At 72.6% G+C, this 54,859-nt stretch carries 55 protein-coding genes and 2 pseudogenes (1 of these 57 cut by a window edge); 29 read left to right on the top strand and 28 right to left on the bottom strand.

The features are described from left to right. From QWJ13_RS26160 to QWJ13_RS26150, 3 genes and pseudogenes are all read left to right on the top strand, one after another. On the top strand, positions 1 to 716 hold the 3' end of the coding sequence (locus tag QWJ13_RS26160) for a lantibiotic dehydratase (protein ID WP_316527485.1). The gene continues 2,437 nt to the left of window position 1, outside the view; 716 of the gene's 3,153 nt are visible here — the last part of the coding sequence; the start codon falls outside the window, past its left edge; its stop codon occupies positions 714 to 716. Further along, positions 713 to 2,038, top strand: a complete 1,326-nt coding sequence (locus QWJ13_RS26155) for a lanthionine synthetase C family protein (RefSeq protein WP_316527483.1) — start codon at positions 713 to 715, stop codon at positions 2,036 to 2,038. Before QWJ13_RS26160 ends, QWJ13_RS26155 begins: the two co-directional genes overlap by 4 nt. Positions 2,039 to 2,184: 146 nt before the next feature. After that, positions 2,185 to 3,206: pseudogene (locus QWJ13_RS26150) on the top strand (IS481 family transposase). Between the two features lie 22 nt (positions 3,207 to 3,228). Here the strand turns inward: QWJ13_RS26150 and QWJ13_RS26145 are convergent. Further along, on the bottom strand, positions 3,229 to 4,020 hold the full coding sequence (locus QWJ13_RS26145; protein WP_316527481.1) for an esterase/lipase family protein: 792 nt from the start codon (positions 4,018 to 4,020) through the stop codon (positions 3,229 to 3,231). 1,268 nt (positions 4,021 to 5,288) lie between these two features. Beyond that, positions 5,289 to 6,574: pseudogene (locus tag QWJ13_RS26140) on the bottom strand (IS256 family transposase). Positions 6,575 to 6,720: 146 nt separating this feature from the next. Here QWJ13_RS26140 and QWJ13_RS26135 point away from each other — a divergent pair. The 3 genes from QWJ13_RS26135 (at position 6,721) to QWJ13_RS26125 (ending at position 10,146) form a co-directional block, all read left to right on the top strand. Further along, positions 6,721 to 8,202: an ISL3 family transposase gene (locus QWJ13_RS26135; protein ID WP_432277609.1), complete on the top strand. Its 1,482-nt coding sequence runs from the start codon at positions 6,721 to 6,723 to the stop codon at positions 8,200 to 8,202. 724 nt (positions 8,203 to 8,926) lie between these two features. After that, entirely contained in the window at positions 8,927 to 9,484 is a 558-nt protein-coding gene (locus QWJ13_RS26130; protein ID WP_316527478.1) for a hypothetical protein, read from the top strand. After that, on the top strand, positions 9,481 to 10,146 hold the full coding sequence (locus QWJ13_RS26125; protein WP_316527477.1) for a ribonuclease FAU-1 family protein: 666 nt from the start codon (positions 9,481 to 9,483) through the stop codon (positions 10,144 to 10,146). Before QWJ13_RS26130 ends, QWJ13_RS26125 begins: the two co-directional genes overlap by 4 nt. Before the next feature lie 44 nt (positions 10,147 to 10,190). Here the strand turns inward: QWJ13_RS26125 and QWJ13_RS26120 are convergent, their stop codons facing one another. The 5 genes from QWJ13_RS26120 to QWJ13_RS26100 form a co-directional block, all read right to left on the bottom strand. Then, positions 10,191 to 11,213, bottom strand: coding sequence for a bile acid:sodium symporter family protein (locus QWJ13_RS26120; protein ID WP_316527476.1), 1,023 nt, complete (start codon positions 11,211 to 11,213; stop codon positions 10,191 to 10,193). Continuing rightward, a complete protein-coding gene (locus QWJ13_RS26115) occupies positions 11,210 to 11,527 on the bottom strand; it encodes a hypothetical protein (RefSeq protein ID WP_316527475.1) in 318 nt (105 codons plus the stop codon). The genes QWJ13_RS26120 and QWJ13_RS26115 overlap by 4 nt, the downstream gene beginning before the upstream one ends. Further along, a complete protein-coding gene (locus tag QWJ13_RS26110; RefSeq protein WP_316527474.1) occupies positions 11,524 to 12,411 on the bottom strand; it encodes an isocitrate lyase/PEP mutase family protein in 888 nt (295 codons plus the stop codon). Before QWJ13_RS26110 ends, QWJ13_RS26115 begins: the two co-directional genes overlap by 4 nt. 254 nt (positions 12,412 to 12,665) lie before the next feature. Further along, entirely contained in the window at positions 12,666 to 13,544 is an 879-nt protein-coding gene (locus QWJ13_RS26105) for a class I SAM-dependent methyltransferase (protein WP_316527472.1), read from the bottom strand. Positions 13,545 to 13,740: 196 nt separating this feature from the next. After that, a complete protein-coding gene (locus QWJ13_RS26100; protein ID WP_316527471.1) occupies positions 13,741 to 14,355 on the bottom strand; it encodes a PadR family transcriptional regulator in 615 nt (204 codons plus the stop codon). Between the two features lie 141 nt (positions 14,356 to 14,496). Here QWJ13_RS26100 and QWJ13_RS26095 point away from each other — a divergent pair, with 141 nt between their 5' ends. Next, entirely contained in the window at positions 14,497 to 15,882 is a 1,386-nt protein-coding gene (locus QWJ13_RS26095) for an MATE family efflux transporter (protein WP_316527470.1), read from the top strand. Then, the gene (locus QWJ13_RS26090) at positions 15,833 to 16,360 is read left to right on the top strand and encodes a DinB family protein (RefSeq protein ID WP_316527469.1); all 528 of its coding nucleotides are present in this window, start codon (positions 15,833 to 15,835) and stop codon (positions 16,358 to 16,360) included. Before QWJ13_RS26095 ends, QWJ13_RS26090 begins: the two co-directional genes overlap by 50 nt. Before the next feature lie 269 nt (positions 16,361 to 16,629). Here the strand turns inward: QWJ13_RS26090 and QWJ13_RS26085 are convergent, their stop codons facing one another. Both QWJ13_RS26085 and QWJ13_RS26080 read right to left on the bottom strand, forming a co-directional pair. Then, positions 16,630 to 17,163, bottom strand: a complete 534-nt coding sequence (locus QWJ13_RS26085; protein ID WP_316527468.1) for an MFS transporter — start codon at positions 17,161 to 17,163, stop codon at positions 16,630 to 16,632. 135 nt (positions 17,164 to 17,298) lie between these two features. Next, positions 17,299 to 17,889 (bottom strand): TetR/AcrR family transcriptional regulator, encoded by a 591-nt coding sequence (locus QWJ13_RS26080; RefSeq protein WP_316527467.1) that lies wholly within the window; start codon positions 17,887 to 17,889, stop codon positions 17,299 to 17,301. Positions 17,890 to 17,965: 76 nt separating this feature from the next. Between QWJ13_RS26080 and QWJ13_RS26075 the strand changes: the two genes are divergently transcribed. After that, on the top strand, positions 17,966 to 18,130 hold the full coding sequence (locus tag QWJ13_RS26075) for a hypothetical protein (RefSeq protein WP_316527466.1): 165 nt from the start codon (positions 17,966 to 17,968) through the stop codon (positions 18,128 to 18,130). 52 nt (positions 18,131 to 18,182) lie between these two features. On the opposite strand, the gene QWJ13_RS26070 is transcribed toward QWJ13_RS26075, so the two are convergent. Beyond that, positions 18,183 to 18,359, bottom strand: a complete 177-nt coding sequence (locus QWJ13_RS26070) for an antitoxin (RefSeq protein ID WP_316527465.1) — start codon at positions 18,357 to 18,359, stop codon at positions 18,183 to 18,185. Positions 18,360 to 18,511: 152 nt separating this feature from the next. Between QWJ13_RS26070 and QWJ13_RS26065 the strand changes: the two genes are divergently transcribed. Both QWJ13_RS26065 and lpdA read left to right on the top strand, forming a co-directional pair. Then, the gene (locus QWJ13_RS26065) at positions 18,512 to 20,143 is read left to right on the top strand and encodes a M28 family peptidase (RefSeq protein ID WP_316527464.1); all 1,632 of its coding nucleotides are present in this window, start codon (positions 18,512 to 18,514) and stop codon (positions 20,141 to 20,143) included. A gap of 264 nt (positions 20,144 to 20,407) precedes the next feature. After that, a complete protein-coding gene (gene lpdA, locus QWJ13_RS26060) occupies positions 20,408 to 21,814 on the top strand; it encodes a dihydrolipoyl dehydrogenase (protein ID WP_316527462.1) in 1,407 nt (468 codons plus the stop codon). Between the two features lie 85 nt (positions 21,815 to 21,899). On the opposite strand, the gene QWJ13_RS26055 is transcribed toward lpdA, so the two are convergent. Then, the gene (locus QWJ13_RS26055) at positions 21,900 to 22,634 is read right to left on the bottom strand and encodes a sigma 54 modulation/S30EA ribosomal C-terminal domain-containing protein (RefSeq protein ID WP_316527460.1); all 735 of its coding nucleotides are present in this window, start codon (positions 22,632 to 22,634) and stop codon (positions 21,900 to 21,902) included. A 401-nt stretch (positions 22,635 to 23,035) separates the two neighbouring features. Between QWJ13_RS26055 and QWJ13_RS26050 the strand changes: the two genes are divergently transcribed. Beyond that, a complete protein-coding gene (locus QWJ13_RS26050; protein ID WP_316527459.1) occupies positions 23,036 to 23,359 on the top strand; it encodes a hypothetical protein in 324 nt (107 codons plus the stop codon). Here QWJ13_RS26050 and QWJ13_RS26045 read toward each other — a convergent pair. Then, the gene (locus tag QWJ13_RS26045; RefSeq protein WP_316528053.1) at positions 23,261 to 24,514 is read right to left on the bottom strand and encodes an AI-2E family transporter; all 1,254 of its coding nucleotides are present in this window, start codon (positions 24,512 to 24,514) and stop codon (positions 23,261 to 23,263) included. The two genes, QWJ13_RS26050 and QWJ13_RS26045, sit on opposite strands and share 99 nt — an antisense overlap. A gap of 396 nt (positions 24,515 to 24,910) precedes the next feature. Between QWJ13_RS26045 and QWJ13_RS26040 the strand changes: the two genes are divergently transcribed. Beyond that, positions 24,911 to 25,147, top strand: a complete 237-nt coding sequence (locus tag QWJ13_RS26040; protein WP_316527457.1) for a DUF6296 family protein — start codon at positions 24,911 to 24,913, stop codon at positions 25,145 to 25,147. A 66-nt stretch (positions 25,148 to 25,213) separates the two neighbouring features. Here the strand turns inward: QWJ13_RS26040 and QWJ13_RS26035 are convergent, their stop codons facing one another. From QWJ13_RS26035 to QWJ13_RS26025, 3 genes are all read right to left on the bottom strand, one after another. Further along, positions 25,214 to 25,438: a hypothetical protein gene (locus tag QWJ13_RS26035; RefSeq protein ID WP_316527456.1), complete on the bottom strand. Its 225-nt coding sequence runs from the start codon at positions 25,436 to 25,438 to the stop codon at positions 25,214 to 25,216. 196 nt (positions 25,439 to 25,634) lie between these two features. After that, positions 25,635 to 25,916 (bottom strand): DUF6343 family protein, encoded by a 282-nt coding sequence (locus QWJ13_RS26030; protein ID WP_316527455.1) that lies wholly within the window; start codon positions 25,914 to 25,916, stop codon positions 25,635 to 25,637. 217 nt (positions 25,917 to 26,133) lie between these two features. After that, entirely contained in the window at positions 26,134 to 26,586 is a 453-nt protein-coding gene (locus QWJ13_RS26025; RefSeq protein ID WP_316527454.1) for a hypothetical protein, read from the bottom strand. A gap of 437 nt (positions 26,587 to 27,023) precedes the next feature. Here QWJ13_RS26025 and QWJ13_RS26020 point away from each other — a divergent pair, with 437 nt between their 5' ends. After that, positions 27,024 to 29,015 (top strand): LamG-like jellyroll fold domain-containing protein, encoded by a 1,992-nt coding sequence (locus QWJ13_RS26020; protein WP_316527453.1) that lies wholly within the window; start codon positions 27,024 to 27,026, stop codon positions 29,013 to 29,015. Positions 29,016 to 29,069: 54 nt separating this feature from the next. On the opposite strand, the gene QWJ13_RS26015 is transcribed toward QWJ13_RS26020, so the two are convergent. After that, the gene (locus tag QWJ13_RS26015) at positions 29,070 to 29,729 is read right to left on the bottom strand and encodes a TetR/AcrR family transcriptional regulator C-terminal domain-containing protein (RefSeq protein ID WP_316527452.1); all 660 of its coding nucleotides are present in this window, start codon (positions 29,727 to 29,729) and stop codon (positions 29,070 to 29,072) included. A gap of 85 nt (positions 29,730 to 29,814) precedes the next feature. Between QWJ13_RS26015 and QWJ13_RS26010 the strand changes: the two genes are divergently transcribed. Next, the gene (locus QWJ13_RS26010) at positions 29,815 to 31,218 is read left to right on the top strand and encodes an FAD-dependent monooxygenase (protein ID WP_316528051.1); all 1,404 of its coding nucleotides are present in this window, start codon (positions 29,815 to 29,817) and stop codon (positions 31,216 to 31,218) included. A gap of 385 nt (positions 31,219 to 31,603) precedes the next feature. Here QWJ13_RS26010 and QWJ13_RS26005 read toward each other — a convergent pair whose 3' ends face one another. After that, positions 31,604 to 31,750 carry a hypothetical protein gene (locus QWJ13_RS26005; protein WP_316527451.1) on the bottom strand — a complete coding sequence of 49 codons (147 nt, stop codon included), beginning with the start codon at positions 31,748 to 31,750 and terminating at the stop codon, positions 31,604 to 31,606. A 242-nt stretch (positions 31,751 to 31,992) separates the two neighbouring features. On the opposite strand from QWJ13_RS26005, the gene QWJ13_RS26000 reads away from it, so the two are divergent. Both QWJ13_RS26000 and QWJ13_RS25995 read left to right on the top strand, forming a co-directional pair. Continuing rightward, on the top strand, positions 31,993 to 33,522 hold the full coding sequence (locus QWJ13_RS26000) for a threonine/serine exporter family protein (protein WP_316527449.1): 1,530 nt from the start codon (positions 31,993 to 31,995) through the stop codon (positions 33,520 to 33,522). Between the two features lie 154 nt (positions 33,523 to 33,676). After that, positions 33,677 to 33,832 carry a DUF6131 family protein gene (locus QWJ13_RS25995; RefSeq protein WP_316527447.1) on the top strand — a complete coding sequence of 52 codons (156 nt, stop codon included), beginning with the start codon at positions 33,677 to 33,679 and terminating at the stop codon, positions 33,830 to 33,832. Between the two features lie 113 nt (positions 33,833 to 33,945). Here the strand turns inward: QWJ13_RS25995 and QWJ13_RS25990 are convergent, their stop codons facing one another. After that, the gene (locus QWJ13_RS25990; RefSeq protein WP_316527446.1) at positions 33,946 to 34,284 is read right to left on the bottom strand and encodes a hypothetical protein; all 339 of its coding nucleotides are present in this window, start codon (positions 34,282 to 34,284) and stop codon (positions 33,946 to 33,948) included. A 204-nt stretch (positions 34,285 to 34,488) separates the two neighbouring features. Here QWJ13_RS25990 and QWJ13_RS25985 point away from each other — a divergent pair, with 204 nt between their 5' ends. The 3 genes from QWJ13_RS25985 (at position 34,489) to ctaF (ending at position 37,399) form a co-directional block, all read left to right on the top strand. Beyond that, positions 34,489 to 35,130 (top strand): L-threonylcarbamoyladenylate synthase, encoded by a 642-nt coding sequence (locus QWJ13_RS25985; protein ID WP_316527445.1) that lies wholly within the window; start codon positions 34,489 to 34,491, stop codon positions 35,128 to 35,130. A gap of 173 nt (positions 35,131 to 35,303) precedes the next feature. Further along, positions 35,304 to 37,007 carry an aa3-type cytochrome oxidase subunit I gene (gene ctaD / locus QWJ13_RS25980; protein WP_316527444.1) on the top strand — a complete coding sequence of 568 codons (1,704 nt, stop codon included), beginning with the start codon at positions 35,304 to 35,306 and terminating at the stop codon, positions 37,005 to 37,007. Next, on the top strand, positions 37,004 to 37,399 hold the full coding sequence (gene ctaF / locus QWJ13_RS25975; RefSeq protein ID WP_316527442.1) for an aa3-type cytochrome oxidase subunit IV: 396 nt from the start codon (positions 37,004 to 37,006) through the stop codon (positions 37,397 to 37,399). Before ctaD ends, ctaF begins: the two co-directional genes overlap by 4 nt. Here ctaF and qcrB read toward each other — a convergent pair. Both qcrB and QWJ13_RS25965 read right to left on the bottom strand, forming a co-directional pair. Then, complete coding sequence (qcrB, locus tag QWJ13_RS25970; protein WP_432277608.1) at positions 37,365 to 39,074, bottom strand: cytochrome bc1 complex cytochrome b subunit; 1,710 nt, start codon at positions 39,072 to 39,074, stop codon at positions 37,365 to 37,367. The genes ctaF and qcrB overlap by 35 nt on opposite strands. 115 nt (positions 39,075 to 39,189) lie before the next feature. After that, positions 39,190 to 39,612: an SsgA family sporulation/cell division regulator gene (locus tag QWJ13_RS25965; RefSeq protein ID WP_316527441.1), complete on the bottom strand. Its 423-nt coding sequence runs from the start codon at positions 39,610 to 39,612 to the stop codon at positions 39,190 to 39,192. A gap of 281 nt (positions 39,613 to 39,893) precedes the next feature. On the opposite strand from QWJ13_RS25965, the gene QWJ13_RS25960 reads away from it, so the two are divergent. Beyond that, a complete protein-coding gene (locus tag QWJ13_RS25960; protein WP_316527440.1) occupies positions 39,894 to 40,892 on the top strand; it encodes an enoyl-[acyl-carrier-protein] reductase FabV in 999 nt (332 codons plus the stop codon). On the opposite strand, the gene QWJ13_RS25955 is transcribed toward QWJ13_RS25960, so the two are convergent. The 6 genes from QWJ13_RS25955 to QWJ13_RS25930 all read right to left on the bottom strand — a co-directional run bounded on the left by QWJ13_RS25955 (position 40,850) and on the right by QWJ13_RS25930 (position 46,658). Further along, the gene (locus tag QWJ13_RS25955) at positions 40,850 to 41,491 is read right to left on the bottom strand and encodes a hypothetical protein (RefSeq protein WP_316527439.1); all 642 of its coding nucleotides are present in this window, start codon (positions 41,489 to 41,491) and stop codon (positions 40,850 to 40,852) included. The two genes, QWJ13_RS25960 and QWJ13_RS25955, sit on opposite strands and share 43 nt — an antisense overlap. Before the next feature lie 58 nt (positions 41,492 to 41,549). Continuing rightward, complete coding sequence (locus QWJ13_RS25950; protein WP_316527438.1) at positions 41,550 to 41,993, bottom strand: MarR family winged helix-turn-helix transcriptional regulator; 444 nt, start codon at positions 41,991 to 41,993, stop codon at positions 41,550 to 41,552. Then, positions 41,990 to 43,774, bottom strand: coding sequence for an MFS transporter (locus tag QWJ13_RS25945; RefSeq protein WP_316528049.1), 1,785 nt, complete (start codon positions 43,772 to 43,774; stop codon positions 41,990 to 41,992). Before QWJ13_RS25945 ends, QWJ13_RS25950 begins: the two co-directional genes overlap by 4 nt. Before the next feature lie 198 nt (positions 43,775 to 43,972). After that, a complete protein-coding gene (locus QWJ13_RS25940) occupies positions 43,973 to 45,172 on the bottom strand; it encodes an NAD(P)/FAD-dependent oxidoreductase (protein ID WP_316527437.1) in 1,200 nt (399 codons plus the stop codon). Then, complete coding sequence (locus QWJ13_RS25935; RefSeq protein WP_316527436.1) at positions 45,169 to 45,366, bottom strand: ferredoxin; 198 nt, start codon at positions 45,364 to 45,366, stop codon at positions 45,169 to 45,171. Before QWJ13_RS25935 ends, QWJ13_RS25940 begins: the two co-directional genes overlap by 4 nt. Positions 45,367 to 45,458: 92 nt before the next feature. Then, on the bottom strand, positions 45,459 to 46,658 hold the full coding sequence (locus QWJ13_RS25930; protein ID WP_316527435.1) for a cytochrome P450: 1,200 nt from the start codon (positions 46,656 to 46,658) through the stop codon (positions 45,459 to 45,461). A gap of 186 nt (positions 46,659 to 46,844) precedes the next feature. Here QWJ13_RS25930 and QWJ13_RS25925 point away from each other — a divergent pair, with 186 nt between their 5' ends. The 4 genes from QWJ13_RS25925 (at position 46,845) to QWJ13_RS25910 (ending at position 49,847) form a co-directional block, all read left to right on the top strand. Further along, the gene (locus QWJ13_RS25925) at positions 46,845 to 47,432 is read left to right on the top strand and encodes a MarR family winged helix-turn-helix transcriptional regulator (protein ID WP_316527434.1); all 588 of its coding nucleotides are present in this window, start codon (positions 46,845 to 46,847) and stop codon (positions 47,430 to 47,432) included. A gap of 31 nt (positions 47,433 to 47,463) precedes the next feature. After that, the gene (locus QWJ13_RS25920; RefSeq protein WP_316527433.1) at positions 47,464 to 48,945 is read left to right on the top strand and encodes a PTS transporter subunit EIIC; all 1,482 of its coding nucleotides are present in this window, start codon (positions 47,464 to 47,466) and stop codon (positions 48,943 to 48,945) included. Between the two features lie 87 nt (positions 48,946 to 49,032). Beyond that, on the top strand, positions 49,033 to 49,215 hold the full coding sequence (locus tag QWJ13_RS25915) for a GAF domain-containing protein (protein WP_316527431.1): 183 nt from the start codon (positions 49,033 to 49,035) through the stop codon (positions 49,213 to 49,215). Positions 49,216 to 49,559: 344 nt separating this feature from the next. Next, positions 49,560 to 49,847 (top strand): helix-turn-helix transcriptional regulator, encoded by a 288-nt coding sequence (locus QWJ13_RS25910; protein ID WP_316527430.1) that lies wholly within the window; start codon positions 49,560 to 49,562, stop codon positions 49,845 to 49,847. Between the two features lie 4 nt (positions 49,848 to 49,851). Here the strand turns inward: QWJ13_RS25910 and QWJ13_RS25905 are convergent, their stop codons facing one another. Further along, complete coding sequence (locus QWJ13_RS25905; RefSeq protein ID WP_316527429.1) at positions 49,852 to 50,880, bottom strand: YihY/virulence factor BrkB family protein; 1,029 nt, start codon at positions 50,878 to 50,880, stop codon at positions 49,852 to 49,854. Positions 50,881 to 51,018: 138 nt separating this feature from the next. Between QWJ13_RS25905 and QWJ13_RS25900 the strand changes: the two genes are divergently transcribed. The 3 genes from QWJ13_RS25900 to QWJ13_RS25890 all read left to right on the top strand — a co-directional run bounded on the left by QWJ13_RS25900 (position 51,019) and on the right by QWJ13_RS25890 (position 52,642). Then, positions 51,019 to 51,198 carry a hypothetical protein gene (locus QWJ13_RS25900; protein ID WP_316527428.1) on the top strand — a complete coding sequence of 60 codons (180 nt, stop codon included), beginning with the start codon at positions 51,019 to 51,021 and terminating at the stop codon, positions 51,196 to 51,198. A 76-nt stretch (positions 51,199 to 51,274) separates the two neighbouring features. Continuing rightward, positions 51,275 to 52,180: a DUF5133 domain-containing protein gene (locus QWJ13_RS25895; RefSeq protein ID WP_316527427.1), complete on the top strand. Its 906-nt coding sequence runs from the start codon at positions 51,275 to 51,277 to the stop codon at positions 52,178 to 52,180. A 45-nt stretch (positions 52,181 to 52,225) separates the two neighbouring features. After that, on the top strand, positions 52,226 to 52,642 hold the full coding sequence (locus QWJ13_RS25890) for a hypothetical protein (RefSeq protein WP_316527426.1): 417 nt from the start codon (positions 52,226 to 52,228) through the stop codon (positions 52,640 to 52,642). On the opposite strand, the gene QWJ13_RS25885 is transcribed toward QWJ13_RS25890, so the two are convergent. After that, entirely contained in the window at positions 52,639 to 54,312 is a 1,674-nt protein-coding gene (locus QWJ13_RS25885; protein ID WP_316527425.1) for an FAD-binding dehydrogenase, read from the bottom strand. The two genes, QWJ13_RS25890 and QWJ13_RS25885, sit on opposite strands and share 4 nt — an antisense overlap. Before the next feature lie 117 nt (positions 54,313 to 54,429). On the opposite strand from QWJ13_RS25885, the gene QWJ13_RS25880 reads away from it, so the two are divergent. Beyond that, the gene (locus QWJ13_RS25880; RefSeq protein WP_316527424.1) at positions 54,430 to 54,594 is read left to right on the top strand and encodes a hypothetical protein; all 165 of its coding nucleotides are present in this window, start codon (positions 54,430 to 54,432) and stop codon (positions 54,592 to 54,594) included. The last annotated feature ends 265 nt before the right edge of the window (positions 54,595 to 54,859 follow it).

Genomic DNA, 54,859 nt, shown 5'->3' with positions numbered 1-54,859 from the left:
ACCGGGACACCGAGGACCATCTCAGGCTGCGCTTCCACGGGGCTCCGCACGCACTCGGCGCGGAACTCTTGCCGCGCCTGCACGACTGGGCGGCCGAGCTCCGGGCCCAGGGCGTCAGTTCCCGGCTCGTGCTCGACACCTATGACCCGGAACTGGAGCGCTACGGAGGCCCGGAGGCAATCGCGGCGGCGGAGCGCGCCTTCCACGCGGACAGTGTCGCCGTTCTGGACGAACTGCAGGTGTTGGAGAGCGGAGTACTGTCCGTCGATCCGGCGCTGCTAGCGGCAGCCGGATACGTCGACCTGGCGCGCGCCTTCATGTCAGAGCAGCCGCATGACGGTGAACCACCCTGGGTGGAATGGCTGTTGGGCAACATCACCAAGGGAGCTGAGCACACGGAGTTCCAACGGCGGCGCCGGGAAGCGGTTCCCCTCATCGACCCGTACGGCACCTGGTCCGCCCTGCGTGCCCGACCAGGCGGTGCGGCCGTGCTCGGCGCATGGCAGAGAAGATCGCAGGCGATCTCCGCCTATGCACGCACCCTGCAGGACTTGGACGCCCGCGCCTGGCAGCCTCAACTCCCGATCCTGCCATCGCTGTTCCACATGCACCACAACCGGCTCGTCGGCGCAGACCGGCAGGCCGAGCTGTCCTCGTACGCGATCGCCCGAGGTGCCGTCCAGGCCCACCGAGACCGTCGGAGGAACACCCAATGACCAGCAGCGTGAGCGTTCGACTCGACCAGACCCGCGAGGCAGCCGAGCGAATCGTGCACCAGGTGACGGAGCGACTCACGGATCCCGAAGAGGTCGCAGCCACGGCGAGCTCGCCCGAAAACGCCGACCACTTCCCCGGCGTTCCCGCGCATTCGCCATGGGCAGGACTGTCACTCGGCGAAGGGCACACTGGCGTCGCACTGTTGTTCGCGGAATTGTCGCACAGTGCCCCGCGACATGCGATGACGGCGCATCGACACCTGAGCGTGGCCGCCCGATCCCCGTCTTCCCCGCACATGCGCCACGGGCTGTTCGGCGGCCTGCCCTCCTTGGCCTTCGCCGCCCGCGCAGCCCAGCGCACCCCGCAGGAGTACGCGACTCTGCTCGCCCGCCTCGACGAGCGGGTGAACGCGACACTGCACTCCCTGCTCGAGACTGAGCGAGAACGCCTGGACACCGGTCGGCCCGGCGCGCGGATGGACAGCTACGACGTGATCCGTGGTGCCAGCGGACTGGGCCGCTACCTGCTGCTTCGTCGCCCGCTGCACCAGACGGTCCTGATCGACGCACTGACCTATCTGGTGCGGCTGACCGAACCAGTCAAGGTCCACGGGCACACCGTCCCGGGCTGGTGGGTGCCTGGTTCACCGAGTCTCGGCTTGGACGAGAGCTACCCCCACGGGCACTTCAACCTTGGCCTGGCCCACGGCATCTGCGGCCCTCTGGCTCTGCTCGCGGCCAGCTGGGAGGCCGGAGTACGGGTCGACGGCCACGAGGCTGCCATCACCCGTATCGTCGGCCACCTGCTCGAAGCCGGACCGCCGTGGACGGGTACGCTACGGTTCGACGAGTTCACCTCGGGTTCGCGCCCGCGCCCGCCCCACGGGCGGACCGCGTGGTGCTACGGCACCGCTGGGGTGGCGCGGGCGCTGCAGATGGCCGGGAACGCTCTCGACCGACCGGAGTGGCGCAAGCAGGCGGTCGATGCCATGGCATCCGCACTGGCGGCCGAATCCTTGGAGGTCACCAACAGCGGCCTCTGCCACGGCTGGGCCGGAGTGCTCCAGATCACCTGGCGGATGGCGCGCGAATCCAGCGACGAAAGACTGACCGCGAAACTTCCGCTCCTCGCTGAGCGGATCACCGCTGCGCACGACCCCGCAGCGCCGTTCGGGTTCTACTACACCAACCCGGCGATGCGCCAGGCCCAACACCGCGCCGGTTGTCTTGAGGGAGCCGCTGGTATCGCACTGGCCTTGCACTGCTACGCGGCGGACACCGAGCCAGCATCCGCCTGGGACTCCGCCCTAATGCTCAGCTAACCCGAGGCCGTTTGGTCGGGGCCGGCAGAACAGGTGATGGATGGCCCACGGGCCGCGCTCGGGTGCCGGGCCCCGAGCGCGGGTGAGCACTCCCTAGGAGCCGCCGTTGCCGATCTAGTTATAGAACTGCCGGACATTGGTGACACATGGATCTCCGACTACGACGGAGTCGTGTCACGCCCCCTTCGCAGAAACAGCAACAGGACCGCCAGGCCCAGCGACGCCTGGCGGTGCTGCGACACGCCGAGGAAGTCACTGGGAACGTCTCGCTGACCTGCCGGTACTACGGAATCAGCCGCAACTGCTTCTACAGGTGGCAGCGGCGCTTCCAGGACGAAGGCATCGAGGGCCTGCGTGACCGCTCCAGCGCGCCGCACCACAGCCCGAACGCCACCGACGCCGACATCGTGAACAAGATCGTCTACCTGCGGCAGAACCACCACTTCGGCCCGATGAAGATCCAGATGTACCTCAAGCGATACCACGACATCGACATCGCCTGCTCCGCCGTCTACCGCATCCTCAAACGGCTGGGCCTGAACCGGCTTTCCTCGTCCCAGCGCTACAAGCGCCACGACCAGCGCCACACCCGCTACGAGAAGCAACTGCCCGGCAACCGCGTCCAGATCGACGTCAAGTTCATCGAACCGATCGGCGTTCCGACCGATACAGCGCCCCCGGGGCCGGCCCCGGTCACCGGCACGGCCCCCAAGGCCCGCCGCCGGGCGAAGTACTCCCAGTTCACCGCGATCGACGACTGCACCCGGCTGCGCGTCCTGCGGATCTACACCCGATGCGACCAGAAGACCGCCGTCCAGTTCCTGGACTACGTCCTGGAGCGGGTGCCGTTCCGTGTCGAAGTCATCCAGACGGACAGCGGCGCGGAATTCCAGCCCGCTTTCCACTGGCACGCGCCGTCAAGGGCATCGCCCACACGTACATCAAGCCGGCCTCCCCGCATCTCAACGGCAAGGTCGAACGCTCACATCGTATCGACGCCGCGGAGTTCTACCGCCTGCTCGCCGGTGTCGTCGACGACGACACCGGCGTTCTCAACGACAAGGTCCGAGAATGGGAGGACTACTACAACTTCCACCGCCCGCACGGCGCTCTTGGGGGCCAGACACCCTACGAACGCCTCAGGCAGAAGACCGAGCCCCACGTGTAACCGAGCTCTGGCAGATGCACATCTAGTGCGTGACCCCGGAGGATCCGTACCGCAGGAAGTTCATGGAGTCGGTGGCCACCGTGTCGTTGTACAGGATGGAGTTGTGCACCGACGGGTTGGTGCAGCTGCCGCCCTTGATGGACGGGTCGACGATCTTGTTCAGGGCTTTGTCCAGGTGGACGCTGTCAGCGGCGACCTGGCCGTCGTCAGTCGTGACCGCGTACGTCATGACGGTGTCCTGGGTGATGTGAGCCTTCTCGTTGAGGTTCTTCAGGAAGCTGCTCTCCTTACCGAATGTGCGCTCCATGTCCTGGCACACCGGCCAGGCAATTTGAATGACCGAGCAGCATCCGGTGCCGTGGTTGGGAGTCGCCAGAGTGATGATTCGGCGGATCTTGGAACCATCCTCCTGGGCTTTGCGCGCCACGAGGCCGCCCAGAGAGTGGGCGACCACGTCAACTTCGCCCAGCTGCTGGGATGAGAGCCAGTCCGAGAACCTCTTGGAGTTGTTGGCGATGCGCTCTTTTGTGGTGTGACTGTAGTCGAAGGTGTGCAGCTTGCTGGCCGGGAAGTCGCCGGCGGGGTCCTTCTCGAACTTCCCCTCCATGGAGGACCAGACGCCCGGGTCCGCGTTGAGCCCGTGCACGAACACCACCGGGCGCGTGTCCCCCTTGCGGGTCTCGCCCGCCAGAGTAGTGGCCGCGGCACTCGCTCCTGCGGGCCGCGCAACGGCCGCAGGTCGTTCGACAGCGGCTGCGGCCGGGGCGCCGCTGGCGGCCGTACCGAGGCCGAGCACGGTGGTGACAGCGATCATCTGAATGCGGCCTAGCATAGGAACCTTCTCCCTCGAAGAGCCCACCGAGCGCCCAGACGTGCGCGGCGGAGGAACAGGACAACAGACACAGACCGAGTCGGAGGCATCGGCCGATTGCGTCAGGGACTCCTCGTCCGGCCTCTGCGCAGCCATGTTTCCGTCAGCTAGGGCCTCACTCTGTCAGCGACACTTCTTCGAAGAGGAGACTCCACCCGGTTGCTCCACCAGTAGCCGACTGCGCTCCGATGGCGGACCAACTGGGATGCTGCTGTGCCCTGTAGTGACAGCGGCTGCGACCAGGTGAATACCGGAACATGGCTCACCGTGAACGAACCCCGTTCCATGAGACGGCCAGCAAGGCAGCGCGATGGCCCGGTCGACACGAACTTCACGTACAACGCCCACGACAACGTCATGACATGCCTGACCAGGTTCAACGACTCCGCAGCATCCCGTCTAACGAGGACAAATTCCTGCCACATCGCCTCCTTTGGAATGAGTCGGCGTGGAGGACTGCATGCGAAACCCGAAAACCGGGGATCTGACTGCCGATACCTCCATCACAACAAGGAGTCGACCGTGCTGAACCAGCCACATCGCACCGCCAGCCATTCAAGACGAACCCTCCATCGCACTACGGCTCTGGCCCTGAGTGCCCTGTTTTTGACCGCCCTTCCCCCCACTGATGCCGCCGCGTCATCTCGTCGGACACTGCCTCCGACCGACGTCTGCGCACAAGACATCAGCGTCATCCCTGCTACATACGTCCACACCCAGTTCCACTTGCAGAATCTGGGTGGTCAACTCGTGAATGTCGACCTTACCTGCGGAACCCAGGTGGCGTACGGACTGCGACACATCGACTACGGCCACTCTCCAGCGACCGGCGACCTGGACGTCGTATCCCTGCTGATCTGCATTAATCAGGTTGCCGGAACCAGACGGCCGGTTTTGAGCCAGGGGAACTGGCTGTACGAGAGAATCGACACACAAGGGACGTGGCGTGTGGTAGTCAATCCAAACCCCCCCCGCACCGTTACCACTGCGTACCGAGTCGGCTGGGGCCTTGAGCACGATCCCTTCTACAATTGTCGCCGCTGACCGTCCAACGGGCGCTTCTCCTTGTTCGCAGGAGAGACAGTGCTTCGTCCCCGTTGTCACGTGGCCAGTGGTGTGAGCCAGGCCAGGTTCAGGACGAGAGGGTGGGCGGTCGCAGCCCGCCCACTATGCCACTTGTACAGCCAGCGGTACAACTCAGGTGGTGTGAATTACTGGCGGCTGATGGGGAGTCGGCCGTCGAAGGCTATGTCGAATGCCTGGAATGCGGGCTTCCATCGCATGGTCCAGCGTTTGCGGTCGGCGCCCGTGGAGTCCAGGCTCATGACGGCCATGTAGACGCACTTCAGTGCTGCCGCCTCCTTGGGGAAGTGTCCGCGGGTGCGGACAGCCTTGCGTATGCGGGCGTTGACCGACTCGATCGCGTTTTGTCGTGCAGAGGACCCCCGGATTTCCGCGTCGTACTGCAGGAACGGCACAAACTTGGCCCAGGCATTTTCCCAGAGACGCACGATAGCCGGTACTTGTCACCCCGTGCTTCCTGGAATCTCAGGAAGCAGTTTTCGGTGGCCTTCGCGGTCGGGGCGGTGTAGATGGGCTTGAGCGCGTGGGAGATCTTGTCCCAGTCCTGGCGGGCCGCGTGGCGGAACGACACCCGCATGAGGTGGACCATGCGGGTCTGGGCGGTCGCCTGTGGCCAGACCGTGCCGATGTCATCGGGCAGACCCTTCAGGCCGTCGCAGACGACCATGCACACGTCCTCGACGCTCTGGTTGCGGATCTCGGTGAGGACCTGGAGCCAGTACTTCGCGCTCTCGCCGCCGGCCCACAGCCCGAGGATGTCGCGGGTCCCGTCGACGGTGACCGCCAGGGCCACGTAGATCGGCCGGTTCGCGACCTGACCATCGCGCCCTTCACGTGCATGCAGTCGATGAAGATCACTGGGTAGACCGGGTCCAGCGGCCGGTTCTGCCACTCGGACATCCCGTCCATGACCTTGTCGGTGATGGTCGAGATCGTCGACTTGGACACGCTGGCCGTCGACCTCGGCCAGGTGGGCCGAGATGTCAGCATGCGTCAGACCCCGGGCGGATAGGGACAGCACCATCTCGTCCACGCCCGTCGGCCGCCGCTGCCGCTTCTTGATGATCTGCGGCTCGAAACTGCGCTCACGGTCCCAGGGCGCGTCGATCTCGACCGGTCCGATGTCGGGTGAGCACGGTCATGGACCGGGACCGTTGCGGGAGTTCCCGCTGCCCGCGCCGGCCGCATCGTGCGTCTCGTAGCCGAGGTGGTCGGTGATCTCGCCTTCCAGGACTGACTCCAGCACGCGCTTGGTCAGCTGCTGCAGCAGCCCGCCCTCACCGGTCAGCTGAAGACCGCTCGCGCGGGCCTGGTCGACCAGCTGCCCGATCAACTGGTCATCAAGCGGATCCGCCGACAGCTCGACCGGCCGGACCTCTTCAACCGCCTCAACTGAGGCGATCACGTCGCTCATCAGGTGTTCTTCCTTGATCGGGAGTTACACCGATGACCGGGCTCTGCCCCATAATCGGTGGTAGCGAAGCGTGACCGGCGTCGTTGGCGGGTCATGCGAGATGCCAACGCGCTTGGGGACGGTGTTATTCCGGGCTGTCGCCCCTGGTGATCGAGGACGTGGTGGATGAGGGTGCGGCGATCCGGGTGGTAGCCCGGACCATGGATGGTCCGGTGCCCTGCCCGGTCTGCGGGGTGCCGACGGACCGGGTGCACGGCTTCCATCACCGGACCGTGGCGGATGTGTCGGCGGATTGCCGGCGGGTGCTCGTGGTGGTGCGCGTGCGCCGCCTGGCCTGCCCGGTGCTGGGCTGCAGACGGCAGACGTTCCGCGAGCAGGTACCCAGGCTGCTGGAGCGCTACCAGCGCCGGGCGAGCCGCCTCACGCGTCAACTCGGCGCCGTGGTGAAAGAGTTAGCGGGCCGGGCCGCATCCCGGCTCCTGAACGAACTCGCCGCGCTGGCCTCCCGGTCCACGGCCTTGCGGATGCTGTTGCGAGTTCCACTGCCCGCGCAGCGAGTGCCACGGGTTCTGGGCGTCGACGACTTCGCCCTGCGCCGCCGCTACCGGTACGCGACCGTGCTGATCGACGCCGAGACCGGCAAGCGGATCGATGTGTTGCCCGGCCGGGGCGCCGATGCCCTGGAGGCGTGGCTGCGCGAGCATCCGGGGGTCGAGATCGTGTGCCGGGACGGCTCCGGGGCCTATGGCGAGGCCGTTCGCCGCGCTCTGCCCGAGGCAGTGGAGGTCGGCGACCGGTGGCACATCTGGCGCAACCTCTGCGAAGCCGTCCTGAAGGAGGTGCGGGCGCATTCCGCCTGCTGGACGACCGCGAACCCGTCCCGACCGGAGGGCGTGCGCGCTGCGACGACCCGCGAGCGGTGGCGTCAGGTCCACGAGCTGCTCGGCAAGGGCGTGGGCCTGCTGGAATGCGCCCGCCGCCTGAATCTGGCGCTGAACACCGTCAAGCGTTATGCGCGCGTTCCCGAACCCGAGGGCCTTCGTCGGGCGCCGCAATACCGGCCCACGCTCGTCGACCCCTACCGCGACCACCTGCGCGCCCGTCGCGCCGAGGACCCCGAGATCCCGATTCTCCAGTTGTTCCGGGAGATCAAGGAATCGGGCTACACCGGCAGCCTCAACCTCCTCTACCGCTACATTACACAGGGCCGCGCCGAAGGCGACCGCCCAGTGATCAGCCCACGCCGCCTCGCCCGCCTCATGCTCACCCGCCCAGACCGGCTACGAGACAAGGAAACCCACACGCTGCAGGCCCTCGCCACCGCCTGCCCCGAAATGACGGGAACTCTCCCGGCTCGTCCGCTCCTTTGCCGAGCTGCTTGTCCCCGCCTCCGCCAACGCGCCCGCCTCACCGAATGGATCACCGCCGCACGCGCCGTCGGCCTTCCCCATCTGCACTCCTTCGTCCGCGGCCTCGAACTCGACCGGGCCGCCGTTGACGCTGGCCTTACCCTGCCCCACCACAACGGCCGCACCGAGGGCGTCAACACCCACACCAAGCGGATCATGCGACAGATGCACGGCCGGGCCGGATTCGTGCTCCTTCGCCACCGCATCCTCCTCGCCTGAACCACCCTCGGCTACCACCGATTACGGGGCGAAGCCGATGACCGTACAGGCCCGCTGCGTGATCTGAATAAGCCGGAGTGACGCGGAGGGCCTATCCCTGGGTGGGCCTCCTCGCTCGTTGAGGTGACGAGGCCGAGATCGAGGACAGTACCTGCTCGCGAAGCTCTGGACCTTCTTCTGAAACGATCAGTTACTCGGCCACGGGACGGCAGGCACGGTGGCCGCCCCGGTCAAGGTGCGCGGCCACCGGAGCGAAACAGCTCTGGATTGACCCGCCGTCAGACAGGTCAGCAAGAGGTCAGCATCGGGATGAGTACACCTTGCTGCACAGGTAAACACCTGAGAGCGTTCGTCTTCCTCCTGATGTTGCTGTGCGACGTTCGGAGACCTGCTCCCGGTCCTCTCGTGCAACCCGAGCGAGATCGCTTCGCATTCATCACACAGGCACCCTGGCAGTCGATCAGCGAGACATATTCACAGGTCAGCGCATGCATGTTTAAAGCGTCATCCGTACCTGCCGCGCTGCCGGTGCACGCGTGAGCATCCGATCAACCTCATGCCCCGCCCGGATCTTGCCTGCTTCCCCTGCCTTTCCCTCGCCTGTACGATCTGCCTACCGGATCGGTCGATGTAGTCCGCCCAGTATCCGAACGGCGGCGGTATCACCCAGGAGCTGGAGATCAACCTGATCGCCCATCCGATCTTCGCCGAGGAGCGGATCCCGGTGGTCAACTACGGCCAGTACGCCCGGGGTTACGACCAGACCAAGCTGCTCGGCATCGCCCGGCTGCACGTGCTGTGCGACAACCCGCTCGCCATCGACGCCGGGCGCCGGCTCTACGCCGAGCCCAAGCACCCGGGCTGGTTCGACACCACCCTGCCCTCCCTCAACGCGCCCGCCGTGCGCGAACGCTGGTCCGTCTCCTGCCGCCGGGCCACCCTCGGGCCCGACGGGCTGCGCCGCCACGACGAGGAACTCCTCGCCCTGGACGTGAATCTGATCGGCCTCACCCCCGAGCCCATCAACAACACCCCGATCACCGGCTACGGCACCGACGACGAGGGCAAGCTGCTGGCCGGACCGCTCAACGTGTACCAGCCCTACCGCTACTACACGCTGGACGACCGGACCGCCGAGCGCGTCCGGCTCGACCTCGGCAACCCCGCCGAGGAGTCCGCCCGTGACCTCGCCCACCTCATCGCGGACGCCCCGGCCGCCGGGGTCTGGACCTACCAGTCCCCGCCGGTCGCCGCCCACAACCGCGCCTACTACGTCCGATGACGGGCCCGCTGTTCACCCCGGGCGGCACCGCCGTTCGGCGGGACGTCGCGTACGGCCGGGTCTGGTCGGCCATGCCATACACGGTGCTCGCCGACGACGGCACCACCCTGACCCTGGCCGCCCGCCCGGGGACCGCCAGCCTGGCCCCGGCCAGCTGGACCGCCGCCGCCCGCGCCGGGGACGATGCCGCCCGCCTGGGCTGCATCGACGACCTCGCCGCCCGCCGGTGGGAACTCGACCACTGGACCTGGCGGGACACCGTGGTGCTCGGCCGCTTCACCGCCGGAGCGCCGTTCAGCGTGCACCGCTTCCTGACGCCCGACGGGCGGCCGCTGCGCTGGTACGTCAACTTCGAGCGGCCGTACCGGCGGACGGCGATCGGCATCGACACCCTCGACCTCATCCTGGACCTGGTGATCACCCCCGATCTGTCGACGTACAGCTGGAAGGACGAGGACGAGTACGCCCAGGCCCGGCGCCTCGGCGTCATCGACGAGGCCACCCACCGCCAGCTGGACGGGGCCCGTGACCTCGCCCTCGCCCAGCTCCGGGACCGTACCGGCCCGTTCGCCCCCGACCCGGAAACCTGGACGCTGCCACCCGAGGGTCCGCTGCCCACTCTCCCGGCCACCGCCCTCAGCACCCCCGTCGAAGCGGTCTGAGAGCCCGCCGCCTGCCCGGGGCCTCGGCCAGGTTGCGCCGGGGATCACCCGGGTGCCGGCGGAGCGCCCCGGTGGGTGAGCGCGGTCGGGGCCGGAGTGGACGCGGCCGTCGCCGGTGCCCGTGACCAGCGGCCGGCGAGGACCGTGCCCACCACCAGCTGGAGCTGGTGGTAGAGCATCAGCGGCAGCACCATCAGCCCAGCTCCCGGGCCGAACAGCACGGTGGCCATCGGCAGGCCGTTGGCCAGGCTCTTCTGCGAGCCGCACAGCACCGCCGCGACGGTGGCCGATCGGTCGAGCCCCAGCAGCCGCGCGCCGAGCCCGGTCGCCGCCAGGGCGGCGGCGAGCAGGGCGAGCAGCACCGCGAGCAGCCCGAGCAGTGCAAGGGGCGTGGCCAGCTGCCAGATGCCCTGGGACACCGCCGCGCTGAACGCCGTGTAGACGACCAGCAGGATCGAACCGCGATCCACCGGAGTGAGCACCCGCCGGTGCCGGGACACCAGGCCGCCGAGCCACGGCCGCAGCAACTGCCCCAGCAGGAAGGGCGCGAGCAGTTGGAGCCCGATCCGCAAAAGCCCGTCGGCGGACAGCTCGGTGTGCGAACCCAGCAGCCAGGCCGACAACAGCGGGGTCAATACCAGCCCCGCCAGGCTGGAGTAGGTGCCCGCGCAGATCGCCGCCGGGACGCTGCCCCCGGCGGCGCCGGTGAGCGCTACCGAGGACTGCACCGTCGACGGCACCAGGCAGAGGAACAGCACCCCGGTCTGCAACGGCCCGGTCAGCGGGACGGGCGTGAGCAGCACCGTGGCCGCGCCGAGCAGCGGGAAGAGAACGAAGGTGGCGGCCAACACCAGCCCGTGCAACCGCAGATGACGCAGCCCGGCCAGCGTCTCCCGGGTGGAGAGCCGGGCGCCGTACAGGAAGAACAGCAGTGCCACCGCGAGGTCGCAGGCCGCCTCGGCGACCCGCGCGGAGGCGCCCGAGGCCGGGAACAGCGCGGCCAGCCCCACCGTCCCGGCCAGCGCCACCATGTAGAAGTCCAGCCGGCGCGGCAGGCGGCTGGTCATGGACCGCCGCCCGAAGCCGGGCGGAGCGAGGGCCCGGAGGAGGAACCCGGCCCGAGCAAGCCGCCGACCAGCGAGCCGGCGCCGTCGTGGTCGCTGCCCGCGGAGCCGCTGCCGTTCTGGACGTTGGCCGTACGGTCGATCTCCAGCCAGGATTCGGCGTTCGAGTTGTCCACGACCGTGAGGAGGGAGCCGCCGGCCGCCGCGGGCGTCGCAGCTCCCGCGAGCAGGGCGCAGGCCCCGGCCAACCCGAGCGCGGTGGCCCGCAGGGCGGCGGCCGACGAGGGCGGGGCGGGCCCGCGCAGCCGGGCGCTCATGCCGTCACCGCCATCAGCCCGCGGGAGCGCGAGATGTTCCGCTCCAGCAGCTCGGTGGACTCGCGCACGCCGACCTGCTCGCGGCCCACGGCAGGGGCGGGCAGCCGGCCGTCGGCGCTCTTCAGCCCGGCCAGCGCCTCGTCCATCGCCCGGTGTGCGGCGAACAGGCACGGGGTGCTGTAGATGGCCACGTCCACCCCCAGGCTCGACAGCTCCGAGAGCGACAGCCGGGGCGACTTGCCGCCCGCGATCTGGTTGAACAGCAGCGGCTTGTCGCCCACCACCCGGCGGATCCGGCGGATCCACTCCTCGCTGCGCACGCCGTCGACCAGCACCACGTCGGCGTCGGTGGCGGCGAGCGCCCGGGCTCGGCGCAGGATGTCCTCCTCCTCGGTGGCGTCGGTGCGCGCGACCACCACCAAGTCCGTCCGGTTGGCGAGGACGAGCTCCAGCTTCTCCAGGTACTCCTCCAAGGGCAGCACCAGCTTGCCGTCCGCGTGCCCGCAGCGGCGCGGCCGCTTCTGGTCCTCCAGGATCACGCCCGACGCTCCGATCCGTTCGAGCCTGCGCACGACGTGGCAGGCCACCTCCGGATCGACGTAGCCGTCGTCGATGTCGACCAGCAGGTGGTGCCGGGGGAACGCGCCGCGCAGCCGTTCGACGAAGCCCACCATGTCGGGCCAGGCGATGAAACCGATGTCGGGCAGCCCGTAGTAGGAGGCCGCGAAGCCGAAGCCGGAGACGAACATGCCGTCGTAGTGCTCGGCCGCGATGGAGGCCGAGTACATGTCGTAGACGCCGATCAGCGGCGTCGTTCCCGGGCCCGCGATCTGCGCGCGAAGCCGCCGTCCGGGGCTGTCCGAGGCCGTGTTTCCGTGGAACAAGGTCTTCTCCTCACTGGGGATGACTTTGCCTGAACTTGGTGTTCATCAGACCTAACTGAGGTGTCATCACTATGCGCCCTTTAATGTTCCGTGGGCAAATCTTTAAGTGAGATTCCCTCGTAAGGGTGAAGAAGCGTCGAAAATATGAAAGGCCTAAGACGGCTTATGAGGTGAACGGGTCCGGCGTTCGATCGGAAACGACACAGGGGCCCGTCCCCGCCCGGTGAAGGGCGGGGACGGGCCCCTGCGAGGGGTCAGGCGCTCGGGACGGGGGGGACGGCGCGGCGTTCGCGCAGCGTCCGGAGCATCCGGCGGGTGGCCTTGGTCGCGACCGGGGGCAGCAGTTCCAGGGCGAGCCGGCGCGAGGTGGAGCGCTGGACCGGGGCCTTCACCTGGTAGTTGAGCCGCATCACCCGGGCGCCGGCGATGGTGTCCTCGTCGACGGTGTACCCCTCGGCGGGCCAGTCCCGCTCCCGCAGGACGGCCTGGGCGGCCGCCGCGTCGCCCCAGGTGCCGTAGAACTTCATCGGGGTGAGGAGGACCGGTCGCAGCCCGCCGGTGAAGACCGCCTCCCAGACCGCGGCGGAGACGCCCGGGGTGTGCTCGGAGCGGTAGTCGTCCAGGGCGACCAGGCCGTTCTCGGCGAGCGCGGCGCGGGCCACGGCGATGTCCCCGGCGACGTGCTCGTAGAGGTGGGAGGCGTCGACGTGGACGAAGCGGCAGCTGCCCGCCCGGATCCGTCCGTCGGCCAGCACCGAGGTCGGGGCCTGCACTATCTCCGGCAGCTCGCCGTGGAAGGCCAGGTAGTTGGCCTCGAAGGCACTGCGGGTCAGCGTCTTGCGGTAGGACATGTCCATCTCGGCGGCGTTCTCGGCGTCGCCCGCCTCGGAGTCGAACAGGTCGCAGACCGTCAGCCGCTCGCCCGGCTGGAGGTGGTCGCCGAGCAGCACGGCACTGCGGCCCAGGTAGCTGCCGAGCTCCAGGACGTCGCCGGTGACGCCGGCCGTGGTCTGTGCGGACAGCAGGTGGCTGAAGGCCGCCCGGTCGAGGCTGAAGAACCAGCCGGGGATGTCGTCCCGCTTCAGCGGCGCGGAGTGGACTGCGGCCTCGACCGCGGTCTCGGACGTGGGCACGGCGGCCTCCAGGGGGACGGCGGGGCGCGGTGGCGGGATCACGCCCGCGGAGGGGGGCCGAGGACGTGAGGCGGATCATCATAGCGACGCCCGGGCTCGGGGGAACCAGCTGCGGAACGGCCCAATCCCGGTTCTTCGCTCCGCTGTTCGGCAGGGGCGTGAGCCTTCGTTTCCGCTCTCGGTTCGCCCGCTCGGCCTAGTGTTCGGAGGGGCGCAGTCCTGCCGTCATGCCGGGGGCTTCCGAGGACGTCGCGCCGGGGGCTTCCGAGGGCGTCGCGCCGCCCTGCCGTTCCAGTTCCTCGATGGTCCCGGTCAGCCAACCCCGCTCGGCCGCCGTGGAGGCCCGGGCGACGAGCAGCATCCCGCGCCGGAAGGGGTTCGGCTCCTGTTCGGCGGTCACCGGTCGATCGGAGCCGTCGTAGAAGAAGCTGCTCGGCGCGTCCAGGAAGTCCAGCCGGCGGCGGAGCACGGCGGCCTGCCGGGGTGGGGCGGCGAGGTGGTGCAGGAAAGCGGCGACGGTGAAGAAGCGGATCTGGTCGGTGATCTCGGCCTGCTCCGGATCGGCCAGCCGGCGCAGCAGCTCGGCCCGCCCCTCCGCCGTCAGCTCCAGGGTCTGCCGCGGTGCGGCGCCGCTGCCCGGTTCGGCGCGCCGCCGGAGCAGTCCGGCCTTCTCCAGCCGGGTGATGGCGGGGTAGAGCGCGCCGTCGCTGACCGGCCGGACGTGGCCGGTCAGCCCGGTGATCCGGGACTTGAGCTCGTAGCCGTGCAGCGGTTCCCCGTACAGGAAGCCGAGGATCGCGAGCGTCAACACGGTTGGAGCCCTTCGTTCGGAGTGCGCCCTGTGGAGCGGCCATGCTACCTCTTGCCGAGGTGCCTCGAAACGATGTATCTCTATTCGAGGCAACCGGATGCAGGAGGAGCAGCCGGGTGCAGAGGAGAAGGGGGAGGACTCATGCGCGGACAGTTGCGCCGGCTCATGGCATTGGCGGGGCCCGTCTACGCGGAGCTGCTGTCCGGGGTGGTCGCCTCGGTGATCGGCACCCTCTGGGTGGCCGGTCTCGGCGGGGCCGCGGTCGCCGCCGTCACCCTGGCCGGCACCGTCGAGAACGTGCTCCTCGGGCTGGCGCTGGTGGTCGGCTCCGGGGCCAGCGTCCGACTCTCCCACGCCCTCGGCGCCGGCGACCGCGCCCAGGCCGCCCACACCGTCCGCGCGGCCTGGTGGCTCTGCGCCGCGGGCAGCGCGGCGCTCGCCGTCCCGGGCTTCCTGCTGCGCGACCGACTGGCGGGGGCCTTCCTGGACGGCGAGGCCGCCGCGCACGCCGCCGGGTACTTCACTGTCGCCCTCCCGGCCTTCGCGCTCTTCTTCGGCCAACTCGTCGCCGACGAACTGTTCAAGGGCTCGGGCGACACCCGCACCCCGATGCGGATCGCCCTGCTCTCCAACGCGCTGCTGCTCCTCCTCGACCCGCTGTTCATCCTCGGCCCCGGGCCGCTGCCCGCCCTCGGTGTCCCCGGCGCGGCGCTCGCCCTGGCCCTCTCCCGGGCCATCGCCCTCACCGCCACCCTGCGCCTGCGGCGACGAGCGGGGCGGCAGCCGCGCACCACCGGCGATACCGGCGATACCGGCGACACCGGGAGAGCGGCCGTCGAGGCGGTGCGGATCCTGCGCGCGGGTGCGCCGTTCGGGCTGGACTTCACCGCCCGGATGGCCGTCGGAGCCGCCCAACTCGCCCTGGTCGCCGGCTTCGGCGTCGCGGCGGTGGCCGGGTACGGCCTCGGCTACCGCGTCCTGCTCATCGTCACCATGGCCTTCTACGCGCTGCGCCAGGCCGCCGCGATCGAGGCCGCCCGCCTGGCCGGCGCGCGGGACGGCGCCGCGCTGCGCATCCTGCGCCGGGCCACCGGGCGCCTCGCCGGGCTGATCGGCGCGGTGTCGGCGGCGCTGTCCGCGACGCTGGCCGGCCCGCTGGCCGCGCTCTTCACCGAGGACCGGGCGGTGGCCGGGCAGGCCGTCGGCTTCCTGCACGCGGCGGCGCTCTACCTGGTGCCGTACGCGTTGGTGGTGGCCCTCGGCGGGGTGCACCAGGCGGCGGGCGCCGGCCGTCCGCTGGTGGTCTCCGTGCTGCTCGGCCTCGGCGCCCAACTCGGCGCCTCGGCGGCCCTCTCCGGGCCGCTGGGGGTGTCGGGGGTGTGGCTCGGTCCGGCCGTGGGCGCGACGGTGCAACTCGCGCTGCTCGTGGCGCTGACGTGGGACGGCAGGCGTCGGGGTGTGTGTCAGGGCGGGGCCCATGGCACACACTTCGGACGGGCGGCCGATTCCGCCCCCGCACGCCGCTGAACGCGCCGCGCTGGAGGGCTGGTTGGAGTTCCAGCGGGCCACGCTCGCCCAGAAGGTCGCCGGGCTGGACGACCGGCAGGTGCGGCCGGCGCCCGTACCGCCGTCCGAACTGACCCTGCTCGGCCTGGTCCAGCACCTCGCCGAGATCGAACGCACCTGGTGCCAGCGGGTGTTCGCCGGTCTGGAGGTCCCGCCGGTGTACGGCGCGGACAACGCCGGAGGCTACGGGATGGACCCGGCGCGAGGGATGGCCGGGGCGCTGGCGGACTGGAAGGCGGAGATCGACCGGGGCCGGGAGCTGACCGCGGACGAGGCGCTGGACGCGACCGGCCCACTGCCCCCGCAGATCGCGGAGGCGCTCGGCGCGGACAGGGTCTCGCTGCGCTGGGTCCTGGTGCACCTGATCGAGGAGTACGCCCGGCACAACGGCCACGTCGACCTGCTCCGGGAGCGCATCGACGGCGTCACCGGCGTGTGACCGTACGGGCGTTGCCCCCGGCCGGCGGATGCAGGCCGGGTGCCCGGCCCGAGCCGCGTGGTCAGCGGCGCCGCCGCCGTGATCAGCGCCATCCTCGTCAGGACCACCGGCCGCTCGCCGTGACGTTTCGTCAATCGGGCGGAACCGGAAGCAGTGAGGATCATCGTCACGGCGAGCGGGGCCGCCCGCGGCGCGCTCCGCAAGGGATCGAGCCCAAGCACCAGGGCGAGCACTCCGGTCGCGCCGAGGCCGAGCACCGGGGCGACCGATCAACCGGTGTCCGGCAGCGCGGCCAGGGTTTGCACCAGGCAGGCCGGCGCGAGCGCGAGCAGGCCCGCGCCGGGCAGGTCGAGCCCGGCGCCGCGCGTGGCCGCCGCCGAACGGGCCTCGGCCGCCCCGGCCGGCACCGCGACGGCTGCCGGCAGGGCGGCCGCGGCGGGCGGCAGGCCCAGCGGGAAGGCCGACCGCCAGCCGACGTGCGCGGTCAGCGCCCCGCCGACCAGTGGCCCGGCCGCCGCGGCGAGCCCGATGGCGGCGGTGCGGATCGCGATCGGAGCGGCGGGCCGGGCGGCCGGCAGCATGCCCAGGGCGGCCGGTTGCGGCAGGGCGCCCGCGACACCCTGGAGCACGCGCAGCGCGATCACCCAACCGATCCCGGGGGCGAGGGCGACCCCGAGCGAGGCGGCCGCGAACCCCGTCACGTCGAGTGCGAAGACCCGCCGGTGCCCATGCCGGTCGCCCAGCCGGCCGGCGAAGACCGGCAGGGCGGCGACGGCGACGAGGGAGCCGGTGCCGGGGCCCACTGGACGGCCGCGACGGAGGCGTGCAGATCGCGCTGGAGGGCGGGCCGGGCGACGGTCAGCGCGGTGCCGTCGAGGGCGACCAGGACGGCGCCGGTGATGCTCGCGGCGAGGACGGGCCCCGGTGGTGCGGCGTCGTCACCGGGTGGCCGGGCCGAGGTGGGCGTCCAGCACGGTGCGCAGCAGCGGCTCCACGGACTCGCTGCCGGTGATCAGCCGCAGGCTGCCCCAGGTACGCAGTTGGGCGAGGCCGTGCAGGTTGGACCAGAGGGCGGCGGTGGCGGAGGCCGGGTCGTCGGACCGCGGGTGCACCTCGGAGACCAGCCCGACGAAGGTCCGGAACAGCGGCAGGGTGGTGCGGCGCAGTTCGACGCCGCTGCCCTCCAGCAGGTCGTGGCGGAACATCAGCTCGAACATGCCGGGGTTGGCGGCCGCGAAGCCGAGGTAGGCGCGGGCGAGCCCGTCGAGGCGGGTGCGCGCGTCGGTGCCGGTGGTGGCGGCGACGGCGTCGGCGCCCGCGAGCGTGTCGGTGAGCCTGCCGAAGCCCTGTCGGGCGATGGCGGCGAGCAGTTCGCGGTGGGTGGGGAAGTGGCGGCGGGGAGCGCCGTGCGAGACCCCGGCGCGGCGGGCGATCTCGCGCAGGCCGAGCGCCTGAACGCCGCCCTCGGCCACCAGCTCGACGCCCGCGGTCACCAGTCGGGCACGCAGGTCCCGTTCTTGTTCGGTCATGAAGACACTGTCTACCAGCTCCTGATAGACAGTGTCTACGCGCGCCCGTGGGCGTGCGCCGGGCAGAATCGAAGGCATGAGCGAAGGCGGCGAGTCGGCCTGCTGGCTGGACCGGGTGTGCCCGGAGTGCGGACGGCTGCGCGAGCGGCCCGGACCGGGGCCCTGTGAGAACTGCGATGAGAACTGCGGCGGCGCGGAAGGCGACCGGCTCCCCGGGGCGGAAGAGCGCCGCCAAGACTGACCCCGGCCCGCTCGGGCGGGCCGGGGCAGGAAGCGCGCAGCCCGTGCTGGCGCTACTGCGGAGGCTGGTCGCGGAACTGCTCCTTCAGCTTCTCCTGGGCTGTGTCCGTCTGTGAGCTGTACTTGCCCTGGGTGCGTTCGTCGAAGGCGTCACCCGCCTTGTCGACGCCCTTCTCGGCCTGGTCCTCGTGGCCCTTCAGCAGGCTCTTGAGCTTATCCAACATGGACATCTGGTCACGCTCCCGGATGAGACGCCCCCACTCGTCCAATATCGCCGCGCGCGTCGCGGTCCGCATCTCGCAAGGTGTGCGTAAAGGCTTGGCAACGGGATTCCGGTCAGGTCAAATCATGACCTCACGGCCCGTCGGAAGGAGTTGCCTTGATGCTGCGCACCCGTCGCTCCACCTCCCCGCTCGACCGTTCCGCCCCGTACGATCCCGCCACCTCTCCAGGACGCCCGCGACCCGCCGTCACCCGGCGAGCAGCGGGCGCCGCACTGACCGTCGCCGCCCTGGTCGCACCGCTGCTGCTGGCCGGCGCGGGCAGCGCCTCGGCGGACCCGGACCCGGCCCGCAAGGGCGCCAAGCTCGCCTCCCGGCTGGTCGAGGCCGGCAGCGCCCGGGAAGCCCGGGCCACCCTGGCCGCGCTCCAGCAGATCGCGGACCGCAACGGAGGCACCCGGGTGGCCGGTTCGAAGGGGCATGACCAGTCCGCCCAGTACGTGTACGAGCAGGCGCGGCGGGCCGGGCTCCAGGTGTCCAAGCAGGAGTTCGCGTACACCTTCTTCGAGGCCCGCTCGGAGCACCTCGACGTGGTGTCCCCGAAGGCCGAGTCGGTGCCGGTGCTCGCGATGACGTACTCGGTGAGCGGCCCGGAGGCGGGCCTGACCGCGGACCTGGCCGTCGCTCCGGTCAGCGCCACCACCGGCTGCACCCCCGCCGACTACCCGACGGGCGCGTTCACCGGCAAGATCGCGCTGATCCGCCGTGGCGGCTGCACCTTCGCGGAGAAGCAGGCCGCCGCGGCGGCCGCGGGGGCGGCCGGGGCGATCATGTACAACAACATCGAGGGCAGCCTCAACGGGACGCTCGGCGAGCCGACCGCCGGGAAGATCCCGACCGGCGGGATCGCCAAGGCCGCCGGTGAGGCCCTGGCCGCCGAGGCCGCCGCCGGGCCCGTCCGGGTGACCCTGGACATCCGCACCTTCATGGAGCGGCGCCAGACCTGGAACGTCATCGCCGAGACCCGCGGCGGCGACCCGAACAACACCGTGATGGTCGGTGCGCACCTGGACTCCGTCCCCGAGGGGCCGGGCATCAACGACAACGGCTCCGGCTCGGCCGGGATCCTGGAGGTCGCGAAGAACCTCGGCGTGCACCCGGTGAAGAACAAGGTCAGGTTCGCCTGGTGGTCGGCCGAGGAGTTCGGCCTCAAGGGCGCCGAGGCGTACGTGAACTCCCTCTCCGAGGCGCAGCGGAAGAAGATCGGGCTCTACCTCAACTTCGACATGATCGCATCCCCCAACTACGCGCAGTTCGTCTACAACGGCTCGGGCAGCGCCGGCGGCGACGCGGGCCCCGAGGGCTCGGCCCAGATCGAGCGGGACATCAACGGCTACCTGGACGGCCGGGGCCTGCCGCACGACCCGACCGCCTTCGACGGCCGCTCCGACTACGGTCCGTTCATCGACGCGGGCATCCCGGCCGGCGGCACCGACACCGGCGCCGAGAAGGTCAAGTCCCCCGAGCAGGCGGCCCGTTACGGCGGCACGGCCGGCGCCGCCTACGACGGGTGCTACCACCAGGCCTGCGACAACCTGGGCAACATCGACATGCGCGCCTTCGACGTCAACATCGACGTGATCGCGAACGCCGTCGGCACCTACGCCTGGGACCTCTCCTCGCTGCACAAACCCGCCGAGGCCCAGCGCCCGGCCGCGAAGGCGGCGCCCGCCCCCGGCGCGACGGGTATCAGCGGCACGAGCGGCGACCGCTTCCACGCCGTGACGGCCTGACGCCCGGGTGGGCCCGCCGCCGCTCCCGGCAGGCGGGCCCACCCGACCGCCGTACGCGAAGCCGCCATCCGGGACCTCCCTCCGTCATCGCCCCTGGTGAGTGCGGATAGCGGCCAACGTAGCGGACGGCACTGACAATCCGCCCCCGAGGCCGGTACGGTGCCGCGAGCGCATCAGCCGAGACCCGGCGGGTGCGCCGAGCCCGGTCCTGACACCATGGGACCGAGATCACGACACCGTGACACCCTCGGAGGAGTCAGCAACATGAGCACGCACTACGACGTCGTCGTCCTCGGCGCGGGCCCCGGCGGCTACACCGCCGCCGTCCGCTCGGCCCAGCTGGGCCTGAAGGTCGCGGTCATCGAGGCCAAGTACTGGGGCGGCGTCTGCCTCAACGTCGGCTGCATCCCCTCCAAGGCCCTGCTGCGCAACGCCGAGCTCGCCCACATCTTCACCAAGGAGGCCAAGACCTTCGGCATCAAGGTCGAGGGCCAGGTGACCTTCGACTTCGGCGAGGCCTTCCGGCGCAGCCGGACGGTCGCCGACGGCCGGGTCAAGGGCGTCCACTACCTGATGAAGAAGAACGGCATCACCGAGTACGACGGCTGGGGCACCTTCGTCGACGACCACACGATCCAGGTCGCGCTCAGCGCCGGCGGCTTCGACGTCGTCACCTTCGACCACTGCGTCATCGCCGCCGGTGCCACCACCCGCCTGCTGCCCGGCACCAGCCTGAGCGAGCGCGTGGTCACCTACGAGGAGCAGATCCTCACCGAGCAGCTGCCGGAGAGCATCATCATCGCGGGCGCCGGCGCGATCGGCGTCGAGTTCGCGTACGTGCTGCACAACTACGGTGTGAAGGTCACCATCGTCGAGTTCCTGGACCGGGTGGTGCCGCTGGAGGACGTCGAGGTCTCCACCGAACTCGCCAAGCAGTACCGCAAGCTGGGCATCGAAGTGCTGACCTCCACCCGGGTCGAGTCGATCGACGACAGCGACCCGAGCGCCAAGGTCCGGGTCACCGTCACCAAGGACGGGCAGCAGCAGGTGCTGGAGGCCGACAAGGTGCTCCAGGCGATCGGCTTCGCGCCGCGCGTCAACGGCTACGGCCTGGAGAACACCGGGGTCAAGCTCACCGACCGCAACGCCATCGCGGTGGACGGCCGCGGCCGCACCAGCGTCGAGCACATCTTCGCGATCGGCGACGTGACCGCCAAGCTGATGCTCGCGCACGCCGCCGAGACGATGGCCGTGATCGCCGCCGAGACGATCGGCGGGGCGGAGACCATGGAGGTCGACTTCGTCATGATCCCGCGCGCCACCTACTGTCAGCCGCAGGTCGCCTCCTTCGGCTACACCGAGGCGCAGGCCCGCGAGCTGGGCTACGACGTCAAGGTCGCCAAGTTCCCGTTCACCGCCAACGGCAAGGCGCACGGCCTCGGCCACCCGATCGGCTTCGTCAAGGTCATCAGCGACGACAAGCACGGCGAGCTGCTCGGCGCCCACCTGATCGGCCCCGAGGTCACCGAGCTGCTGCCCGAGCTGACGCTGGCCCAGCAGTGGGACCTGACGGTCCACGAGGTGGCCCGCAACGTGCACGCCCACCCGACCCTCGGCGAGGCGGTCAAGGAGGCCATCCACGGTCTCGCCGGCCACATGATCAACATGTGACGCGGCGGTCCTGACGAACCGGCCGCGCCCCCGCCGAGCAGTCGCTCGACGGGGGCGCGGTGGGTTCCTGCGGGCTCGGCGGACGTCAGACGCGGCCCGCGATGAGGCCGAGGCCGCCGTCGAAGCGGCGGTAGAGCACTCGGCCGCGGCCGCTGACCGGGTGCGCGAAGAACAGGAACGGCAGCTCCGCGCCCGCCAGCCGGTCGACGGCCTGCCCCTCCGTCAGCCGGGGCGCGCCGTGCGGACTGAGGGTGATCGGCGAGTTCCGGCGGCCGGACGGGCCGGCGGAGACGGTCCGGGCGAGGCGGTAGCCGGTCGGCCCGACCCGGTAGACCACGGCGTCGGTCTCGGTCGCCGGGTCGGTGAACAGGTGGATGTCGTAGTCCATCGCGTCCATGGTCCGCGCGGCGGCCTCCGGGGAGCACCACACCAGCGAGGGCTCCTTGTGCCGGACGACCCGGAGCGCGCGGCCGGCCGCGCCGGTGGCGCCGGCGGGGGCCGCCGGGCGGTGGCCCGGCCAGGGGCGCGGTGCCCAGGCACCGGTGGCGGCCCTGATCCTGTCGCGCAGCGCGTCGGTCACCCGGTCGAGGGAGTCGCCCAGCCCGGCCGCGGCCTCCTGGACACGGATCCGCCGGCCGTCCACCTCGGCGTTCACCTGGGTCAGCACGCCCCCGGCCACGGCCGCGAGCCTGACCCGCAGGGCCTCCACCAGCGTCCCCACCCCCGGAGCCGCCGCCGCGGCGGCCACCCGGGTCCGTGCCTCGGCCAGGACCTCGCCGGTCAGCCCCTCGAACGCCCTCACCGTGACCAACTCGCCCATCACCAGGCCCTTCCACTGCCAGTCGGCGCATACCGGCGACCAGGATCCCGGCCGCCCGGCGTCGTCGGCCAGGGCCCAACGGCCCCACCTGGCGGGTCGGGTGGGCCAGGGAGGGGGAGGAGGTGCTGGTGGGGTCGGGTGGGGCGGGTGTCGGTGTTGTCGCGGCCGGTCCTTGCGGTGGCGGGGCCGGGGCCCGGCGGCCCCAGCCGGCGGGACGGGCGGGCCGGGGCGGGGAGAGGGTGCCGGGACGGCCCCTGCGGATGCGGATGCGGATTCGTGGGCCGGGGACGGGAAGGGGAGAGCCGGTGTCCTCCGACCCGGGCCGGCGGCGCCCCGCCCGTGTGACGGCCCCGCCGGATCGGGCAGGCGCCCGACCATCCGGGGGACCGGAGGTGGCGGCCATGGACGGGCCCGGGCTCTCCCGCCGGGAGCTGCGAATCCTGGTGGGGATCGAGGAGGAGCTGAGGACGGACGACCGGCTCGACCGCGCGATGCGCACCATGCGGCGCGGCCCGGGCTGGCTGCTGGACCGTGTGCTGCGCCTCACCCTGCGGGTGCCGGCCGCCGCGCTGGCGGTACTGCTGGCCCTGTCGGCCGGCCTGCTGGCGGTCAGCGCCGACGAGCACTCACCCGCCGTGCTGACCGTCTTCGCGCTGTTCTGGGCGCCGACCCTGCTTCTCTCGGTGACCAGGCTGGTCGCCCGCCGCCGGGGGCTCCGGCGCTGAGCGGTGGGGCGTGCCGTGGCGGCGCAGCTCGCCGAGCACCACCCAGGCGACCGACACCACCGGCACCGCCACCACCGCGCCCAGGATTCCCGCCAGCACGGTGCCGCCGGCCACCGACAGGGCGATGGCCACCGGGTGGATGCGCACCGACCAGCTGAGCACCAGCGGATGCAGCAGGTGGCCCTCGATCTGCCCGATGATCACGATCAGCGCGAGCACCAGCAGGGCGATGACCGGGCCGCGGGCGGCGAGCGCGACCACCGAGGCGATGGCCAGCGCGATCGGGGAGCCGATCAGCGGGATGAGGGTCGCCGCGAACTCCAGCACCATCAGCGGCATCACCAGCGGCACCCGGAGGATCGCCAGGGCGATGCCCACCAGCACCGCGTTGGAGGCCGCCACGATCAGCACGCCCCGGGTGTAGCCCGCGAAGGTGCGCCAGGCGGCGCGACCGGCGCGGTCCCAGACCGAGCGGCTGCGGACCGGCAGCTGTTGCTGCGCCCAGGACCACATCCGTTCGCCGGAGTGGAGGAAGAACACCGAGCAGAACACCGCGAGCGCCAGCCCGGTGACCAGCTCGATGACCCGGCCGGCGCCGCTGAGCGCGGTGTTCAGCAGGGCGGAGCGGTGGGCGGAGATGTACTCGCCGATCTTGACCCGCAGGTCGGTGACCGTTCCGGGCCGCAGGTGGAAGGGGGCGCGGGTGAGCCAGTGGTCGATCCGGGTCAGGCCGCCGCGCAGTTCGTTGCCCAGCCGGCTCCACTCGTCGGCGACGGTGGTGCCGACGAGCGCGAGGATCCCGCCGACCAGCGCGATGGTGCACAGGAAGGCGAGCAGGACGGCGACCGAGCGGGGCACCGCCCGGGCCAGCAGGTCGACCGGCGGGCGCAGCACGGAGGCGATGACCAGTGCCACGAAGAGCGCGACGACCGGCAGTTCGAGCCGGGCCAGGACATCGACGACCAGGAAGGCGACGAGCCCCAGCAGCGCCAGCCGCCAGGCGTACCCGGCGACCGTCCGCAGCCCGGAGGAGACCCGCTCCCCGGACGGTGCCCGGCCCGGGCCCGGCGCCCCCGTACGGGCGTGGCGTGACGGCACCCGGGGACGGCGGCTGCCCAGCGGTACGGGCCGCCGGCCGGGTCCGGCGCCGTTCATTCCCACGGGCGGTCTCCTCGGGCTCGGCCGGGTGCGGTGTCGTCTCCCGCCACGATGACCCATGCCGTGGAGGTTCGCTCTGCGATGCTCCGCCGGGCGGCGGCCGACTCGCGGACCGGGTGGCCCGCGATGGTGACCTTGCTGTCCATGGAAGCTTCCCGGATGGAAGTCCTGCTTCCAGCGTCTCTCCGCCCGGGCTCCGGTACACCCGGCGGGGTCGCGATCGGTGGGCCCCAACGTGTGGCCGGCGTCGAAGTGGGGCATACGCGAGGCCGGATACCCTCTGCGGCCCGGGCGCCGATGGCAGCGGAGGCTGGCCAGTCGCAGATCGTCCGTGTACGAGCTGCCTGGGTGGGGGAGAATCGAAGACACAGGGTGGGAGAGAAGGAGGCCGTGATGAGAAGCCTCACCCGCCGCTGTGCGGTGACACTCCCCGGCCAGATCGGCGGCCACGCTCCGCTGTCCGTCGTCGTGGTCCACGAGACGCAGGCCGTGGGGCCGGACGGGGGCTTGGTCTGGGAGAGCTCGGACGGCGGCCTCCGGGTGGAGATCAGCGGAGAGGTGGCCACCGTCCTGGCAGCTCCCGGAACCTGTAGCCGGCACCCGTGCCTACTGGCGGTGCCGCTGCCCTGAGGCTTGTCCGAGCGAAGGAATGAAGGAGCGGGGGACGAAGGAACGAACGGGGGAGGCGAAGGACGGCTACCGCGCGCTGGCGGCCAGTGCCTCGCGCACGGTGACCAGGCAGGGGTCGCAGTAACGGTCCGGTCCGGCCGCGCCGGTACCGTCTCCCGCCGGGACGACGCGCTGGGAGGGTTCGAGGAAGCGCCCGCACAACGAGGACGTCGCGTCGTCCTTCGCCACCACGTGCCACACCACGGCGGGCGGGGAGACCGCCGGGTCGTGCTCGGCCCACATCTCGTACACGGCGTTACCTCCGGATCGCTGGGGGCTCGGGTGAGTCCATGCAAACCCGGGGTCTGCCGAACGGCCACCGGGCCAGACCCGGTGGGATGGTTGTTGCTCGGCGAGGGTTGCCGACGGTCGGCTCCTGGAAAGGGGTCCGTCCCTGGAGAACGGTCCGTTGGAGAACGGTTCGTTCCCGGGAACCCGCGGGACTCGCTCACACCCGCCGCTCGGAGTCGGCCCGGTCGCGGCCCTGCCCCGCGGCGAGGCGGCGCCGGATCACCAGCAGGTCCAGGCCGGTGATCCCGGCGAACCCGGCACACAGGGCGGCGAAGAAGGCGTAGGTCCCCTGGTTCGGCGCCGGGCCCGGAGAGGCCAGGGCGGCCAGCACGGCGAAGAGCACCACCGCGCCGACGAACAGCACCAGGAAGATCCGCGACAGCAGCCGCCGCAGCTCCAGGTCCGAACGGGCGGTCACCGGCTCGGTGCCGCTGCGCACCCCCTCCTGGGGGCGTACCTGCGGCGTCGTACGGCCTGGCCCCTGCGGGGCGTGCGGGAAGTCGTGGCGCTCGCCGGCCGGGCGCTGGGCCCGGCCCCCGTGCCGCGTTCCTGGTCTGCGTTGTACGGCCATGACGGCCCCCGAACGGAGTCAGCCGGTTGGTCTTCGTCCTGTCCTCGTCGGCGCGCCTACCCGGGTTCGGGCTCGGCACACGCGCTCACCCCGCCGACCCGAGCCGCAGCCGCACCGCCAGCTGGGGCCCCCGCCGCTCGCGGCCGACCTCGTGCGTCGGGCAGCGGGCGGCGAGGGCGCCCAGCACCCGCTCGACGTCCTCGGGGCCGCCGAGCAGCTCCGCCGCGAGCCCGCCCGGAAGGACGAGCGGCGGCCCCGGCGCGCCCGGCCGATGGGCGTCGAAGGCCTGGGAGGAGCTCACCGACGGGCTCGGTGCGGGGCCGGTGGGGGCGCGGGTGATCCTGGGTTCGGCCACCACCCGGATGCCCTCCGAGGTCACCGTGGCGGGGTCCTCCCAGACGTTGCCGATCAGGGTCCGGCCGCGTCCGGTGTGGGTCGGGAAGGCGGCCTCCAGCGCGTCGAGCACCGCGTCCGCCGCCTCCCGCGGGCCCTCGCCGAGCCGCACCAGCACGTGTCCGGCCGCCAGGGGCAGTCCCATCGCAGCCACCTCCTCCGGCTCGGTGACGGCTTCGACCGGCTCGGCGTCGGCCGGCGAGCCGCCCCTTCCGTTCTACGGCCGGTCCGTACGGGCCCGCACCCCCGGGCGGGCCGGCTCAGCCGCGTCGCAGCCGGGAGGGCAGTTCCGGGAGATCCGCCACCGGGTCGAGCAGGTGGTCCGGCTCCCCGTCGCCGCGCCGGGGTGCGCCCGCGGCCGCCTTGCCGGTGCGGACCAGGACGCCGGCTGCCGGCCGACCGTGAGCACGCCGTCGATGTCGAGCAGCGCCGCCTGGCCTCGTTCCTCACCACACCCGCCGCGACCGCACCTGCCGCGGCCCGTCGGATTCGGCCGCTGTTCAGCGGAGCGTGGCCCGGCCGATGATCTCCGACCGGTTCCGGTACGTACCGTCAGGGCCCACACCACTTCCGGGAGCGAACATGCACGACATCCAGGCGACCGAGCGCGAGTGCGGCTGCCCGCGGACCGCAGATCCCGACGGGGAGGGGCCGGCCGCGGCCAGTCGGCGCCGGTTCCTGCGCGGGGCCGGCCTGGTGGGTGCCGGGGTCGGCACCGCCGGGCTCGGTCTGCTCGGTGCGGTGCCCGCGCAGGCGGCCGGCCCCGAGGCGGCCGGCGGGCCCGGCGCGGCGGCGAAGAAGCCGAAGAAGGGCAAGGGCCGCGGGCGTTGGCAGCCCGACCCGGACGCCCGGCAGTTCACCGTGGTCGTCATGCCGGACACCCAGTACCTGTTCGACCAGGACCGGATCCACCCGGCGCCGCTGGAGGCCTCGGTCCGCTACGTGCTGGACGGCGGCGTCAACCGGGAGGACGGGACGGACGACAACATCGTCTTCCTGGCCCACCTCGGCGACGTCACCGAGAACGGACTGGCCGTCGAGTACGCCGCCGTCACCAAGGTGTTCGGCCTGCTGGACGACGCCGGCGCGGCCTACGGCGTGCTGGCCGGCAACCACGACGTCCGCTCCTCGACCGACGACCAGCGCGGCAGCACCCCGTACCTGGAGACCTTCGGCAAGGCCAGGGCCGCCCGCACCTCCGGTTACCACGGCTCCAGCCCGGACGGCTACAACACCTGCCACGTGTTCCGGGCGGCCGGCCGCGACTGGATGGTGCTCTCGCTGGACTGGCGGCTCTCCGACGCGGGCTTCGCCTGGGCGAACGCGATGATCGCGGCCGACCCCGCGCTGCCGGTGATCCTCACCACCCACGACCTGGCGCACGCCGACGACAGCGGCCGCGCCGAGCTGTCCGACTACGGCAAGCGGCTGTGGGAGCGGCTGATCAGCGGCAACGACCAGATCTTCCTGACCGTCAACGGGCACTACTGGCCGCCCGGCCGCACCGTGCTGAAGAACCGGGCCGGCCACGACGTGCACGTCCACATCACCAACTACCAGGACCGCTACTACGGCGGCGCGGCGATGATCCGGGCGTACCGCTTCGACCTCGACCGCGACACCGTCGATGTGTCGACCTTCTCGCCGTGGATCCAGCAGACCGCCGCCGAGGAGCGCAACGCGCTGGCGGCCCGGGAGGCCGAGCTGACCTCGGACGTCGACCGCTTCTCCCTCGCGATCGACTTCGACCGCCGCTTCGCCGGCTTCGCGCCCTGCCCGCAGCGCCCGGCGCGCCGGGCGAGCGAGCTGCTCGTCCGCGACACGGTGGCCTACTGGCGGTTCGACGGCGGCGGCGCGGACGGGACGGCCGTCTCCCCGCGGCAGGTCGTCAAGGACCTGACCGGGCAGGGCAACGACCTGCTCTGGCAGAGCGCCCCCGGCACCCCGGACGGCGCGCTCAGCTGGTCCACCGAGCACCACCCGGACCAGCCGGGCCACGGCAGCCTGCTGTTCCGGGGCACCCGGGCGCCGGTGCGCGGCGGCTACCTCCAGACCGCGCCCACCGCGCCGGTGAACCGGGAGACCTTCGAGCGCGGGTTCACCGTCGAGGCCTTCTTCAAGCTGCCCGCCGACTGGGACTCCGCGCGAAGCCGCTGGTCCGCCCTGCTCAGCCGGTGGGGGATGAGCGGCGAGGCGGGCAAGAACGGGCCCGGGGCGGACGTCGAGGAACCGCTCGCCACGCTCAGCGTCTCCGAGGCCCCGGCCCTCCAGTGGTGCGTCTACCCGCTCAACCAGGCTGGGGCGTCGACCTGTTGGGGCCACCAGCTGCCGCTGGACCGGTGGTGGCACGTCGCGGTGGTCAACGACGGGAAGCTCAGCCGGATGTACGTGGAGGGCTGCGAGGTGGCCCGCAACCCGGCGACGCCCGCCGTCGGGCTGACCACGCTGGGACGGCCCTGGATGCTGGGCGGCTACGCGTACGCGGGGGTGCTGGACAAGGTCTTCCACGGGTACATCGGGGACGTCCGGATCGTGAAGCGGGCGCTGCGGGTGGGCGAGTTCATGACGGCCTGACTCCTGCCGAGCGGGCACACCGCCGGGCCCGCACCAGGGCCCGGCGGTTCCGTTTCAGCCGAGCAGGGTGGCCTCGACCCCGGCGAGCACCGCCGCCAGGCCCTGTTCGAAGCCCGCGTCGAAGTCCTGGAACATCACCCGGCCGGATGCGGCGGCCAGCGGGTGGGCGGCCAGGCGCTCGGCGCGCGCGTCGACGTCGTAGCCCTCGGCGCCGTCGAAGGGGTTGGGGCCCATCGCCTGCTCCTCGATCACATAGCCGATGGTGTAGCTGTACGCGGTCTGCCAGGCCCGGGCGGCGGCGGCCGGGGTGAAGCCGGACTCGGTCAGCAGGCGCAGCGAGGCGTCCAGGTCGGCGGCGTAGCAGGTGTCGGTGAACCGGGTGCCGCTGTAGACCTTCGCGCCGTCGCGGTAGCGCAGCAGTTCGGCGCGCAGGGTGCGCATGCTCCGCAGGTAGGCCCCCCGCCAGTCGCCGTCCGACCCTTCCCGCGCCGCCCGGCTGGTCATGCGGCGCAGCATCTCGGTCGCCATCTCGTCCAGCAGCGCCTGCTTGTCCTTGAAGTGCCAGTACAGCGCGGGCGCCTTGACGTCGAGCCGGGCGGCGATGGCCCGCAGCGTCAGGCCGTCCAGGCCGGCCTCGTTCAGCAGGTCCAGTGCGGCGGCGACGACCTGGCCGCGGTCGAGCTTGGGGGTTCTCTGCGTTCTCTGCGGGGTCACGATTGACAGTTTAACGCTATTAAGTGCAGGCTGGCGGCAACGGCTACTTAACAACGTTAAGGAGATTGTCGTGACTTCTCGCGGCATGCACACGGACGTCCTGGTCATCGGCGCCGGGCCCACCGGCCTCGCCCTCGCCCTGGACCTCGCCCGGCACGGCGTCGCCGCCCTGGTGGTCGAGCGCGGCACCGCGCTCTTCCCCGGCTCGCGCGGCAAGGGCCTCCAGCCGCGCACCCTGGAGGTGCTCGACGACTTCGGCGTGCTCGACCGGGTCCGCGAGGTGGCGGGCTCGTACCCGCCCAACCTGGTCTGGCGCGACGGCGAACCGCAGAGCGAGTACCGGATGTTCGACCCGACCGAGCCCTCCGAGGCCGAGCCGTACGCCGAGACGCTGATGCTGCCCCAGTGGCGCACCCAGCAGCTGCTGCACGCGCGGCTGCGCGAGCTGGGCGGAGAGGTCGCGTTCGGGCGCGAGCTGGTCGGCCTGGCGCAGGACGAGGAGGGCGTCACGGCCGAGTTCGCGACCGGCGGCCCGGTCCGGGCGCGCTACGCCGTCGCCGCGGACGGCGGACGCTCGACGGTGCGGCGGCTGCTCGGCATCGGGATGACCGGGGAGACCGTCGACCCGGCCCCGATGCTGGTCGCGGACGTCCGGATCACCGGCCTCGACCGCGAGCACTGGCACGTGTTCCAGGCCGAGGAAGGCATGCTGGGGATCTGCCCGATCGCCGGCACCGAGGACTTCCAGCTGGCCGCCGTGTTCCCGGAGGGGGCCGCCGTCGACCTCACCCTGGAGGGCCTGCGCAAGCTGCTCGCGGCCCGCTCCCACCTGGCCGCCGAGCAGCTGACCGAGCTGCGCTGGAGCTCCGAGTTCCGCCCGCGCGCCGCACTCGCGGACCGTTTCCGCGCCGGCCGGGTCCTCCTCGCGGGCGACGCCGCGCACGTCCACTCCCCGGCCGGCGGGCAGGGTCTGAACACCAGCGTCCAGGACGCCTACAACCTCGGCTGGAAGCTGGCCGCCGTACTGGCCGGGCGAGCCGGGCAGGGTCTACTCGACACCTACGAGCAGGAGCGCCGGGCCAACGCGGCGGCGATGCTGGAGCTGTCCACCCGGGTCCACCGCGGCGAGCAGCGGCGCGGCCGGGCGACCCAGCAACTCGACCTCGGCTACGGGGAGTCCGCGCTCTCGGTGGAGACCCGCGCGGACCTCCCGGCGGACGCGCCGCGGGCCGGCGACCGCGCCCCGGACGGCCGTCGGGGCGGAATCCGGCTGTTCGACGCCTTCCGGGGCCCGCACTGGACGCTGCTCACCGTCGGTACGGACACCGCGCTGCCGGCCCTCACCGCCCCGGTGGTTCGCATCCCGGCCTACGAGGCGTACGGCGACGGCGTGTTCCTGGTCCGGCCGGACGGCTACCTCGGCTGGGCCGGGGCGACGGCCGACGGCCTGGCGGACTACGCGGACCGGCAGGGGCTGCTCGTGCCCTGACCGGAGGGCCGCCGGTCGGCCCGAGGGTGGCGGTCGGCCCTGGGGTGGCGGTCCGTCAGTCCGGTGGCTCGTGCGGGGCCGGAGCGTGGGCCGGCGGTCATCCGGGACTCCGGGGTCTCGACCGGGACCGGCGGGTCCCTGGGGACGGGTTCGTGCTGCTCGCTCATGGCTCCGACTCCTCTCGCCGGATCAGTGCCTGCCCAGGTCTCCGGGACGCGCCTGCCCGGCTCGCCGATGTCCATGCGCCGCACCGGGGGTCAGTTCGGTCCGGGCTGGGCGGCGGGCGCCTCGGCGGTGGCCTTCAGGTCGTGGAGCCGGCCTTCGAGGCGGCGGTGGCCCCGGCGGGCGCCGCCGCGGCGGCGAGCACGGCCGCCCGCCGAGGGCGTCAGCTCTGCCCGGGGTCCGGGAACGGCTCCGGGGGCGGGAACGGCGGGACCGGCGGCGGCGCCGGATCGGGCTCGCCCGGCTGGGGCACGGGGTCGGGGCGGGGGATCGGCCGGGTGTCCGGGTCCGGCGGGATCGGGACGGTCATCGAGCACCTCCTCGGGTCGCTGCGCGGGTGCGTCTACCCGCAAGAAGCGCCGCGAATCCGACGGTCGTGGCCTGGCGGACGAGCCCCGAGGTCGGCACGCGCGGGGCGGTGGGGCGTGTACGGCCGGTCGTGCTCCGGTTCGGACGGGTGTGCCGGGTGTGGCGCGTTCGCAACAGCATCACTCCGGGTACTTGATCGGCTGCACGAAGTTGACGACGAGGGGGTGGGGTCAGGGAGTCGCGATGACGGAACACGAGCAGCTCGGCGCGCCTGCCGGCCCGGAAGGACGGCCCACCCGGCCCGAGCGGGTGCCGCCCCAGAGCCCCCCGCCCCAGAGCCCCGCGCCCACCAGTCCCGCACCCGCAAGCCCCGGCCCCGGTGGCACCGCGGCCCCCTGGCACGACGCGATGCTGTCGCTGCTGCGCACCCCGACGGCCGACCGGCAGCCGGCACCCGAGGGCGCCGGGGCGGACCCTCCGGCCGGTGTCGAGCCGGTGGAGGTGCTGGACCTCGCGCTGCTGGTCGGCGAACTGCTGCTGGCCAGCGGCGAGGCGGCGGAGGACGTCGAGGCCGCCATGCTCGCCGTCGCGCGCGCCTACCGGATCCACCCGTGCGACCCCCAGGTCACCTTCACCCGGGTGGCGATCTCGTACCAGCCCGGCCCGTCGGAGCCCTCGCTGACGGCCGAGTGCTCGGTCCGCCGCCCGGCCGTCGACTACGCGCGGCTGGCCCTGGTGTTCCGGCTGGTCACCGAGATGACCGTGGGCGGGCTGGCCGTCCCCGAGGCCCACGCCCGCCTGGTGGCCGCGCGACGGCACGGCCGTCGCTACTCCGGCCGGCTGCTCGGGCTCAGCTTCGGGGGGATGGCCGGGGCCGCGACGCTGCTGATCGGCGGCCGGGCCGACGCCCGGGCCTGGCTGGTGTTCGCCAGTGCCGTCGTCGCCGCGCTGGCCGGCGAGCGGCTCTCCGCCCTGGTGGCCCGCCACGACTTCCCGGCGTTCTACCAGTTCGTGGTGGCGGCGGTGCCGGCCGCCGTGATCGGCATCCTGCTCTCGTTCAACGGGCTGCACCTGCGCGGATCGGTGGTGATCACCGGAGGGCTGTACGCGCTGCTGCCGGGCTGGCCGATGGTCGCGGCGGCCCAGGACGGACTGGCCGGCTTCTACCTCACCGCCGCCGCCCGGCTGCTCGAAGCGCTCTACCTGATGGCCGGCGTGGTGATCGGGGTGATGACGGTGCTCTACGTCGGCGTCAACAACGGCGCCCACCTCGCCGCCCAGGACGGCCCGTCCGGGACGGTGAACCCGCCGCTGCAACTCGCCGCCGCGGTGCTGCTCACCCTGGCCTTCGCGGTGCTGCTGAACACCGAACCGGCCACGCTGCCCGCGGTCATGCTGAACAGCGCGGCCGGCTGGACCACGTACGGGGTGCTGGTGAACGCGGGCGGCGAGCCGATCCTGGCCACCGGCCTGGCCGCCGGGCTGGTCGGCCTGTCCGGTCAGCTGATGGCGCGCTGCCGGGGCAGCTCGGCGCTGCCGCACATCACCGCCGCGCTGGGGCCGCTGCTGCCCGGCTCGGTGCTGTACTTCGGGCTGCTCGCCTTCGTCTGCGGCGAGCCCGAGGTCGGGCTGAGCGGCGTCGGGCGGGCCGGCGCGATGGCGATGGCCCTCGCCATCGGCGTCAACCTGGGCCGGGAGCTGGCCCGCCTCTTCCTACCGGCGCCCCGGGTGGCCGCGCCGCGCCGCCGCCGGGGCGGCCGCCACCGTCGGTGAGCCCGTGCCGGTTTGCGCGGGTGGAACAGCGGTACACGCGTGGGTTGTGGAGTCGGGCCGGGTGAAACCGGGCCGCTCCCCGGGGCCGGCTCCAGCCGGAGGAGACGCCGGCGCCGCCCCGCAGTCAGCCACCCCGTCAACCCGGGAGACCCTCGTGATCATCCTCGGAGTCATCCTGCTCATCGTCGGCTTCGTCACCGGCATCGGTGTCCTGTGGACCATCGGCATCGTGCTGCTCGTCATCGGCCTGATCCTCTGGGTCGCCGGAGCGCTCGGACATGCCCTCGGCGGACGCCGCCACTACTACTGAACGCGGACGCCGTCACTCCTACTGAACCCGGACACCGTCACCGCCACTGAACCGCGCGGCCGTACGGCGGCACCGATCCCCGCTCGACGCCCCCGTCCGCGCTGCGGAGCGGCTCAGGGGCGGTCCTCGTGCAGCCCGCAGAGCCACGCCAGTGCCCGATGGACACCGAGCAGGTACCGGTGGTCGGCCCCCTGGGCGTGCGCCCGGTGGAGGCCGACGGCGGCGGCCTGGCACTCGGCCAGCAACTGCGCGTGGCACGGCCCGGCGGCGACCGTGGCGGCCGCGGTGACCGGGGCCGCGACCTGGGCGCCGGCGGCCCACCGGTAGGCGCCGAGCACACCGTGCTCGAAGCCGCTCCAGGGCAGGGGTCGCCGGTTGACCTTGTCGATCGCGGCGAACACCTCGTCCAGCGGGCGCACTCCCACGGCCGGGATCGTCTCGTCACTGGTCATGTGCGCAACCTACGTCCGCCCGCCGCCGACCGCACCCGCCCGTCGGGCCGAGGCCGCCGGGCCGGCCGCAGGGCGAGCCGCCGAGGTCGGACGCGTCCGGGGCGCGGGACCGGGACGGGTAGGCTGACCAGGTCGTGTCCGGCCGGAGAGGTGGCCGGGCCGGAGGAACGGAGCGGGCCGGTGGCCCGCCGGTGGAGATCCCTGATGACTCGTCGTTTTGACTGCTCGGACGCGTCCGAGCGCGCAGCCGGGCTGCGCGAGGCCGTGGCCGCGGTGCGCCGCGGTGAACTCGTCGTCCTGCCCACGGACACCGTGTACGGCGTGGGCGCGGACGCCTTCGCCCCGGCGGCGGTGGACCGCCTGCTGCGGGCCAAGGGCCGGGGCCGGAACATGCCCTCGCCGGTGCTGGTCGGCTCGCCGGAGGCGCTGGACGGACTGGTCGAGGTGACGGAGCGCGCCCGGGACCTGGTCAAGGAGTTCTGGCCGGGCGGGCTGACGGTGGTCGCCCGTCACCTGGCGTCGGCCGAGCTGGACCTCGGCGACACCAACGGGACGGTCGCGGTGCGGATGCCCGCGCACCCCGTGGCCATCGAACTGCTCGAAGCCACCGGGCCGTTGGCCGTCTCCAGCGCCAACCTGACCGGGCACGACTCGCCGCAGGACTGCGACGCCGCCCAGGGCATGCTGGGCGACTCGGTCGCCGTCTACCTCGACGGGGGCCGGACCGCGGCCGCGGTGCCCTCCTCGATCGTGGACATCACCGGCGAGGTGCCGGTCCTGCTGCGGGCGGGCGCGATCGACATCGAGCGGCTGCGCGAGGTGGTTCCCGGCCTGCGCGAGCGCTGAGCCGAGCCCCCGTACGGCGGCGCCACCCGGTCGACAGCACCGCGTGGCGCCCCGGCGGCCCGGCCGGGCGCCGCTAGGGTCGGCGATGGCGTGCGAGGGCGGGCCCTCCGCCGGTCGGGGGAGGGGGTTCGGCGCCGCGACGGGGGCGTCACCGGCTCCGCTGCGGAGGTTCCATGAGCGCTTCGTCCACCGCGCCGCCCCGGGCGCCGCGGGATCGCACCCGGGTCCGGGTCCGGCAGGGCAGCACCCTGCTGCGCTGGCTGTTCACCACGGACCACAAGGTCATCGGGAACCTCTACCTGGCGACGGCCTTCGGCTTCTTCCTGGTCGGGGGCCTGCTCGCGCTGCTGATGCGGGCCCAGCTGCTGGGGCCGGACACCGGGCTTGTGTCGCACGACCGGTACAACCAGCTGTTCACCATGCACGGCACGATCATGCTGCTGCTGTTCGCCACCCCGACCTTCGCCGGGTTCGCCAACGCGATCATGCCCTTGCAGATCGGCTCGCCCGACGTGGCGTTCCCCCGGCTGAACGCCTTCACCTACTGGGCCTTCCTGCTGGGCGGGCTGATGGTGCTGAGCGGCTTCCTCACCACCCAGGGCGCGCCCGGGTTCGGCTGGTTCGCCTACGCGCCGCTGAACGGGCCGCTGTTCTCGCCCGGGGCGGGCGGGGACCTGTGGGCGCTCGGCCTGGTGGTGGCCGGCCTCGGCACCATCCTGGGCTCGGTCAACTTCATCACCACCATCACCTGCCTGCGGGCGCCGGGCATGACGCTGTTCCGGATGCCGATCTTCACCTGGAACGTGCTGTTCACCTCCGTCATGGTGCTGCTGGCCTTCCCGGTGCTGACCGCCGCGCTGCTCTGCCTGGAGGCGGACCGCAAGTTCGGCGCGCACGCCTTCGACGCGGCGAACGGCGGGGCGCTGCTGTGGCAGCACCTGTTCTGGTTCTTCGGCCACCCGGAGGTCTACATCGTCGCGGTGCCGTTCTTCGGCATCATCAGCGAGATCATCCCGGTGTTCAGCCGCAAACCGCTGTTCGGCTACTACGGGATGATCGGTGCGACCATCGCCATCACCGCGCTGTCCATGTCGGTGTGGGCGCACCACATGTTCGCCACCGGCCAGGTGCTGCTGCCGTTCTTCTCGATGATGTCGTTCCTGATCGCGGTGCCCACCGGGGTGAAGTTCTTCAACTGGATCGGCACGATGTGGAACGGCTCGCTGTCCTTCGAGACCCCGATGCTCTGGTCGATCGGCTTCCTGGTGACCTTCCTGTTCGGCGGGCTGAGCGGGGTGCTGCTGGCCGCGCCGCCGATCGACTTCCATGTCACCGACAGCTACTTCGTGGTGGCCCACCTGCACTACGTGCTGTTCGGGACGGTCGTGTTCGCCACCTTCGGCGGCTTCTACTTCTGGTGGCCGAAGCTGACCGGGAAGATGCTCGACGAGAAGCTGGGCAAGGTGCACTTCTGGATCCTGTTCACGGGCTTCCAGACCACCTTCCTGGTGATGCACTGGCTGGGCGCCCAGGGGATGCCGCGCCGCTACGCGAGCTACCTCGCGGTGGACGACTTCACGGCGCTGAACGTCTGCGCGTCGATCGGCTCGTTCCTGCTCGGGGTCTCCAACCTGCCGTTCTTCTACAACGTCTGGACCACCACCCGGCACGGCGCCCGGGTCACGGAGGACGACCCGTGGGGCTGGGGCCGCTCGCTGGAGTGGGCCACCTCCAGCCCGCCGCCGCCGCACAACTTCCACGCGCTGCCCCGGATCCGCTCCGAGTCCCCGGCCTTCGACCTGCACCACCCGGAGGCGACCCTGGAAGGCGCCGACCTGCCGCACACCCGTACCGGTGAACCGGAGGGCGGACGGTGAAGGCCGAGGGGTGGCTGTTCGCCGTGATGACGGCGTTCTTCGCGGTGACCGGACTGGTCTACGGCTTCTGGGCCAGGGAACCGGCCGGCAAGGCGATCCTGACGGTGGCGTTCCTGATGTCCGGACTGGTCGCGCTGTTCTGGTTCGTCCAGCACCAGCGGACCGGCGGCGGCCGGGCGCAGGACCGCAAGGAGGCCGAGATCGCGGAGGCCGCCGGACCGGTGGGCTTCTTCCCGGCCCGCAGCGGCTACCCGGTGCTGACGGCGGTCGGCCTGACGGTCTTCGCCCTGGGCCTGGTCTTCGCCCGGTGGCTGATCGTCGTCGGCGCCCTGGTGCTCGCGCTCGCCGTCGGCGGCTTCATCTTCCAGTACCGCGACCACGGCGGCGGCTGAGCCGGCGCAGCAGCCGCCGGACCGGGCCGCCCGGGGCGGGTCCGGCGGCCCCGGGTGCCGGGGGAGCGGGGTGGGTCGGGCCGGTGAGGACGGCCGCGATGTGCGTCGACTCCCGTTCACTGGAAGGGAGTTCGACCAGGTCGCGGTGGAACCAGGAGCTCGCCGCGGCCCGCACCCGCTGGTGCCGCGCCGCCCCCTCGGGCGCGGCGACCGGCTCCGGCACGGCGCGCGCCAGCAGCACGTAGCGCTCGGCCGCGGGCACCGGGCGGTGGTGGCCGGAGAAGCCTCCGTCGGGGGACTGGTCGATCCGGCCGGTCTCGTCGCCGTCCAGCAGCCGCGAGCGGTCCCGGGCCTGGAGGGCCAGGCAGAGCCGCCGGGTGAGCACGAAGACCGCCGGCGGCAGCACGAACAGCGCCACCCGCAGCGCCACGGTGAGCGCGTTGACGGAGAGCCCGAAGGCGTACGCGATCACGTCGTTGCCGCCCGCGACCAGCAGCACCGCGTAGCAGGCGATCCCGGCGGCGCCCAGCGCCGTACGGGTGGGCTTGTTGCGCGGACGGTCGCACAGGTGGTGCTCGCCGCTGCCGGGATCGAGCCACCGCTCGACGAAGGGATAGGCGTAGAGCGCCGCGAACAGCAGGCCGGGCACCACCAGGGCGGGCAGGAACACGTTCCACGACACGGTGTGCCCGAGCGCCCTGGTCTCCGCGGCCGGCATCAGCCGCAGCGCGCCCTCGATGAAGCCGATGTACCAGTCCGGCTGCGCGCCCGTGCCGACCACGTCGGGGCGGTAGGAGCCGTACCGCCAGATCGGGTTGATCTCGGCGAGGAAGGACGACAGCGCCATCACGCCGCCCACCGTGAACATCAGGCCGACCGTACGGGTCAGGAACTGCGGGAAGAACGGCATCCCCACCACATTGCGGTTGGTGCGGCCGGGGGCGGCCCAGTGGGTGTGCTTCAGCACCACCACCAGCGTCAGGTGCGCTCCGACCAGGGCCAGCAGCAGGCCGGGGACCAGCAGCACGTGCAGGGTGAACAGCCGGGGGATGATCTCCTGCCCGGGGAACTGGCCGCCGAACGCGAACAGGGTGAGGTACGTGCCGACCAGCGGCACCGAGAGCAGCACGCCCTCGGCGATCCGCAGGCCGGTGCCGGAGAGGGTGTCGTCGGGCAGCGAGTAGCCGGAGAACCCCTCCAGCAGCGCGAGGTTGAACAGCGTCACCCCGATCACCCAGTTGAGCTCGCGCGGGCGGCGGAACGCCCCGGTGAAGAACACCCGGAGCAGGTGCACGCCGATCGCCGAGGTGAACAACAGGGCCGACCAATGGTGGATCTGACGAATCATCAGGCCGCCGCGCACCTCGAAGCTGATCCGCAGGGTCGACGCGTACGCCTCGGAAACCGGCACACCGCGCAGCGGCAGGTAGCTTCCCCGGTAGACCACCTCGCTCATGCTCGGGTCGAAGAAGAACGTCAGGTAGACGCCGGTCAGCAGCAGGACGACGAAGCTGTACAGCGCGAGCTCGCCGAGCAGGAACGACCAGTGGTCCGGGAAGATCTTGCGCAGCAGCTCCCGGCCCGCCTCCATGACCGGCAGCCGCTGGTCCAGGCGGGTCGCGACGCGCTCGCCGGCGGACGGCTCGCGCCCGTTCGAAGCCCTGGTTTCGTCCACGGCAGGAACCTAGTGGGCCGTGCCCGGCACGGAGCGGCCGAGCGGTGCGGATGGCCCCGGCGGGCGGCGGCAGAGCACTCCAACGGGGGAACGGCCGCGGTCGTCCGGCGTCCGGTCAGTCGTCGGCGAACAGCAGGGCGAGCGTGGCGTCCACGTCGAGGTGCTCGGACTCCGAGCCGGCGGGCACCAGCTGGAAGGAGTCCGAGAGGAAGGCGGCGACCTCCCCCTCCGGCGCGCTGAGGACGGCCTGCTCGCCGTCCGGCCCGCGCAGGGTGATCAGGACCTCGCCCCGGTGCCCCGGGCTCACCTGGACGTCGCCGTTCCCGGCCGGGGCGTGCCGGCCCTCGTTCAGCAGCTCGCGGCTGAAGTACCAGCACACCAGGGTCTCGTCCGGCACGCACTCGCAGGGCGTCAGCGGGAACGCCAGGCAGGCCGCGTACGGCAGGCTCGGATCGAATCGCAGCTCCGCGACGATCGGGACGTCGGGCAGCGGACTGTCCGGGAACGTGACGGACATCGGGTGGACTGGCATCTGCATCGAACGACCCTCCTGTGGCCGTGAGGCCGGCCCCCGGCGGACCGGCGCCCCTGTCCGGCGCCTACCCGGTGCGCCGGGCCGCAGTCGGTGGGCACCGAATCTCCACAATGCGGCGCTGCCGGGGGTAACCGAGACGGAACCCCCGCCACAATGACGACCTCCCACAACAGCGGGCCGGATCTTCCGTGACGCCGTGGCAGCGGCCGAGGCCACCGGCGCGGATAGGCTCCGGACGACCCGACGCCTTGATCACGATCTCCGGATCGGAGAGGCACCACCGCGTGAGCATCCAGCAGATCACCCCCAAGCAGCGGGGCTACCTGATCGTCAACTCCCACCCGAGCGGCAGCGAGGCCACCGTCGACCGCCAGTGGCAGCGCATCGAGCCCTCGGCTCCGGCTGCCGGCCGGGCCCCCGTCGCCCTGGTCCTCGGCGCCAGCGCCGGATACGGTCAGGCACTGCTGCTCGCCGAGCGCTACGGCCCGGTCGACTACCTCGTCTACTCGCTCGCCTCGCCCCGGCGCACCGACCCGGCGACCGGGGAGGTGCACCACTCGGTGATCAAGCCGCTCGGCTCCTCCTACACCTCGCCGTCGCTGCTCTTCGAGGACGAGGCCCCGCGGATCGGCACCGTCGATCTCACCCCGGCCGACGAGGCCGAGCGGGCGGCGACCGTCAAGGTCATGGGCGGCGAGGACTGGGAGCTGTGGGTGCGGGCGCTGGGCGAGGCAGACCTGCTCGGCCCCGGCTTCACCACGGTGGCCCTGTCCTACGTCGGCTCCGAGATCACCGCGCCGGTCTACCGGCAGGGCACGATCGGCGCCGCCAAGGAGCACCTGGAGGCCCCCGCCCGCCGACTCCAGGACGGGCCGCTCGCCGACCGCGGCCGGGCCTTCACCGTCGTCGCCGGCGCGGCCGTCACCCAGGCGTCCACCGCCATCCCCTCGATCGCCCTCTACACCTCGCTGCTGCGCATCGTGCTCGGCGAGGACGGCTGGCACACCACCGACGACCAGGCCGTGGAGCTGTGGGAGCAGCTGACCGGCGCCGAGCCGCTCAGCCTGGACGAGCAGGGCCGGATCCGGCTGGACGGCTGGGAGCTGGACCCGGGCGTGCAGGACCGGGTGCGGGAGCTGTGGGCCGACCCGGCGGCGGCGCTGGCCGCCGACCCGGCCGCGGCCGCCTGGTTCTACAACCAGTTCCGTCAGCTGTACGGCTGGGACGTCCCCGGCGTCGACTACACCACCGGGGTCGAGACCTCGGTGCCCTGGCCCGAGTGACACGGGGGCGCGGAGGCCCTGATTCGCTCCGGGAGCTGCTCGTAGCCGCCGGGTTCGCCGCACAGCCGCCGTACGGAGGCCAGCCCCAGGCTGGCCTGTCCGGTGGCCTCCACGAGCGCCCGGGACGCGACATGGAAGTCCCACTGGCTGATGTCCAGTGGGTCGTAGTCGGCATGGGTGCGGGCGGTGTGGAGGGCGAAGACGTAGACGTCGGCGTTGTAGGACTGCTCCGCCGCGTCGCCGTCCTCGGGCGTCCAGGTGCGTCCGCGCAGCCGGGAGAAGCGGATCTCCGAGAGCCGGCGCTGACCCCAGGACTGGAGGTAGGCGCTGGTCTTCACCTCGATCCGGAGCCCGTCCGGCGCCAGGACGTCGAAGCTCTCCCACTCCGCGTTTCGCCGGACCGCGCCCACCGCCCGGTGGACCAGGAACTCGGCCAGCAGCCCCCGGGTGGTGTTCGTCCGGAGGTCGGGCATCGCGTAGCGCCAGAACTCCAGCACCGTGCCGGCGTCGGTGCCGCGGAAGGTCTCACCGCCCTGGAAGGGTGTCAGCTCGGCCGGGGTGTGCCAGTCGCCGGGGGCGGCGGTGAGGTCGGACGTCATGTGGGCAGCCTGCCATCGGCCGGGCCGGGAGCGACACCTTCCGGCCAGGTGGCCGTGGTCAGCCGGGTTCCTCCAGGAGCAGTTCCAGGACGGGCAGGGCCGCCTCCAGCGCCCGGCACTGCTCGGGGGTGAGCCGGGCGCCGCGGCGGGCCAGCAGGGCGGTGCGCTCGCGGCGGATCCGGGCGAGGGTCTCCAGCCCGAGCGGGGTGGGGGAGAGCAGCTGGGAGCGGCCGTCCTGCGGGTCCGGGGTCTTGGCGACCAGGCCGTCGGCGACCAACGGGGTGACGGTGCGGACCATGGACGGAACGGCCACGCCCTCGCGGACGGCGAGTTCGCCGAGCCGCAGCGGCCCGAGCTGCTCCACCCGGGCCAGGGCGGACAGCTGGGCGGCGGTGAGGTCCTGGTCGCCGGAGGCGCGGACCAGCTGGCGGTTGAGCCGGCCGATCGCCAGGCGGAGCCGGACCACGGCCTCGGCGGAGAGCCCGCCGCCGTCCGCGCTCACGGCCCGGGCTCCTTCCTCTTCCTCGGCGGGGCGGAGTCAACGGGGGTGGAGGCGGGCGGTGTGGAGACGGGCCGTATGGGGCCGGGCTGGGTGGCCGCGGGCAGCGCGTCGTCGGCGGTCACGACCGCGGGCCGGTTCCGCTCGCGGACCAGCGAGGCGGCCGCGGCGACCAGCGACATCGCGATCGCCAGCCAGAACACCACGACCAGCCCGTCGTGGAAGGGCCCGGAGATCAGCTGCGGGAAGAACTCCCGGCCGGTCAGCGCCCGGACGTTGTCCGGCGGCAGTCGGCCGAGCACGTGCGGGCCCAGGAGCTGCTGGATCGGGTTGTAGCCGAGGAAGGCGGCGAACAGGGTGCCGACCGGCGGCAGCGAGGCGATGGTGTGGGCGTCGGCGGCGGGTACGCCCTGGGCGGTCAGCCCGGCGGTGAGGGTGTGCGGCAGCGATCCGGCCAGGCCGGCCACCATCAGGGAGAAGAAGACGCCGATCGACAGCACCATGCCGGCGTTCTGGAAGGTGGCCCGCATGCCGGAGGCGGCGCCGCGGGCCGTGGCCGGCACGCTCGACATGATCAGCGAGGTGTTGGGGGCGGCGAACAGGCCGCCGCCCAGGCCGTTGAGGAAGACCAGCAGGGCGAACCACGGGTAGCTGAAGTCGGTGGGCAGCAGGAGCAGCCCGGCGAAGGAGAGCGCCATCACCACCAGTCCGCCGGCGGCGAAGAGCCGGGCCCCGGCGCGGTCCGAGAGGTAGCCGGAGACCGGTCCGGCGGCCAGGAAGCCGACGGTCAGCGGCACGAGGTAGATGCCGGCCCACAGCGGGGTGTCGGCGTAGTCGTAGCCGTGCAGCGGCAGCCAGATGCCCTGGAGCCAGATGATCAGCATGAACTGGAGTCCGCCGCGGGCGATCGAGCCCAGCAGGGTGGCCGCGTTGCCGCCCGCGAAGACCGGGTCGCGGAAGAGCGAGAGCGGGAACATCGGCTCGGCCGTCCGGGACTCGACCACGCAGAAGACGGCCAGCAGCGCGACTCCGCCGAACAGCCCGGCCAGCACCCAGGGGTTGGTCCAGCCCATGGTGTGGCCGCCGTACGGCTGGATGCCGTAGGTGATCGCGGCGAGCAGGGCGGTCAGGCCGACGGCGAAGGTGATGTTGCCCCACCAGTCGAGCCGGGCGGGCTTGCGCACCCCGGTGTCGCGCAGCGAGCGGTAGGCCCAGACGGTGCCGAACAGGCCGATCGGCACATTGACCCAGAAGATCGAGCGCCAGTTCCACTCGGCCAGGAGCCCGCCGAGGACCAGGCCGATGAAGGATCCGGCGATGCCCGCGACGATGTTGACGCCGAGCGCGGTGCCGCGCCGGTCGGCGGGGAAGGCGTCCGTGATGATCGCCGCCGAGTTGGCCATCAGCATGGAGCCGCCGACCGCCTGCACCACCCGCCAGCCGATCAGCCACAGCGCACCCGGCCCGCCGTGCAGCGGGTCGAGGGAGAGGGCCACCGAGGTGAGGGTGAAGATCAGGAAGCCGGCGTTGTAGATCCGCACCCGGCCGTGGATGTCGCCGAGCCGGCCGAGGGTGACCACCAGGACGGCGGTGACCAGCATGTAGCCCATCAGCATCCACAGCAGGTAGCTGACGTTGCCCGGCTGGAGCGGGTCCAGGCCGATGCCGTTGAAGATCGCGGGCAGCGAGATCAGGACGATCGAGGCGTTGATGGTGGCGATCAGGGTGCCGAGCGTGGTGTTGGACAGGGCCACCCACTTGTACCGGGGGTGGTCCGGTTCCACACCGGTACGGGCCGGACGCAGCCGTCCGGCCCTGCCGTTGCCGGAGAGTCGTGTCGCCACCGCTGCCTCCTGCCGGCCGGCGGGGCCGGCGGATCGGACTGGGGATTTCGATAGCTTCCGCCAACTAACGATAGTCCGACGGCCGTTCGAGCGGTAGCGGTGGCGGTGGCCGGCCCGGGGCTTCGGGCCGGCCCGCTCTCAGGCCGCCTCCGGTGGCCACGGGCCGTGCGCCGCGACCCGGGTGCGCAGGTCACGCAGCGCGCGGGCGGAGGCGATCCCCACCGCGCCGGTGACCAGGCCGTCCCGGACGCAGGCGGCGGCGAAGCGGTGCTCCTCCAGACTGCCTTCGACCACCTCGAACCGCTCCGTGTCGCCGGGCCGGCCGAAGGCCTGGACCCGCAGCCCGTACTGGTCGGTCCACAGGTACGGGACCGGTCGGTAGGCCTGCCGGGCGCCGTCCGGGCCGGCCAGCAGGTTTCGGGCGGCGTGCATCGCCTGCTCGGTGGCGTTGGTGCGCTGTTCGAGGCGGCGGTGGCGCCCGGTGTGCGGGTCGGGCCAGGAGGCGGCGTCGCCGGCCGCCCAGACGCCGGGACCGGCGGCGCAGTAGGCGTCGCAGACCACGCCGTCGTCCAGCGGGACGCCGCTGCCGGCCAGCCAGTCGGTGTCCGGCTCGGAGCCGACGGCCATCAGGACGGCGTCGGCCGCCAGGTCGGAGCCGTCGGCCAGCCGCACGCCGGCGGCCCGGCCGCCCCGTTGGAGCAGTGCCGTGGCCGTGCCCCGGTGGAGTCGCACCCCGTGGTCGCGGTGCAGGCCGGTCAGCAGCGCGGCCGTCTCGGTGCCCAGGACGGCGGCCAGCGGTGTGCCGGTGGAGGTCAACCAGTCCACCTCGGCGCCGAGCTCGACGGCGGTGGCCGCCGCCTCGGCGCCGAGCAGTCCGCCGCCGACCACCAACAGCCGTACGCCCGACCGTAGTTCCTCGCGCAGGGCGAGGGCGTCGGCGAGGGTGCGCAGCACGTGCGCCCCGGGCAGCGGCGTCTCGGCGCCGGGGAGCCGGCGCGGGCGGACCCCGGTGGCCACGATGACGGCGTCGCACCGCACCCGCCCGCCGTCCGAGAGCCGTACGGTCCGCTCCCGGCGGTCCAGGTGCTCGGCCCGGACCCCGAGGCGCAGGTCGAGCCGCAGCTCCGCCAGCGCCTCGGGGCCGCGCAGGGCCAGCCGGTCGGGCTGCCACTCGCCGCCCAGCAGGTGCTTGGACAGCGGCGGGCGGTCGTACGGCGCCTCCGGCTCGGCCCCGATCAGGGTGAGCCGGCCGTCGTAGCCGGAGCGGCGCAGCGCCTCGGCGGCGTGCAGTCCGGCCGCGCCGGCGCCGACCACGGCCACCTCTCGCAGAGCGGTCACGCCTGGTCCAGCAGGATGGCCGAGGCCGGGCAGACGGCGGCGGCGTCCCGGACGGCCGCGTGGAGCTCGGCGGGGGGCTGGGCGTCGAGCAGGACGACGATGCCGTCCTCGTCGCGCTGGTCGAAGACGTCGGGGGCGGCGAGCACGCAGCTCCCGGCGCCGCAGCACTTCTCCTGGTCGATCCGGACGAGCATGGTCTTCCCTTCGGAACGGCCCTGGTCGGTGTGAAGTCGGGTGCAGGGCTGGTGTTTTGGTGGGTTCGATGCGGCTCCCGGGGGAGCCGGGGTCACCAGGTGACGGGCAGTGCGTGGACGCCGTAGACGAGCATCTCGCCGCGGAAGGAGATGTCCTCGAACGGCACGGCCAGGCGCAGTTCGGGCAGCCGTCGCAGGATGGTGCCGAGGGCGATCTGCAACTCCAGCCGGGCGAGCGGCTGCCCCAGGCACTGGTGGACGCCGAAGCCGAAGCCCAGGTGGCGGCGGGCGTCGCGGGTCACGTCCAGCTCGTCGGCCTCGGGGAACTCCCGCTCGTCCCGGTTGGCGGCGCTGACCATGCAGATGACGCCCTCGCCCGCACGGATCCGCACGCCGGCCACGTCGACGTCCTCGGTGGCGACCCGGGTCAGGCCGGAGTGCACGATGCTCAGGTAGCGCAGCAGTTCCTCGACCGCGCCGGGCACGGACTCGGGGTGTTCGCGCAGGTGGGCGAGCTGGTCGGGGTTGCGCAGCAGGGCGAGCACGGAGAGCGCGGTCATGTTCGCCGTGGTCTCGTGCCCGGCGATCAGCAGCAGCCGGCCCATCCCGCTGATCTGCTCGGTGCTCAGATCGCCGCGCTCCGCCAGGCGGCTGAGGATGCTGCCGTCGGGCTGGGCGCGCTTGGTCTCGGTGAGCTGGAACAGGTAGTCGGCCAGCTTGCCCTGGGCGTGCGCGACCTCCGCGGCGGTGGAGGCGCGGCGCAGCAGGACGCGACTGCACTCCTGGAAGAAGTCGTGGTCCTGGTAGGGGACCCCGAGCAGCAGGCAGATGACCAGGGAGGGCAGCGGCAGGGCGAAGTCGTGGACCAGGTCGGCGCCGGTGCGGCCGTCGGTCATCTTGTCCAGCAGGTCGTCGGCGATCCGCTGGACCTCGGGGCGCAGCGCCTCGACCTTCTTGATCATGAATTCGCCGGTGAGCATCCGGCGGAAGCGGGCGTGCTCGGGGTCGTCCATCCGGATGATGGTGGGCTGGCCGGTGTTCAGCTGGCGGGCGCCCTCGCTGACGAACGGGAAGCCGGGCCGGGTGGAGTCGGAGCTGAACCGGGCGTCGGAGAGGACCGCCTTGATGTCCTCGTGGCGGGTGACCAGCCAGCTGGTGGAGCCGTCCCACAGGGAGACACGGCTGACCGGCTCCTCCCGGCGGGCCTGCTCGTAGGCGGTCGGCGGGGCGAACGGACAGGTGTCGCGGGCGGCGGGGTGGGTGAAGCGGGGGGTCTGTTCGGCGGTGGCCATCGGTGAATCCCCATTCTCGGAGTCGGGCCGTTCATATTTACGTGCCGAAAGCAATTAACTGAACGTCACGCTAACTCGCTTTCCGTGGCGATGGAAGGGTGCGCCAGGCGTCGGCCGAAACTGTCCGAAACCGGTCTGTGGCTCCCCGTTGCTGCCCCGGTCGCGCCGGATCGCTACAGTTCCCCCATGTCGGACGAAGAAGACGCCGAAGACGATCGCACGACCGCCACCGAACCGAGGGGCCTGGACGGACTGGAGGACGTCCTGGACACCCTGGCCTACCTGCTGACACGCTCACAGGAACACGAGCGCCGGATGGCGCGAGCCGGCGTCACCGCCGCCCGCTCGGACGTCTACCTGCTGCGCGCGCTCGTCGAGGCCGAAGGCCCCAGCCGGGTGAGCGACCTGGCCGCCCGACTGATGGTCAAGTCCTCCCACGTCACCCGGCAGATCGACCGCCTCCAAGGCCAGCAGCTGGTCGAGCGCACCCAGGACACCCAGGACCGACGGGCCCGCCGGGTGGCGATCACGGCCGACGGACGGGAACTGATCGACCGGCTGAAACAGGCCAACCTCGCCAGCCTGACCAACGTGCTGGACGGCGTCCCCGAGCCGGACGTCGCCGCCACCGTCAGCGTGCTGCGCCACCTGATCGACCGGTACGTGCACCGGGTGCGGATCGGACTCACCGAGGACGACCCGCTCCCGGACGGGAACACCGGAGCGCCGGTGGCGGCGGCCCGGCTCGGCACCACGACGCGCGAAGGCGGTTGAGCCACGGGAGTACCCGGGTACGTCCCCCGTCATGTCGGACGAGAAGAACCGCGCCGTGGCCGAGGCGATCCTCCCGCTGGTCGGTGGCGCCGCCAACATCCGCTCGGTCGCCCACTGCATGACCCGGCTGCGGCTGGGCCTGGCGGACCCCGCCCTGGTCGACACCGGGGCGCTTCGGGCGCTGCCGACGGTCCTGGGCACGGTCGAGGACGACACCTACCAGATCGTCCTCGGCCCCGCCGCCGTCGCCGGGGTCACCGAGCAGCTGCGGGGGCTCCTGGACGGCTCGGGGGGAGGAGGCGGGGACGAACCGGGGGGCACGCCCGGCGCGGAGGAACTCGCCGGGCGCGGCGAACGCCTCCGGGCGCGGGCCAAGGCACGCAACGCGACCCCGGTGAAGCTGGCGCTGCGCCGGATCGCCAACATCTTCGTCCCGCTGATCCCCGCCCTGATCGGCTGCGGGATCGTCGCCGGCCTCTCCGGGGCCCTGGCCAACCTTGGCTGGGCGCCGGCGCTGGTCACCGCCCTGGGGCCGGTCTCGGCGGGGTTCATGTCCCTGCTCGCCGTCTTCGTCGGCTACAACACGGCCAAGGAGTTCGGCGGCACCCCCGTGCTGGGCGGGGCCGTGGCCAGCGTGATCGTCTACGCCGGGGTCACCAAGGTGGAGGCCTTCGGCCACCACCTCACCCCCGGTCAGGGCGGAGTGGTCGGCGCGCTCGGTGCCGCGCTGCTGGCCGTCCACCTGGAGCGCTGGACCCGGCGGCTGGTGCCGGCCGCCCTGGACGTCCTGGTCACCCCCACCGTCACCGTGCTGATCGGCGGACTGGCCGCGCTGTTCGGCCTGATGTTCGTCGCCGGGGAGGTCTCCACCGCCATCGGCCACGCCGCCACCTGGCTGCTCGCCCACGGCGGCCTGCTCGCTGGGCTGGTGCTCGGCGGCCTCTTCCTCCCGCTGGTGATGCTCGGGCTGCACCAGGCACTGATCCCGATCCACACCACCCTGATCCAACAGCAGGGCTCCACCGTCCTGTTGCCGATCCTCGCCATGGCCGGCGCCGGGCAGGTCGGCTGCGCCGTGGCCGTCTACCTGCGGCTGCGCAACAACGCCTCGATCCGGGCCACCATCCGCTCCGCCCTCCCGGCCGGGCTGCTCGGCGTCGGTGAGCCCCTGGTCTACGGCGTCACCCTGCCGCTGGGGCGCCCGTTCGTCACGGCCTGCGTCGGTGGCGCCGCCGGGGGCGCCTTCATCGGGGTGGCCGGCCAACTCGGCAACGCCGTCGGCTCCACCGCGATCGGACCCTCCGGCTGGGCCCTCTTCCCGTTGCTGGCCGGCCCGCACGGGCTCCTGGCGAGCGCCGCCGTGTACGGGGGCGGGCTGCTGACCGGCTATCTGGCGGGCTTCCTGGCCACCTGGTTCTTCGGCTTCACCCGGGAGACGCTCGCGGAGTACAACGCCCCGGCGGCTGCCGTGACTTCGACGGCTTCGGTGACCTCGGGCGGGAGTGCGCAGTAGCGGATGGCCGCCGCCGAGGTGCTCGGCGGCGGCTCAAGTCCGTTGCGGTGCAGACTGGTTCGCTCAGGTCGCCGGGAAGCGTTCCCGGTGCACCTGCTCCGCCGGCCGGAGACCGGGGTGCCGCTGGCGGCCACCGTCCACCAGGGCCGCCCGGTCTGGGCGTCCGGCTCCGACGGCTCCGGGCGCCGTTCGCCGGGCGACGCGCGGATCGTCCCCGGCCGCAGCGCGTGCGCCGAACCGCTGCGGCGCGGGGGCCGGGTCATCCGATGAGCCTCGGCTGGGACGTACCGGCGAACCGGGCCCGTGCCGCGACCGAGTTACGTCGAGGCGCTGTCCGGGCTGGTCACGGCGCACCTGCTGCGGTGCACCGGCGGGGGTGGCGAGGCGCCTCGGCGGCCCCGACCCGGACGGCCCCGGCTGCCTGCCGGCCGTCCGGCTGCGCTCCCGCTCGTCGGCGACTCCGTTAACGATCGCGGATCGCGGGTAGCCGCCGCAGCGGGGCACGGGGGTGCTGCGAGGAGGCGGAGGCCATGGACGGACGCGAGCGGGCGAAGCTGTGCGGGGCCCCTCGCCGGGTTCCCGTGCGGGCCGTGACCTGACCATGCGGTGACGACATGACCGGCCGGCCGACGAGTGCGGGGTGGACCTTCCTCACCAACCACGCCCGGGTGCTGGTACAGATCGCCAGGGACCCGGGCATCAGGGTCCGCGACATCGCCGAGCGCTGCCTGCTGACCGAACGCGCCGTGCAGCGGATCATCGCCGACCTCGAAGAGGCCGGGTACCTCACCCACGAGCGCCGGGGGCGGGCCAACCACTACCACGTGATCGCGGCGAAGCAGCTGCGGCACCCGGCCGACGCGGGCCCGACACTCGCGGAGCTGCTGGCCGTCCTGCGCTGACCGCTCACCGCCCGTCGGGCTCGCCGTCGGAATCGTCCTCGTCGGAATCGTCCTCCTCGGGGACACCGGGGAACGAGACGTCGACCCGCTGCTCGGGCCGACGCTCCTCCTGCCGCGCCACGGAGGACAGCACCGCCAGATCCGCCTCCGTCAGCGGCGGCTGGAGCAGACTGCGCGGCCACAGCCGCCGGGCGAGCACCACATTGACCTCCGCCGCGTACACGGTGACCTGCGCCGCCAGGAAGAGCCAGGACAGCAGGCCGATCACGGTCGCGAAGAACCCGTAGACCTGGCTCGCGTGGCGCAGCGCGTGGGCGACCAGCAGCGAGCCGCCCGCCTGGAGCGCGGTGAACAGCGGCCCGGCGAGCGCGCAGCCCGGCCACAGCAACCGCAGCGGTACCTCGCGCGGGGTGAGCACCCGGAAGCAGGCCAGGCACAGCGTGGCGTTGACCAGCGCCGAGAGGACCAGGCCCCCGATCCGGGCGTACGGCCCGGCCAGCGTGCCGGCGACCAGCGAGGCGGCGGCGGTGCCCAGCAGCAGCCCGGTGCCCAGGACGGCGAACAGAACCATGCAGCGCGCCAGCCGCGGCCAGTAGCCGGGCCGCTTCACCCCGGGCACGTTCCAGACCTCGGCCATGGCGTGCTGGAGGACCTGGGCGATGCCGAGCGCCCCGTACAGCAGCCCGAGCGCGCCGATCAGCAGCGCCAGGCCGCTGCCCTGGAGGGAGTGGACGTTCTGGCGCAGCTGGTCGCCGATGATCGGGAAGTCGGCGAGCGCGGAGTCCAGCACCGCGCGCTGCGCCCCGGGGTGGCCGTGCAGGACGAAGCCCAGGACGGTGCTGAGCAGGAGCAGCAGCGGGATCAGGGCGACGAAGCCGTAGTAGGTGATCAGGGCGGACAGCAGCCCGCCCCGGTCGTCCCCGTACTTGCGTACGACGCCGATGACCAGGCCCGGGGCCCGGTGGCGCTGCTGGAAGCCGTCCACGCCGCGTAGGGCGCGCTCGATCGGATTCACACCGGCGCGTGTGCCCATGGCGTGCGCTCTGACACCCGGGAAGCTGCGCCGGGCGTGTCGGGGGTCGGTCCGGGTAGGCGCGCGGGGGTGGCCGCACCCGCGGGGGCAGCCGGGCGCCGTCGCCCGGCGGTCCGATCGCGGAGACCTACTACTGCGATGATCACGCCGCGGTACGGGCGGTGTGGCTCCCGGACCAGCCGACCACCGCACACCGGTGGCGGGACGACATTCGAGGTGCCGCGCGCCCACAGCCGCCGCAGCGGCGGCGGCGTGGCCGACACGGCCCGCGCGCTGGTGGACGGCCGGCTGGACCCGGCGGCCATTCTCGTCGGCTGACCGCCGTCCCCCGGCCCGGGGTGTGCTGTCTCAGGGTGATCGGACGCATACTGTCCGGAAACCTTTGGAGGTGCTCATGCCCATGGTGGATGTCGAGGCCCTCGGCCGGCTGGTCGCGGAGTACGAGGCCCTGTCCCCGTCACGCTCACCGGAGGCCCGGCAGCGGCTGCGCGACGTCTGCTACACGATCGGCATCTACACCGGGGAGGCCGACGCGGCCCGTGCCGTGGCCAGGGCCCGGGCGCTGCTGGAGCGTCAGGGGCCGGCCGGCTCCGGCGGGTCGGCGGACGGGGCCCCGGGCGACGCCGGGGCCCATGCGGCGCTGCTGACCGAACTGGGCGAACTCGCGGCCCGGGAGCAGCGGTCCGGCTCCCTCCCGACGCTGCACGACGTGGTGCAGCTGACCCGGGTCGCCGTCCCGGACTGCGTCGGCGCCGCGGTGAGCACCTGGCACGACGACGGCTCCGTGGAGACCTTCGCGGCGAGCTCCTCGTACCTGCTGGCCCTCGAACGCGCCCAGGGCGAGACGGGGGCGGGCCCGCTGCCCAGGATCCGCCGTCAGGGCGAGGGGCAGGTGGTGATCCGGCTGGACCCGGGACGCCCCGGCCGGTTCGCCGACCGGGCCCGGCGCTGCGGCGTACGGGCCGTGGCCAGCGCGCACCTGCGCACCCACCCGCACGGCTGCACCGCCTTCAGCGCCTACCTGCGGACCCCCGTGGAGCCCGGGACGCCGGCCCTCGGGCTGGTCGAGGCGCTCGCCCTCCAGGCCTCGACCGCGCTCGACCGCTTCGCGCTGGCCAGGGCGGTGGCCGACCTGCTCGACCGCCGGCACGCCACCGGCCTCGCCATCGGCATCACCGCGGAGCGCTTCGGGGTGCCCCCGCACACCGCGCTCAACCTGCTCGTCCGGGCCGCCCAGCAGCTGGGCACCGACCTCGACACGGTGGCCCGCCGCCTCGCCGCCGAGGGCTCGACCGGGTAGCGGGCCGACCCGCTTGGCCCCGGCGGTCCGGGGTAGGCGCGCGGCATGGTGGACATCGGACCCCCGACGGACGGACCCTTCGGCGACGACGCGGACGCGCTCGACCTGTGCGACCACTGCGGACGGGCGGTGGCGGGCGCCGACCTGATCGGCGCCCTGGTGCCGGACTCCTCCGCGCTGCACCCCACCGACCCGGGCCTGGACGGCAAGCGGGCCGTCCTGGCCTGTTCGGCGGAGCACCTGAGCGCCCTGGTCGAGGGCTACCATCGCCGCCCCTTCGTCCCCGAGGAGCAGTGGGCCGGCAAGGTCTGCCGGGCGCTCGCCGACTACGACGAGCCGATGCCGTTGAGCCTGGTCGCCCAGCTGAGCGGCCTCTCGGAGGGGCAGGCGGTGGAGGGCGTCGAGTGGCACAACGCCCGCGCCCGGGAGTGGCGGCAGCGCTACGGCCACCGGGAGGACTAGCCGGCCTGCCCGGCGGCGGCGCGCCCGGCCTGGCGTCCGCTGAACAGGCAGCCGCCGAGAAAGGTGCCTTCGAGGGCGTTGTAGCCGTGCAGGCCGCCGCCGCCGAAGCCCGCGACCTCGCCGGCGGCGTAGAGGCCCTCGATCGGCCGGCCGTCGTGGCCGAGGGCGCGGGAGTCCAGGTCGGTCTGGATGCCGCCGAGCGTCTTGCGGGTGAGCACGTGGAGCTTCACGGCGATGAGCGGCCCGTTGGCGGGGTCGAGGATGCGGTGGGGCGCGGCGGCGCGGCCGAGCCGGTCGCCCAGGTAGCGGCGGGCGTTGCGGATGCCCTGGACCTGGGAGTCCTTGCTGTACGGGTTGGAGATCTGGAGGTCGCGTGCCGCTATCTGCCGTCCGAGGGCCGCCGGGTCGAGCAGCGGTTCGGCGGTCAGCCGGTTCATGCCCGCGACGAGGTCCTCGACGGTGCGGGCGACGACGAAGTCCTCGCCGTGGCGCTTGAAGGCCTCGACCGGCGCGGGCGCCCCGCTGCCGACCAGGCGGCTGCGCAGGAAGGCGGCGCGGTCCTTGCCGGTGATGTCGGGGTTCTGCTCGGAGCCGGAGAGGGCGAACTCCTTCTCGATGATCTTCTGGGTGAGGACGAACCAGGAGTGGTCGTACTCGGCGATGTCCTCGGTGGTGCGCAGGTGTCGCAGGGTGGCCAGGGTGTCGTAGCCGGGCAGGCACGGGTCCGGCAGCCGTCGGCCCAGGGCGTCGAACCACATCGGGGACGGGCCGGGCAGGACGCGGATGCCGTGGCCGGGCCAGATCGGGTCCCAGTTGTGCAGGCCCTCGGTGTAGTGCCACATCCGGTCGCGGTTCACCAGCCGGGCGCCCGCCGCCGCGCCGATGTCGAGCATCCGGCCGTCCACGTAGGCCGGGACGCCGGTGACCATGTGCGAGGGCGGGCTGCCCAGGTGCCGGGGCCAGTGGCGCCGGACCAGGTCGTGGTTGGCGCCGATGCCGCCCGTGGTGACGATGACGGCCTGCGCGGTGAGCTCGAACTCGCCCGTGACCTCGCGGTTGGTGGCCACCCCGCGCGGGGAGTCGTCCCCGGCCAGCAGCGCGCCGCGGACGCCGGTGACCGCGCCGCCGCTGACGACCAGTTCGTCCACCCGGTGACGGTGGTGGAAGATCAGCCGCCCGGCGGCCGCGGCCTGCCGGGCCCGGCGGACGAAGGGATCGACGACGCCGGGCCCGGTGCCCCAGGTCACGTGGAAACGGGGCACCGAGTTGCCGTGCCCGTCCGCGCGCAGGCCGCCGCGCTCGGCCCAGCCCACCGTGGGCAGGAAGCTGATGCCGTGCCCGGTCAGCCAGCCGCGCTTCTCGCCGGCGGCGAAGTCGACGTAGGCGCGGGCCCAGCGCACCGCCCAGGAGTCCTCGTCGTCCAGCCGGTCGAACTGCGCGCTGCCGCGCCAGTCGCTCCAGGCCAGCTCGACGGAGTCCCTGACGCCCAGGCGGCGCTGCTCGGGGGAGTCGACGAGGAACAGCCCGCCGAACGACCAGAACGCCTGCCCGCCCAGGTCGGCGGGGCCCTCCTGGTCGACGAGGGCCACCCGGCGGCCCCGGGCGGTCAGCTCGTGTGCGGCGACGAGACCGGCGAGGCCGGCTCCGACGACGATGACATCGGTGTCCATGGATGCGGTTCCTTGTCCCTTGGTCGAACTCCAGATCCGGGTACGTTAGTTGGTCCCCCGCGATGCGCACCGCTCCGGCTCCCCGTCGGAGCGGGCCGCCACGCCTGGGACGAGGCCGTGCCGGCCGTCATCGACACCCTCGGCCCGGTCCGGGAGCGTGCGCTCGCGCTCCTGGAGGACCGGTCCGAACTCGCCCGGATCCGTCAGGAAGGTGCCGAGCGGGCGCGCAAGCGCTCCGAGCAGCGCCCGGCCGAGGCCATCGCCCTGGTCGGCCTGGCCTGACTCTTCGTCCGGCGTCGGGAGAGGAGGGGAACACGGCAGCATTCTTCGCCTGCCGTGCTTCCCTCCTCGGTGCCCGGCCGCCCTCGCGGCCGAGTAGCCCGGACGCGTCAATCGCTGGTGTCCGCCAGGGTGCTCCTGGCGCGCCGGGGAGTGAATCCTGGACTTTCCATGACACATCGGGCAGCTCGTCCGACCATCATCAGATCGAACTGCGCCCGCTCGGCTCTCCCCCCACCCCCATCCCCTCGGCACGTGGGCGCAGGAT

The organism is Kitasatospora brasiliensis (assembly GCF_032654805.1).
Classification (GTDB): domain Bacteria; phylum Actinomycetota; class Actinomycetes; order Streptomycetales; family Streptomycetaceae; genus Kitasatospora; species Kitasatospora brasiliensis.
This window is presented reverse-complemented; position numbering and strand designations above follow the sequence as displayed.

Bases quoted from the DNA above. Each gene is read 5' to 3' on its own strand.
- QWJ13_RS26025 (WP_316527454.1), bottom strand. From the start codon at position 26,586: ATGGGACTGCCCCTGGCGGCCGGACACGTGCTGGTGCGGCTCGGCGAG.
- QWJ13_RS26055 (WP_316527460.1), bottom strand. From the start codon at position 22,634: ATGGGCGAGTTGGTCACGGTGAGGGCGTTCGAGGGGCTGACCGGCGAG.
- QWJ13_RS26065 (WP_316527464.1), top strand. From the start codon at position 18,512: ATGCTGCGCACCCGTCGCTCCACCTCCCCGCTCGACCGTTCCGCCCCG.
- QWJ13_RS25990 (WP_316527446.1), bottom strand. From the start codon at position 34,284: ATGACCAGTGACGAGACGATCCCGGCCGTGGGAGTGCGCCCGCTGGAC.
- QWJ13_RS26010 (WP_316528051.1), top strand. From the start codon at position 29,815: ATGCACACGGACGTCCTGGTCATCGGCGCCGGGCCCACCGGCCTCGCC.
- QWJ13_RS26045 (WP_316528053.1), bottom strand. From the start codon at position 24,514: ATGAACGGCGCCGGACCCGGCCGGCGGCCCGTACCGCTGGGCAGCCGC.
- QWJ13_RS25920 (WP_316527433.1), top strand. From the start codon at position 47,464: ATGTCGGACGAGAAGAACCGCGCCGTGGCCGAGGCGATCCTCCCGCTG.
- QWJ13_RS25965 (WP_316527441.1), bottom strand. From the start codon at position 39,612: ATGCAGATGCCAGTCCACCCGATGTCCGTCACGTTCCCGGACAGTCCG.
- QWJ13_RS25930 (WP_316527435.1), bottom strand. From the start codon at position 46,658: ATGGCCACCGCCGAACAGACCCCCCGCTTCACCCACCCCGCCGCCCGC.
- QWJ13_RS26040 (WP_316527457.1), top strand. From the start codon at position 24,911: ATGAGAAGCCTCACCCGCCGCTGTGCGGTGACACTCCCCGGCCAGATC.
- QWJ13_RS26080 (WP_316527467.1), bottom strand. From the start codon at position 17,889: ATGACCGAACAAGAACGGGACCTGCGTGCCCGACTGGTGACCGCGGGC.
- QWJ13_RS26075 (WP_316527466.1), top strand. From the start codon at position 17,966: ATGAGCGAAGGCGGCGAGTCGGCCTGCTGGCTGGACCGGGTGTGCCCG.
- QWJ13_RS26090 (WP_316527469.1), top strand. From the start codon at position 15,833: ATGGCACACACTTCGGACGGGCGGCCGATTCCGCCCCCGCACGCCGCT.
- QWJ13_RS26115 (WP_316527475.1), bottom strand. From the start codon at position 11,527: ATGAGCGCCCGGCTGCGCGGGCCCGCCCCGCCCTCGTCGGCCGCCGCC.
- QWJ13_RS25910 (WP_316527430.1), top strand. From the start codon at position 49,560: ATGACCGGCCGGCCGACGAGTGCGGGGTGGACCTTCCTCACCAACCAC.
- QWJ13_RS26125 (WP_316527477.1), top strand. From the start codon at position 9,481: ATGACGGGCCCGCTGTTCACCCCGGGCGGCACCGCCGTTCGGCGGGAC.
- QWJ13_RS26145 (WP_316527481.1), bottom strand. From the start codon at position 4,020: ATGATCGCTGTCACCACCGTGCTCGGCCTCGGTACGGCCGCCAGCGGC.
- QWJ13_RS25925 (WP_316527434.1), top strand. From the start codon at position 46,845: ATGTCGGACGAAGAAGACGCCGAAGACGATCGCACGACCGCCACCGAA.
- QWJ13_RS26095 (WP_316527470.1), top strand. From the start codon at position 14,497: ATGCGCGGACAGTTGCGCCGGCTCATGGCATTGGCGGGGCCCGTCTAC.
- QWJ13_RS26020 (WP_316527453.1), top strand. From the start codon at position 27,024: ATGCACGACATCCAGGCGACCGAGCGCGAGTGCGGCTGCCCGCGGACC.
- QWJ13_RS25955 (WP_316527439.1), bottom strand. From the start codon at position 41,491: ATGACGTCCGACCTCACCGCCGCCCCCGGCGACTGGCACACCCCGGCC.
- QWJ13_RS26005 (WP_316527451.1), bottom strand. From the start codon at position 31,750: ATGACCGTCCCGATCCCGCCGGACCCGGACACCCGGCCGATCCCCCGC.
- QWJ13_RS26155 (WP_316527483.1), top strand. From the start codon at position 713: ATGACCAGCAGCGTGAGCGTTCGACTCGACCAGACCCGCGAGGCAGCC.
- QWJ13_RS25895 (WP_316527427.1), top strand. From the start codon at position 51,275: ATGCCCATGGTGGATGTCGAGGCCCTCGGCCGGCTGGTCGCGGAGTAC.
- QWJ13_RS26000 (WP_316527449.1), top strand. From the start codon at position 31,993: ATGACGGAACACGAGCAGCTCGGCGCGCCTGCCGGCCCGGAAGGACGG.
- QWJ13_RS25935 (WP_316527436.1), bottom strand. From the start codon at position 45,366: ATGCTCGTCCGGATCGACCAGGAGAAGTGCTGCGGCGCCGGGAGCTGC.
- QWJ13_RS25905 (WP_316527429.1), bottom strand. From the start codon at position 50,880: ATGGGCACACGCGCCGGTGTGAATCCGATCGAGCGCGCCCTACGCGGC.
- QWJ13_RS25900 (WP_316527428.1), top strand. From the start codon at position 51,019: ATGATCACGCCGCGGTACGGGCGGTGTGGCTCCCGGACCAGCCGACCA.
- ctaD (WP_316527444.1), top strand. From the start codon at position 35,304: ATGAGCGCTTCGTCCACCGCGCCGCCCCGGGCGCCGCGGGATCGCACC.
- QWJ13_RS25985 (WP_316527445.1), top strand. From the start codon at position 34,489: ATGACTCGTCGTTTTGACTGCTCGGACGCGTCCGAGCGCGCAGCCGGG.
- QWJ13_RS25890 (WP_316527426.1), top strand. From the start codon at position 52,226: ATGGTGGACATCGGACCCCCGACGGACGGACCCTTCGGCGACGACGCG.
- lpdA (WP_316527462.1), top strand. From the start codon at position 20,408: ATGAGCACGCACTACGACGTCGTCGTCCTCGGCGCGGGCCCCGGCGGC.
- QWJ13_RS26120 (WP_316527476.1), bottom strand. From the start codon at position 11,213: ATGACCAGCCGCCTGCCGCGCCGGCTGGACTTCTACATGGTGGCGCTG.
- QWJ13_RS26070 (WP_316527465.1), bottom strand. From the start codon at position 18,359: ATGTCCATGTTGGATAAGCTCAAGAGCCTGCTGAAGGGCCACGAGGAC.
- QWJ13_RS25885 (WP_316527425.1), bottom strand. From the start codon at position 54,312: ATGGACACCGATGTCATCGTCGTCGGAGCCGGCCTCGCCGGTCTCGTC.
- QWJ13_RS26050 (WP_316527459.1), top strand. From the start codon at position 23,036: ATGGACGGGCCCGGGCTCTCCCGCCGGGAGCTGCGAATCCTGGTGGGG.